The sequence below is a fragment of the Mesorhizobium sp. M0016 genome, assembly GCF_040324035.1.
In the GTDB taxonomy this organism is placed as follows: domain Bacteria; phylum Pseudomonadota; class Alphaproteobacteria; order Rhizobiales; family Rhizobiaceae; genus Mesorhizobium.
This window is the reverse complement of the sequence record NZ_JAMYVM010000030.1, coordinates 1-57671: the sequence shown is the minus strand read 5'-3', so window position 1 is coordinate 57671 and position 57671 is coordinate 1. Positions and strand designations below refer to the sequence as shown.

General features: G+C 60.0%; 43 protein-coding genes and 7 pseudogenes (1 of these 50 running past the window's edge). 20 read left to right on the top strand and 30 right to left on the bottom strand.

The window, feature by feature from the left end; all coding sequences use genetic code 11:
* The 14 genes and pseudogenes from NKJ88_RS29235 to NKJ88_RS29170 all read right to left on the bottom strand — a co-directional run.
* A pseudogene (locus NKJ88_RS29235) lies at positions 1–275 on the bottom strand (type II toxin-antitoxin system HipA family toxin) (it extends 975 nt beyond the left edge of the window).
* Complete coding sequence (locus tag NKJ88_RS29230; RefSeq protein ID WP_352446517.1) at positions 250–576, bottom strand: helix-turn-helix domain-containing protein; 327 nt, start codon at positions 574–576, stop codon at positions 250–252. Before NKJ88_RS29230 ends, NKJ88_RS29235 begins: the two are co-directional and overlap by 26 nt.
* Positions 577–930: 354 nt before the next feature.
* Positions 931–1518 carry a hypothetical protein gene (locus NKJ88_RS29225; RefSeq protein ID WP_352446515.1) on the bottom strand — a complete coding sequence of 196 codons (588 nt, stop codon included), beginning with the start codon at positions 1516–1518 and terminating at the stop codon, positions 931–933.
* A gap of 86 nt (positions 1519–1604) precedes the next feature.
* Positions 1605–1787: a hypothetical protein gene (locus tag NKJ88_RS29220; RefSeq protein WP_352446513.1), complete on the bottom strand. Its 183-nt coding sequence runs from the start codon at positions 1785–1787 to the stop codon at positions 1605–1607.
* A 188-nt stretch (positions 1788–1975) separates the two neighbouring features.
* Positions 1976–2205: pseudogene (locus NKJ88_RS29215) on the bottom strand (IS1595 family transposase); the annotation flags it as partial.
* Between the two features lie 254 nt (positions 2206–2459).
* Positions 2460–3563, bottom strand: a complete 1104-nt coding sequence (fni, locus tag NKJ88_RS29210) for a type 2 isopentenyl-diphosphate Delta-isomerase (RefSeq protein ID WP_502904778.1) — start codon at positions 3561–3563, stop codon at positions 2460–2462.
* A gap of 28 nt (positions 3564–3591) precedes the next feature.
* Positions 3592–4494, bottom strand: coding sequence for a terpene synthase family protein (locus NKJ88_RS29205; RefSeq protein WP_352446512.1), 903 nt, complete (start codon positions 4492–4494; stop codon positions 3592–3594).
* Positions 4491–6041, bottom strand: coding sequence for a hypothetical protein (locus NKJ88_RS29200; RefSeq protein WP_352446511.1), 1551 nt, complete (start codon positions 6039–6041; stop codon positions 4491–4493). The genes NKJ88_RS29205 and NKJ88_RS29200 overlap by 4 nt, the downstream gene beginning before the upstream one ends.
* 146 nt (positions 6042–6187) lie before the next feature.
* Positions 6188–7177, bottom strand: coding sequence for a polyprenyl synthetase family protein (locus NKJ88_RS29195; protein WP_352446510.1), 990 nt, complete (start codon positions 7175–7177; stop codon positions 6188–6190).
* Between the two features lie 142 nt (positions 7178–7319).
* Complete coding sequence (locus tag NKJ88_RS29190; protein WP_352446509.1) at positions 7320–8663, bottom strand: cytochrome P450; 1344 nt, start codon at positions 8661–8663, stop codon at positions 7320–7322.
* A complete protein-coding gene (locus tag NKJ88_RS29185) occupies positions 8663–9505 on the bottom strand; it encodes an SDR family oxidoreductase (RefSeq protein WP_352446536.1) in 843 nt (280 codons plus the stop codon). Before NKJ88_RS29185 ends, NKJ88_RS29190 begins: the two co-directional genes overlap by 1 nt.
* Positions 9506–9511: 6 nt before the next feature.
* Positions 9512–9799, bottom strand: a pseudogene (locus tag NKJ88_RS33040) (ferredoxin); the annotation flags it as partial.
* A gap of 1 nt (position 9800) precedes the next feature.
* The gene (locus NKJ88_RS29175; protein WP_352446508.1) at positions 9801–11090 is read right to left on the bottom strand and encodes a cytochrome P450; all 1290 of its coding nucleotides are present in this window, start codon (positions 11088–11090) and stop codon (positions 9801–9803) included.
* Positions 11091–11181: 91 nt separating this feature from the next.
* The gene (locus tag NKJ88_RS29170) at positions 11182–12384 is read right to left on the bottom strand and encodes a cytochrome P450 (protein ID WP_352446507.1); all 1203 of its coding nucleotides are present in this window, start codon (positions 12382–12384) and stop codon (positions 11182–11184) included.
* A gap of 1658 nt (positions 12385–14042) precedes the next feature.
* Between NKJ88_RS29170 and NKJ88_RS29165 the strand changes: the two genes are divergently transcribed.
* The 3 genes from NKJ88_RS29165 (at position 14043) to NKJ88_RS29155 (ending at position 17357) form a co-directional block, all read left to right on the top strand.
* Positions 14043–14576, top strand: a complete 534-nt coding sequence (locus NKJ88_RS29165) for a peroxiredoxin (protein WP_352446506.1) — start codon at positions 14043–14045, stop codon at positions 14574–14576.
* 69 nt (positions 14577–14645) lie between these two features.
* Positions 14646–16082, top strand: a complete 1437-nt coding sequence (rpoN, locus tag NKJ88_RS29160; protein ID WP_023806321.1) for an RNA polymerase factor sigma-54 — start codon at positions 14646–14648, stop codon at positions 16080–16082.
* 57 nt (positions 16083–16139) lie between these two features.
* Positions 16140–17357, top strand: a complete 1218-nt coding sequence (locus NKJ88_RS29155) for an MFS transporter (RefSeq protein WP_286456083.1) — start codon at positions 16140–16142, stop codon at positions 17355–17357.
* Positions 17358–17988: 631 nt separating this feature from the next.
* Here the strand turns inward: NKJ88_RS29155 and NKJ88_RS29150 are convergent.
* From NKJ88_RS29150 to NKJ88_RS29140, 3 genes are all read right to left on the bottom strand, one after another.
* Positions 17989–21459: an ATP-binding protein gene (locus tag NKJ88_RS29150; RefSeq protein WP_352446503.1), complete on the bottom strand. Its 3471-nt coding sequence runs from the start codon at positions 21457–21459 to the stop codon at positions 17989–17991.
* Positions 21456–22715 (bottom strand): metallophosphoesterase family protein, encoded by a 1260-nt coding sequence (locus NKJ88_RS29145; RefSeq protein ID WP_023687333.1) that lies wholly within the window; start codon positions 22713–22715, stop codon positions 21456–21458. The genes NKJ88_RS29150 and NKJ88_RS29145 overlap by 4 nt, the downstream gene beginning before the upstream one ends.
* A gap of 71 nt (positions 22716–22786) precedes the next feature.
* Positions 22787–28375, bottom strand: coding sequence for a DUF3320 domain-containing protein (locus NKJ88_RS29140; protein ID WP_352446502.1), 5589 nt, complete (start codon positions 28373–28375; stop codon positions 22787–22789).
* A 537-nt stretch (positions 28376–28912) separates the two neighbouring features.
* Between NKJ88_RS29140 and NKJ88_RS29135 the strand changes: the two genes are divergently transcribed.
* Entirely contained in the window at positions 28913–29740 is an 828-nt protein-coding gene (locus NKJ88_RS29135; RefSeq protein ID WP_352446500.1) for a thermonuclease family protein, read from the top strand.
* A 33-nt stretch (positions 29741–29773) separates the two neighbouring features.
* Here the strand turns inward: NKJ88_RS29135 and NKJ88_RS29130 are convergent, their stop codons facing one another.
* The 6 genes and pseudogenes from NKJ88_RS29130 to NKJ88_RS29105 all read right to left on the bottom strand — a co-directional run.
* A complete protein-coding gene (locus NKJ88_RS29130; RefSeq protein WP_352446498.1) occupies positions 29774–30928 on the bottom strand; it encodes a DUF4236 domain-containing protein in 1155 nt (384 codons plus the stop codon).
* Between the two features lie 59 nt (positions 30929–30987).
* Entirely contained in the window at positions 30988–32028 is a 1041-nt protein-coding gene (locus NKJ88_RS29125) for an OmpA family protein (protein ID WP_352446496.1), read from the bottom strand.
* A complete protein-coding gene (locus NKJ88_RS29120) occupies positions 32025–33338 on the bottom strand; it encodes a methyl-accepting chemotaxis protein (RefSeq protein WP_023806328.1) in 1314 nt (437 codons plus the stop codon). The genes NKJ88_RS29125 and NKJ88_RS29120 overlap by 4 nt, the downstream gene beginning before the upstream one ends.
* Complete coding sequence (locus NKJ88_RS29115; protein WP_031206212.1) at positions 33338–34156, bottom strand: hypothetical protein; 819 nt, start codon at positions 34154–34156, stop codon at positions 33338–33340. Before NKJ88_RS29115 ends, NKJ88_RS29120 begins: the two co-directional genes overlap by 1 nt.
* Entirely contained in the window at positions 34149–35582 is a 1434-nt protein-coding gene (locus NKJ88_RS29110; RefSeq protein WP_352446534.1) for a hypothetical protein, read from the bottom strand. Before NKJ88_RS29110 ends, NKJ88_RS29115 begins: the two co-directional genes overlap by 8 nt.
* 293 nt (positions 35583–35875) lie before the next feature.
* A pseudogene (locus tag NKJ88_RS29105) lies at positions 35876–36335 on the bottom strand (IS1595 family transposase); the annotation flags it as partial.
* 90 nt (positions 36336–36425) lie between these two features.
* On the opposite strand from NKJ88_RS29105, the gene NKJ88_RS29100 reads away from it, so the two are divergent.
* Together NKJ88_RS29100 and NKJ88_RS29095 are read left to right on the top strand one after the other, a co-directional pair.
* Positions 36426–36629, top strand: a complete 204-nt coding sequence (locus NKJ88_RS29100; protein WP_352446494.1) for a DUF6471 domain-containing protein — start codon at positions 36426–36428, stop codon at positions 36627–36629.
* A 749-nt stretch (positions 36630–37378) separates the two neighbouring features.
* Positions 37379–37621, top strand: coding sequence for a hypothetical protein (locus tag NKJ88_RS29095; RefSeq protein ID WP_023806332.1), 243 nt, complete (start codon positions 37379–37381; stop codon positions 37619–37621).
* A gap of 269 nt (positions 37622–37890) precedes the next feature.
* Here NKJ88_RS29095 and NKJ88_RS29090 read toward each other — a convergent pair whose 3' ends face one another.
* From NKJ88_RS29090 to hemP, 6 genes are all read right to left on the bottom strand, one after another.
* On the bottom strand, positions 37891–38388 hold the full coding sequence (locus NKJ88_RS29090) for a hypothetical protein (protein WP_031196803.1): 498 nt from the start codon (positions 38386–38388) through the stop codon (positions 37891–37893).
* Positions 38389–39389: 1001 nt separating this feature from the next.
* Complete coding sequence (locus NKJ88_RS29085; RefSeq protein ID WP_023806333.1) at positions 39390–40001, bottom strand: nitrogen fixation protein NifQ; 612 nt, start codon at positions 39999–40001, stop codon at positions 39390–39392.
* Between the two features lie 324 nt (positions 40002–40325).
* Positions 40326–40526 carry a ferredoxin gene (locus NKJ88_RS29080; protein WP_081727483.1) on the bottom strand — a complete coding sequence of 67 codons (201 nt, stop codon included), beginning with the start codon at positions 40524–40526 and terminating at the stop codon, positions 40326–40328.
* A 39-nt stretch (positions 40527–40565) separates the two neighbouring features.
* Entirely contained in the window at positions 40566–41783 is a 1218-nt protein-coding gene (locus NKJ88_RS29075; protein WP_031206218.1) for a cytochrome P450, read from the bottom strand.
* 833 nt (positions 41784–42616) lie between these two features.
* Positions 42617–43708 carry a hemin-degrading factor gene (locus tag NKJ88_RS29065; protein ID WP_023816880.1) on the bottom strand — a complete coding sequence of 364 codons (1092 nt, stop codon included), beginning with the start codon at positions 43706–43708 and terminating at the stop codon, positions 42617–42619.
* A 30-nt stretch (positions 43709–43738) separates the two neighbouring features.
* Complete coding sequence (gene hemP / locus NKJ88_RS29060; protein WP_023685012.1) at positions 43739–43843, bottom strand: hemin uptake protein HemP; 105 nt, start codon at positions 43841–43843, stop codon at positions 43739–43741.
* Positions 43844–44387: 544 nt separating this feature from the next.
* On the opposite strand from hemP, the gene NKJ88_RS29055 reads away from it, so the two are divergent.
* From NKJ88_RS29055 to NKJ88_RS29010, 10 genes and pseudogenes are all read left to right on the top strand, one after another.
* On the top strand, positions 44388–44708 hold the full coding sequence (locus NKJ88_RS29055; RefSeq protein ID WP_023698282.1) for a HesB/IscA family protein: 321 nt from the start codon (positions 44388–44390) through the stop codon (positions 44706–44708).
* Positions 44709–44763: 55 nt separating this feature from the next.
* A complete protein-coding gene (locus NKJ88_RS29050) occupies positions 44764–45114 on the top strand; it encodes a hypothetical protein (RefSeq protein WP_155921674.1) in 351 nt (116 codons plus the stop codon).
* A gap of 35 nt (positions 45115–45149) precedes the next feature.
* Positions 45150–46316 (top strand): cysteine desulfurase NifS, encoded by a 1167-nt coding sequence (nifS, locus tag NKJ88_RS29045; RefSeq protein ID WP_352446490.1) that lies wholly within the window; start codon positions 45150–45152, stop codon positions 46314–46316.
* A 25-nt stretch (positions 46317–46341) separates the two neighbouring features.
* Positions 46342–47550, top strand: a complete 1209-nt coding sequence (nifV, locus tag NKJ88_RS29040) for a homocitrate synthase (RefSeq protein WP_352446489.1) — start codon at positions 46342–46344, stop codon at positions 47548–47550.
* On the top strand, positions 47547–47927 hold the full coding sequence (nifW, locus tag NKJ88_RS29035; RefSeq protein WP_352446488.1) for a nitrogenase stabilizing/protective protein NifW: 381 nt from the start codon (positions 47547–47549) through the stop codon (positions 47925–47927). Before nifV ends, nifW begins: the two co-directional genes overlap by 4 nt.
* A gap of 185 nt (positions 47928–48112) precedes the next feature.
* Positions 48113–48964, top strand: coding sequence for an electron transfer flavoprotein subunit beta/FixA family protein (locus NKJ88_RS29030; protein ID WP_352446487.1), 852 nt, complete (start codon positions 48113–48115; stop codon positions 48962–48964).
* A 17-nt stretch (positions 48965–48981) separates the two neighbouring features.
* A complete protein-coding gene (locus NKJ88_RS29025) occupies positions 48982–50091 on the top strand; it encodes an electron transfer flavoprotein subunit alpha/FixB family protein (RefSeq protein WP_352446486.1) in 1110 nt (369 codons plus the stop codon).
* 9 nt (positions 50092–50100) lie between these two features.
* On the top strand, positions 50101–51408 hold the full coding sequence (locus NKJ88_RS29020; RefSeq protein WP_352446532.1) for an FAD-dependent oxidoreductase: 1308 nt from the start codon (positions 50101–50103) through the stop codon (positions 51406–51408).
* 11 nt (positions 51409–51419) lie between these two features.
* Positions 51420–51719: a ferredoxin family protein gene (locus NKJ88_RS29015; protein WP_352446485.1), complete on the top strand. Its 300-nt coding sequence runs from the start codon at positions 51420–51422 to the stop codon at positions 51717–51719.
* A gap of 763 nt (positions 51720–52482) precedes the next feature.
* Positions 52483–52836, top strand: a pseudogene (locus NKJ88_RS29010) (helix-turn-helix domain-containing protein); the annotation flags it as partial.
* Here NKJ88_RS29010 and NKJ88_RS29005 read toward each other — a convergent pair.
* Positions 52813–53179 (bottom strand): annotated as a pseudogene (locus NKJ88_RS29005) (transposase); the annotation flags it as partial. The pseudogenes NKJ88_RS29010 and NKJ88_RS29005 overlap by 24 nt on opposite strands.
* A 557-nt stretch (positions 53180–53736) precedes the next feature.
* Here NKJ88_RS29005 and NKJ88_RS29000 point away from each other — a divergent pair.
* From NKJ88_RS29000 to NKJ88_RS28985, 4 genes and pseudogenes are all read left to right on the top strand, one after another.
* Positions 53737–53934: a hypothetical protein gene (locus NKJ88_RS29000; RefSeq protein WP_352446484.1), complete on the top strand. Its 198-nt coding sequence runs from the start codon at positions 53737–53739 to the stop codon at positions 53932–53934.
* A 614-nt stretch (positions 53935–54548) separates the two neighbouring features.
* A complete protein-coding gene (locus NKJ88_RS28995; protein WP_352446482.1) occupies positions 54549–55205 on the top strand; it encodes an antitoxin Xre/MbcA/ParS-like domain-containing protein in 657 nt (218 codons plus the stop codon).
* 386 nt (positions 55206–55591) lie between these two features.
* Positions 55592–56782, top strand: a complete 1191-nt coding sequence (locus NKJ88_RS28990) for a porin (protein ID WP_352446480.1) — start codon at positions 55592–55594, stop codon at positions 56780–56782.
* A gap of 291 nt (positions 56783–57073) precedes the next feature.
* Positions 57074–57390 (top strand): annotated as a pseudogene (locus NKJ88_RS28985) (XRE family transcriptional regulator); the annotation flags it as partial.
* Positions 57391–57671 lie beyond the last annotated feature (281 nt).

Here is a 57671-nt window from a genome sequence, read left to right as displayed (position 1 = left end):
TGGTGCCTTCCATCGCCTGCGCAATTTCTCCTCCGGCAGGAGGTTCGCGAACAAAGCGGGCAAGGCGCTTGGCACAGGCTTCGGATCTTTCCGCAACACTCCCGTCGCTGCCCAAAACGAGAGGCTGACAACCGGAAAGCCGCCCGTCGCGCAGTAGGCCTCATCGAAGTTGAATGCATATCGCCCGGCGTCCTGACGATTGTGCCGATCTTCACTGCCTTCAAGAGCACGTCCAGCGACGGGATCGTCTTAGGTGCGCGAAAGACTGGAGGCATGATCGTCATCGTCAGGTTGAGAAACAAAGGCCGGTCGATCGTCATCATGATGCGGACGCAATAGAGCCTGAACAGCCGGCACCATGGCTTGCGGAACCAGCATCATTTCCAGACCGAGCGCTCGAGCAATATTCATGAGCGTTGTCGCACGCGCGGCTGCGGCTCCCTTTTCGATGTCGCGATATCGGGGACGGGATATACCCGCCAAATCAGCGACCTGCTCCTGCGTCATCGCAGCCGCCAGCCTGGCCTGCCTGAAAAGCCCACCAATTTCGAGAAGAATTTCCGATTGAGAATCCATTATGATACGTAAACGATCTTTTCGAATGCGCGATGATACGCAAAGGTATCTCCGACAAGCAAGTCACAACTCTATGATCTGTTCGCGTATCATATAGCCACGGGCGACCCGTCGCGGATCAGGCCATTGCGGCGCAAACCCAACCGCTTCGGCGGAGAGCTTTGCAGGGTTATCATGAAGCCCGCGGCGGAAGGCAGCAAGTCAAACAAAGAGAGGGCCCAGCGGGTCGTTCAGGCCGAAGGGCTGGGACGGACGCGTTCCTTGTCGAGCCGATTAGACAGGGCGTCAATTCCACGAAGGTTCGCGGAAGCGGAAAGCCAAGGCAGCGGAGAGCGTTAAAAGAGGGAAGGATTGCTAATTGGCGGAGCCGCCCTTGCTTGGCCGAAGATACATGGCCTTCAAAATCAGGTAAAGGGCCTTGCGGTCAACGCTCCCATTCAAAAGGTACCCGAGAAGATCGTGGCGCATGTCGGGCGTCATCGGCTGTCGGTACGGGATCGCGCGATCCATCCGGTTCTTCTCAAACCAGTTGATGATCAGAAGGCAGAAGTCCAAAGCCAAAATTGCTTCACGGCCATCTATGAGATCGCGGCGCGCAGCGGCCTTTTCCTCGTCGGTTCCCTTGAAAGCGTAAGGGACGTCTTCCTGATATTCGTGATCGAAGAAATTGCCGAGAAACGGTTCCGCGTTCAGATTATAAAGAAGCAAGGCGAGAATTTTTACGTGCGATAGCCTAGTCGTATGTTCGGGCGTCTCTTCATTCAGCCACTTTTCGTTGTCGCTGACCCACTGGGCGTGAATTTGCTTTATAACGTTGGGAATGAATTGCGCGTCGAGCTCATGGACCTTGAAATTCGCGTAGCAAAATTGACGGAACGCGTAATTGAACGACTCGTAGTCGGAGAGCCATTCATCCAATTTTGTCTCATCAAACGGAATCATTTCAAATCGAACTCCCAGCCGCCCCAAACAGCAAGAGGGCGAAGGTTGGTAAACCTTCGCCCTCTAAAAGCAAATAGAAATCAGGGTTACGAAGCGGTTTTCACCGTTTCATTCACCAATTCAGCGGTAGACACATAACCGAGAGTCTTGTCAGGATTCGGCTTGATAACCGCGCGACCGTTTTCGTGCAGTTTCTTGAATCTTGAAATGTCACGCGGAAGAGCGCATCTTTCAGCGATCCTCGGCTTTACACCTTTCTCCATCATCATGCGTCGTTCTCCCGTTCCCTGGCCCAGCGGGGTAAATGCTAGTTGGGCGCGCCATACAAGCAACGCACATATTTGTCAATTTTCTGCAAACATGCAACGTGCAATCTGGTGCGTCATAAATGCGTACGTAGCAATTTGGTTGCTAATTTGGCGAAATGCGGGAATTTGCGAATTATTTTGTCCACGTTTCGCTGCCAATAACGTTTCCACGTACGCCACTCCATGCTGCATCGCTCGGCCAAGCAGCCTAAATGCGTTATCGCCGTTGGAATTGCGAGGGTGATCTTCCAGCCATGCTGCATGATGGCGTACTGCTGGCGGCGACTATGCGGCGAAGGCGGCTGAAATAGCTCTCCACCATGTTGGTATGCTTGCCGTGGCCGTCGCTGTAGCTTTCCGAGGGGTTGATGCGGTCCAAGCGTAGCCGGCCTCCAGCACCCCCGGCCCCTTCAGGGGCTCAACTCGGTTGGCGTGACCGATCACCCCGATCAAAGCGCGACATGGCGTCGAATGCGGCTTCACTCTCAGATGCCCCAGTCGGCTACGGCGGGGCGCCTCCCTGATCACAAAGCAGCACCCGAACAAGCCCGCGACCAGCGCGAATCCCCGCTTCCGAGACTTTCTGACTCAGTGAGACTAGGCGCCCGTCGCCACGTGCGATCGAGGCTGACATCAACCGGCGGGCAGATGCGCCGAGGCCAACAAGCGCGCTTGACGCAAAGCCGCCAGATCAGCCGAGCCGGTGCAGAAGCAGGCGACGGCCAACTGGCGGATGACGATCTCGAAATGCGCGACAACCGCCTCGGTGGATACCGTAGCCGCGCGCAGCACGCCAGCCGCCTGCCCGGCGATGTCCGCGCCCAGGCGGATAGCCTTGGCCACGTCGACGCCGTCGCTGATCCCGCCCGACGCAATCAGCTTCACCGCTGGCAGCGCCCGACGGACCGCCTGCACGCTGGCCGGAGTCGGAATCCCCCAATCGGCGAACGCCATCGCCACTGCGCGGTCGGCGGCATCGCGGGCGCGCTCGCCCTCCACCGCGGCCCAACTGGTGCCGCCGGCGCCGGCGACATCGATCACCGCCACGCCCGCCTCTACGAGCGCACAGGCCACCGAGGCGGACAGGCCCGACCCGACTTCCTTGGCCACGATCGGCACGCCCACGCTGCGTGCGGCGCGAGCGATCTGCGCCAGGACGCCGCGCCAGTCGCGGTCGCCTTCCGGCTGTACCGCTTCCTGCAGCGGATTGAGATGGACGATGAGTCCATCGGCCTCCAGTGCACCCACCGCCCGGCGCGCGAGGTCCAGGCCGTCGGCCTCACGCAGTTGCGCGGCGCCGATATTGGCCAGCAAGGGAACGTCTGGGGCGAGGCGGCGCAGCGCGCGCGTCAGCCCCTGGGAGTTGCGGGATTGCAGGCTCACGCGCTGCGAACCGACGCACATGGCGATCCCCAAGGCTTGCGCTGCCTCGCTCAGATGCCGGTTAATGGCCTCGGCGCGTGGCATGCCGCCGGTCATGGAGCTGATCAGCAGAGGCGCGCGCATGGTCTTGCCCAGCAGCGAGGCGCTGAGGTCGATCTGCGTCAGGTCCAACTCGGGCAATGCGCAGTGTTCGAAACGAATGCACTCCCAGCCGGCGGCCTTGGCCCACGCCGCTCGCCGATCCAGCACGATGTCCAGGTGGTCGTCCTTGCGCCGGCTCAGCTTGGTGTCGCTGATGCTCGACCCATCCGCCGCATCGGGCGACGGCGTTGCGTCGGATCGGACCGACGGCAGCGCGCGCACGCCGCCGTTTCCCGCGCGTTCAGGCCGGCGCACGCTCGCCTCCCCCCGCAGCGTCGCTGCGGTAGCGGCTGGTTGAGGTCTGGTAGTACTGCGCGCGGATGGCCGCCATGGCTTCGATCAACGGTCCCCACGGCGGTGGAAAGGGTTCTTGCGCCATCATCCGGTGCAGCATGCGGGTATGGCCGGCCAGCTCGTCGTTGAGGAACTCCACCACAGGCATAGCCGGATAGCGCTGCAGCAGCAGGATCGCCGCGTTAGCTCCCTCGCCGGCCGACTTATCCTTTTCGCGTCCATGCAGATCGTTCTGCAAGCGCCCTATCGCGGAGATGAGCCGCAGGACCTGGCGAAACGCCGGATGCGCGCGCAAGGTCGCCATGTCCAGCCCCCACAGCAAGGACAGGCAACAGAACACGTTCGTGTAGGCGATCGAATCCACGCCGTTCTGCAAGTACTCGGCGTAGGACCAGCGCTCTGCCCCTGCCGCCTGCGCGTGTCCGGCACGCAGCGCCGCGCAGTAGCACCGGGTATGGTAGAGAAGCTGAGCATAGTCGCGACGATCGTAGGCGAGCGCGGCGAGCGAAGCGCGCAGCACAGCACAGCCCTCGAATCCGGGGAGCGCGCACGGCACGCCTTGCCCGAGCGCCTGCTCCACCGCGGCGAGCTGCTCCGGCGCGATCAGGTCAAGGTCGTTGCAATCGTCGAGCCAGAACAGCAGCGCCAGTTCGCGATAGAACGCCACGATCAGCGTCTCGTCCAGCGGATCGCGGCCGGTGCGGGCGCTGGTGTCGCGCAGGCTCGGGTGGATGCGCTGCAGGATGTACTGGCCGCCCCTGACTGCTTCCAGGCCATGCTCGTCGGTGAACCCAGTCAGGGAACGCCCCCATTCCAGCACCTGCTGCAGCGCGCGATCGGTCGGGATCATGGCCCGGCTCCTGCTCCCTCGGCCGAGACGCGCCGCCCCGAACGAAGCGCCAGCCACAACCCGGCGAGTTCGGCCACGCGCACCACCCGCGTGGGGCAATACAGTTCCTTGCCGATCCACAGCGGCGTCTGGGGCAATACATGCGCCGCGTGGCGAGCGAGCATCCACTTCAGCGCACCCGCCACCGCCTGCGCGATGCGCCGACGCCCTGCCGGCTCTTCGCTCCCGTCCATCACGTGCAACGCGAACAGCGCATAGGCGGTTTCCTCGAATGAGGACGCGCGACCGGCGCCCCAGCCGCCGTCGTCGCGCTGCGCCTGCAGCAGCGCTGCCAGCGCGCGCTCGTCGCGCCACTGGGGCTTGCCTTGCGCCAGCGCAGCGACCGCATGCGCGGTTGGATACAGCCAGGAAACGTGCCATTTTTCGTTGTCCCATAGACCGTGCGGGTTGCGATTGGCCTCGACGTAGGCGCTGGTGCGGGCGGCGGGCTTTCCCAACATTCGCAACGCATGCAGGGCATGGATGTTGGTCGACACCGAGGCATTGCGCTCGCCGGGGAAGGTGACGAACAGCTCGCCGGTTTCGAAATGGCGCAACGCGTCGACCGCCGGGTCGCGGCCTGCAAGGCGAAGGACGCACAATGCAACGGCGGTGTCGTCCGCATCGGCCGCGAAGTGCAAGGCCGGGCCCAGACCGCGCACGCCGAGGCGGGCGTCGAGCTGCGCGATGATCACTTGCACCGCCTCGGCGAGCGCGGGATGCGCGAACAGACCGGCCAGATGCAGCGTGTACAGCGACCAGCATGGCTCGAACACATTGATTGGCCAGACGTTGGGAACGACACCTTCGATGCCGGTGCGCGTCGCCCGCGATGCCGCCTGCAGATACCCGTCGGTGCGCCCGACCTGCGGCGTTCTTCCCTGTGTCACGGCTTGCGCACGCCACGCCGCGGTGGCGGCCGGACTAATGCCGATGCTGCCGTCGTCGTCCGGGCATGCGGTGGCCGGCGACGTCCCCCAGGCTTCCCAGGAGTGCAGCAACGGATGGCCGCTCGGCAACGTCGCAACTGGCCCCAGCTTGGCCAGGCGTGCTTGCCGCAACGGCAACAGCGCCGGGTGGCGCGGAAACGCCACGCCACCCAGCAAGGATGCGGCCTCGTCGCACAACTGCGGCAGGATCAGCTCCGCGCCGATGGGCGCGTCTTCCGGCACCGCATGCGCGTAGGGATCGGGCTGGCGCTCGATGAACCGGGTTGCAGCATGGACTGCGTCGGCAGCGCCAGGAAGAGGATCGGCACGCTGCAATGCCAGCAACGCCGCCCACGTGGGCGCATGGCGAAACAGCGGGAAGTCCGCACTTCCCCATCCGCCATCGGCCTGTTGCTGCGCGATGAGCCACGCGTATGCGTCCTGCCGACCGGTGACGTTGCCGTGGAACTGCAGAGCTCGCGCCGTGTCGTAGACGGACGGACCGACACTGCCGCCGTCCCTCATATCGCTCAGCAGGTGGCGCATTTCGGAAAGGATCTGTTCGGACAGCGCGTTCACGCGGTATGTTCCTTCTGCAGAGGGCTAACGAGAACAGAAACGGGCAGACGCCGCGCACGTCGCCGCCGACACGGACACAGTGCAGCATGCTGCGCCCGCCGGCCGATCGCAGCAGCACAGGGGCGAGTCCTTACGGATGGGCCCGCTCATGCGTATGGCGCGGACAGATAGACGTTGGCCCGCTGCAGCATCTGCGCCAACCCTTCCGCACGCGGCCCCAGAGGGGCGATGGCCTCCCCGGCGTCGTGCAACAAGTACAGGGCGAACTGGCGCGCAGCCTGCAGCCCCATGATCGACGCGCAGGTCGGCTTTTGCGCCGCCGCGTCCTTACCGGGGGTCTTGCCAAGAGTCGCGGTATCCGCCGTCGCGTCGAGAATGTCGTCGGCCACCTGCAACGCCAGGCCGAAACAGGCGGTGTAGCGATCGAGCGCAGCATACAGCGCAGCGTGCGCGGCATCCTCCGCGATGGAGTATAGCGCGCCCATGCGAACCGACGCGCGCACTAGCGCTCCGGTTTTCATCCCGTGCATCGCCAGGATCCTGTCCAGCCCGGCGTGCTTTCCGACCAGCGACAGATCGATGGCCTGCCCGCCTGCGGCACCCTCGGCGGACACCGCCTGCGCCAGTTCGCGCACGAGCGCGATACGGTTGTCGCCCGGCGCATCCAGGCTCGCCAGCGTCAGGAAGGCGTGGGCCTGCAGCGCATCGCCGACCAGGATCGCAGTGGCTTCGCCGAACTTTACGTGCACGGTCGGAAGGCCGCGGCGAAGCACGTCGTCATCCATCGCGGGCAGGTCGTCGTGGACCAGGGTACAGGCGTGCATCATCTCGATGGCGGCACCGACGTCGTCGAGCATGTGCGCCGGCGTGCCCGCCAGTGCGCCGGCAGCCAGACAGAGCAAGGCGCGGGTGCGCTTCCCGCCATGCAAGGTGGCGTAGCGCATGGCCGCCATCAGCTCTGTCTTGCCGTCGTCTTCGGCGCAGAGCAGACGCCCCAGAGCCTGTTCGACCCGCTTTGCGCCGTCCTGCATCCAGATCTCCGGGAGCAGCCCGCCAGAGGCGCCGCGCGCCTGCGCGCCCAATCCGCCGAATGCGGAAACGCCAATTCGGTCGCGTGGAGTTGAACCGGTCTGCATGTTGTTGATGTCCTTGTAGCTGAGACGGCTGCGCCGAGCGCAAGCCGTCACGGTGTTGCCGGCGTCACACGAGTGCGTGCGCTGAGTGCCGCAATGCCGCGCCCCGCCGGCGCCGCTGCCTTGCCACACAGGCGTGCCCAGCTCATGAGAAGCCTATGCGGATTGCCATGGACGGATGTGCGGTCGGGTAGTAGCGCCGGCTCTTTTCGACGTCGCTCAGCAACTGCGGCCGCACCCCGGCCTTGTGCATGGTCAGCGCCAAGGCGATGCAGAACTGCACCATTTCCAGCCATACCAGGTGGTAGCCGATGCAGACGTGTGGGCCAGTACCGAACTGCAGCATGTCCACGGGCCGGATCGGCTCCGTGCGTTGCAGCCACCGCGCCAGGCGGAACTGATCAGGCGCCTCGTGCAGCAGCGCCGAGGTCGAGAAATGCTGCAGCGGGATGCATAGATGGGTGCCTGCGGGAATGCGCCGTTGGCCGAGTTGCAATTCCTGCAGCGCGCGACGCGGCAGGAGCGTGGTCGCCGGATGCAGGCGCAGTGTCTCGCGGAACAGCGCCTCGGCGACCGGACACTGCGCCAGGTCCGCGTGCCGGGTCGGCACCGCGCCCACGCGTTGCGCCTCCTCGACCAGGGCGTCCCACAGCACAGGCTGCCGCGCCAGCTCGATCACGATCCAGGCCATCGTCGAGGCAGTGGTGTCGTGACCGGCAAGCAGCAGCAAGCGAATATTCGCGACCAGGACGTCATCGGAGAGCGGACCGTCGCTGCTGTCAAAAGCGCTCACCATGTCGTTAATGAACCCGGTGCGCGCGGCATGCGCGCGCGCATCGCGGACGAACCGGCGCAACTGCGCGTCGATCCAGTCGCGGGCAGCGCGGCCGCGCCGCAAAGGCAATCCGGGCAGGTCGACCGGTGGCGCGACGATCAACTGCAGCAATTGCCGGTACTTGCGATGCCATCCCGGCAGGTCCTGCGCGGGGATTCCCATGAGGCTGAAGATGAGCTTCAGCATCAGGTCGCCGGTCTCGCGCAGGATAGTTACCTCGCCGCGGGCGCGCCACGCCTGCACCCGCGCCTGGATGACCGGCGCGAACAGGTCGCCGATCCCGGCCTGGGTCAGCCCCTTGGGCAAGAACGCTGCCTTGATGGCATCGCGCGCCTGCCGGTGCGCGCCGCCGTCCAGGGCAACCAACGTTCCGCCAAGCAATTCGGGCGCGATCTCTTCGATCAGCGCCGAGGACACGTCCTTGTGCTTGAGCAGAGAGAATGCGTCCGGATCCACACAGGTCATCAGATGTCCGGCAGGGCCGAAATCCAGCCAGAAGTGGCTGCCCAGCGTCCGTTCTGCGCGTTGCAGCAGGCGCGGCAGGTCGCAGACAATGGCGGGAAGATGCCCGACCAAGGGGAAAGCGCCGGGCATGACCGGGATGTCGGATCGCAGCCGGTGCCGACGGTTGAGTGGGTTGAGCAGTATGTCCATCAGCAGCGCGCCGCCGCCGCCGGTTCGGTGTCGCCGACAGGGCGCGCGGCGCAGCTGTTGCCGCCGTCGGCGTATGTCGGCACATGCGCCAGCATGCCGCCATCGATGCACACGACCTGGCCGGTGATGAACGCAGCATCGGCGGAGAGCAGGAACGCCACGAGTGCGGCCACGTCCTCGGGGCGGCCGACGCGCGGCAGGAGCTGGTGCCGGCGCAGATGCCGTTGCATGCACTCGTCCAGCTTGGCGAGGAGACGCTCGGTCATGATAAGACCCGGCGCAACCGCGTTGCAGCGAATCTGCGCATGACCGTACTGGGTGGCGAGCGAAGCCGAGAGCATGTTCATCGCCGCCTTCGACGCGCCGTAGGACGTCTGCGCCGTGTCACCGCTGAGCCCTTGGCACGACGACATGTTGACGATCGCGCCACCGCCGCGGTCGATCATCCGTGGGATGGCCTGCCGGCAGCAGAGCAGCGTGCCGCGCAGATTGGTCGCCATGGTCTGGTCCCAGACTGCCAGGTCCAGGTCGAGGATCGCGCAGTCGCGCGGGGTCAGATGCATGGCGCTCGCATTGTTCACCAGCAGGTCGACCCCCCCGAAGTGCCGCTCCGCCGTCTCGAACAGCGCTGCCACCGCCTGCTCATCGGCGATATCCATGGCTATGGGCAGCGCGTGGCCTGCATCGGCCGCGATCTGCGCGGTGCAGGCGATGGCCGCCGAGCCATCAATGTCGGCCACCACCACTCTGCCGCCCCCGCGCGCGATGGCGAGAGCGCATGCCTTGCCGATGCCGGCGCCGGCGCCGGTCACCACGGCCACCTTGCCTTCAAACCGTCCCATAGTGCCTCCTGAATTGCCTTGTTCTTTCGCGGCATGCCGCTCGGCCTGCGCCGGAGAAGGCGCAGGGTCGGCGCTGGCGCGCTCGTCATGGCCAGCATCGCTTTCGATGACCCGAATGGCGGCGACCGGGCACTGGTTGGCCGCAAGCCGCACGGCGGCGTGCAGCGCCTGCGGGACCGTCGCCACGCACACTTCGGCCACCCCGTCCGGTTCGCGCTGGCGAAAGGCGCCCGGCAGCGTCAGCACGCACTGCCCGGTAGTTCCGCACAGATCCTGATCGACCACGACGCGCATCTCAGCCCTCCTGCCGATGCAGCCGCACCGGCAGCGCGCGGAACGTCCTAAGGAACGCGGAGGGCTCCCGGGTCGGCTGCTCGGCCAATGCCAGCGTGGGGAAGCGCGCCTGGATCCGCGGCAGGCTCTCGGCCAACTGCACCCGGGCCAGTTGCGCACCAAGGCAGAAGTGGGTGCCGTGGCCGAAGGCCAGCATGATCTTCCCGTCGATCGATATGCCAGGACTGGTGCCGTAGAACCGCACGGGATCGAAGCGGTCCGGATCGGCGAAGGCGTCCGGGTCACGATTGCCGGCCGCGATCAGAACGCGCACGTCCGCGTTCTTCGGGATCACCACGCCGCCCAGTTCGATGTCGCGCTGGGCGATACGCGGAATGGAGCTGAACATGGCGGGCGCGTCGTAGCGCAGGGCTTCTTCGACGAATGCCTTTACCCCCATGGCATCTCCTTTCAGCCAGTGCCGCTGTTCGGGATACGCCAGCATCGCCAGGACAGCATGGCCGATGGCCGCGGCAGTGGTGGCGAAGCCGCCCAGCAACATGCCCCAGAGCATGCTGATCAATTCCGTATCCGACAGCATCTCGGCATCGCCGTCGTGTGCGCCGACCAGCATTGACACGATGTCGTGGCTGGAATCGGAGCGCTTGCGCTGTATGAGGTCGCCGAAGTAGGCCTGAACCCTGGCGCTGGCCGAGTCCGCCGCGGCGAGCTGGGGATCGCTGGCGTGCGGGCTCAGGCCTTCCAGAATGGCGCTGATGCCGGTGACGAGCCCGAGAATGTCGTCCGGGGGCATGCCGAACAGTTCGCCGAAAACCAGCATGGGCAAGGCCAGCGCGAATTCCTGATGCAGGTCCACTGCCTCCCCGCGCTCCAGTGCGGGCGCCATGCCGTCCAGGCGCGCTGCGACAATGCGAGCGATGGTCGGCCTCAGCTTGTCGATCTGGCCGATGGTGAAATCGCGCGAGATCAGCCGGCGCAGACGCGTATGCGTTGGAGGTTCCTTCATCGCCAAAGTGGACGCCAGCAGACTTAGCGACAGGCTGGTCGCCGCACGCGGGAAATAGCGCGCCAGTTCGCCTGGTGCCGGCCCCCGAAAAGCATCGCCCGTGGCCTTGAGCGCCCAGTAGATGTCGGCGTGACGGCTCAACAGAAAGAGGCCCGACGCCGCGCGATGTACCGGATCGTGCTCGCGCAACCACCGCATGAATGGGTACGGGTCCTGAATGCACCCTGGCGACGCCAGTTCGGCGAAGGCGTCCCGGCATGATGCCATGGTTTCTTGCACGTCCATCTTGGTCACCTGTTGGCTGGCTGATCTGGTCGGCGCGCGGCAGTCGCGCCGGCAACTCGAGAACATCGGGATTCCTGGTGGCGTCCGCGCATCACCAGAGCACCGGGAACTCCTCGAACCCGCCAGTGATGATCTCCTTGCGCAACTTCAGTTCTTCGGGCGCCACGGCCAGGCGCAGCGCGGGAAAGCGCTGGAAGATCGAACCGAACACCGCCTTGAGTTCCAGCCTGGCCAGCGCCAAGCCGACGCAGTTGTGGGGCCCGTAGGAGAACGCCAGGTGCGGGTTTTCGTCACGTCCGATGTCGAAGATTTCCGGGTCGTCGAAATGGCGCGGATCGAATGACGTCGCCGGCAGGCCGACCAGCACCTTGCTCTCCGCGGGAACATGCACGCCCGCGATGGTCACGTCGGTCCTCGGATAGCGCATGATGCCGTCCCAGCCGGCGCCCGGCGGGTACATGCGCAGGATTTCCTCTACCGCCTTGTCCACCAGGGATGGATCGCCGACCAGGCGTTCGCGCTGTTGCGGATGGCGGAACATGGCCAGCAGGCCGTATTCGATCTGCGCCACGGTGCTCTCGTGCCCCGCCACCAGCATGCCCGCCGCCAGGCCGATCGCCTCTTCCTCGGTCGCCTTGCCCTGGTCGACCGCCGCGAGCAGATCCGTCAGCACGTTGTCGCCCGGATCCTGGCGCTTGTCCCGCATCTTGCCGCGAATGTAGGCGCGGAGTTCTTCCCAGGCCAAGCGCGACGCGCTTCGCGGGCCGCTTTCATGCTGGTGCGTCATCACCTCGTCGGACAGCCCGGCGAAAAAGGCGTGATCCTCGTAGAGCACGCCCATCAGCGCGCCAATGACCATGGCGGGAAGCGGAAAGGAGAGGTGGCGCCGCAGATCGGCGGGCTGGGGCTGGGCCGCCAGCGTCTCGAACAACTGCGCGGCGATCGCCTCGACCTGCTGCGCGAGCAGCTTCACCCTGCCGTTGCTGAAGGCCGACGCCACGATCGTGCGTAACCGCGTATGCTCGCCCCCCTCGTGCGAGACCAGCCATCCTGGCGAACCGAGAATCACCGAATCCGGGGTGAATGCCGCCGGCGGCATTCCCGCGGGCCGGAACGCCGCGTCGGACAACACCGCCCGGGCCTCGTCATAGCCTGTCACCCACCAGCCTTCGTGCCCGGACGGGAAGCGCACGCGGTGGATCGGACCGTTGGCCCGTAGCGCCAACATCTCAGGCGAGGGCTCAATGTGATCGACGCGCCACATCGGCAGCGTCGGCAAAGGTTGTTCGGACATGCTGGCACTTCACTCTATAGCGATGGAAGGGCGGAAGGTGACCGGCGGGCGCTGCGGTAGAGAAGACCTAAGACGGCATGTAGACGACGTCGTCGGAAGGCAGACCGATTATCAGGATCGGCTAACGCTTAACTGCCTAGGCAAACGCGCGGCGAGATGCAGAACGTTATCCTGTACCTTCGAGGTCAGGATAAAGTCGGTGTGGTGGGCCTTTGACTCGCCGCCGGCCAAGATTTCCTGCGCAAGGGTCGACAAGAGCGGCGAGCTGTTGGGTAAGGGCGGTTCGCCGAGGACCCCATGCCCATAGACGCTATCCGACGCGGATTTGACATTTTGCTTTTCTTTCTTCGTTCCATTCGTGCCATCCACGAAATGAAAGTCGGTCGGCGGCTCCCGGCCCGCAACGAAGCGGCTTCAAAACTCGTGCCAATTTGGCCAACCGAAGAAAAAAATCTGTGATGCTTTTAGGGGCTTAGCCTGAGGCCAGAGAAGAGCTAGGCGAAATAGGCCGGTGTCGCGGGCCAACAAAGGCGACGGAAAAGTGTCGGACAGAACGTCTCGGCGACCTTTAGGTCGGGCTTGCGACATTCTGGTCCAGTTTCGAACATAAGAGGCGGCGAACAGACACGATTGGGGAATTCGATCCTCACGGGGCCAAGGCGCTTGCCCAAGAGCGCCCGCTCATGGTCGCTGCGACAGGCGCATGTTCGCGATAGCCGTGCCGGCGCACCAATGAACGCTAGCGCCACACGTTACGCAATGACTGGAGTGCCCTCCAGGCTCAGGTAATGCATCGGCTCGGCTTCCGGTTCGTCTTTGCCCAGCCGGGGCTGAAGCGCCGAATATCCGCACCATACAGCATCGTTGTTGCCTGTGTGACGAGGCGGTTATAGCGCGCCCGATCTTCTAAGACACGGCCTCCGAGAAGGAGGGGCGGTCCAACAGCCCCTCTATTCCAAATGGCACGCCGCTTGCTGCTCCTGGTTAGAGCACCATCAAATCACGATGAAAGCGACTTGCACCATGCCCGACACGCGAAGCTCCAGACCGTGGCCTGAGGAGACGGTGCCCCTTGCAGCTGAACATCGGGGCATCGTCTCCTCCGGAAGTCCGTTCTGGATGGCCGCTTTGCGCATGGCTGGTCCGATGCCGGCACGCCAACACGGGCAGCGCACGCAAATGCGGTTTGCCGGTTCTGTTCAGCATCTGAGTGCCGAAAAGCCTTGTCAAAGGGTCGTCACCCAAGCCAAAGCCGGCGGGTCACTGCCACATATCGACAACATGCTGAACCAGTCCAGTGACGCGGAATCCAGTGAAGCGGGTCTGTTGCGTGAAGTGACATTTCAGGCCCCCACATGCTTTGCGATATTGGCTCCTTCCGGCCGCTATCCCTTTTCCAAACGCACTATCGCTAGTGACCGATCCCGCTTCCGGCGCCATAGCCGTGGAAAGCAACCGGCTCGACGGTGTCCAGCTCGCTCAGATCGATTGCGTTCGGGTGGCCAAGACCAACCGCCAAGACGTTCCCATACGTCGGGAGGGAAAAAAGGAGGTTGCGAGCCGCGAGGCCCTCATTCCGTGCCGGGGATACGAGCCTTTGCCCGGTATTGCGCCAGCCTCTGCCAGAATTCAGCGCAGTCTTCTTCAGGAGCAACTTGATGACAGTTCGAAAGAAAGTTCCCTTCGTCACCTTTCTCACGCGTGTTCACGATAAGTCAGTCCAGGGGCCAAATCCATATCGCTGGCAAGAAAAAACATCTGGCGACTACTTTGCCGGCAAGCGGGTCATCCTGTTCTCGCTGCCTGGCGCCTTCACCCCGACCTGCTCGACCTACCAATTGCCCAAGTTCGAAGAGCTCTATGATCAGTTTGCGAAGCAGGGAATTGACGCGATTTACTGCCTCTCGGTCAACGATGCCTTCGTCATGAATGCGTGGGGAAAGTCCTTGGGCCTGAAGCAGGTCCAGCTCATCCCCGATGGCTCAGGCGAGTTCACACGCAAGATGGGCATGCTGGTTGCCAAGGACAATCTCGGATTCGGGATGCGCTCATGGCGCTACGCCGCCCTGATCAACAATGGCGTGGTGGAGCACTGGTTCGAGGAGGAAGGTTTCTCCGACAACTGCGAGGCCGACCCGTATGGCGTTTCATCCCCGCAAAACGTTCTCGAAACGCTGAAAGCCGCCGCATGACCTAGAAAACGTCTCACTGGCGCCATTGCAGGCCCCAAGAGGCTCCTCGACAGGATTATCGCACTCACCATGCAATCTTCAGCAAGCCTGTTTCAGCGCCAGAAGCAATCCATCGTCGCATCGCCTCAACTCATTGAGTCGATTCGCTTGCTGCAACTGGCGCATACCGAACTGCATCAGTTCGTGGAGGGGGAAATCGAGAAGAACCCGCTCTTGGAATCTGCGTCAAACGATGGCGGGCCTTTTGACGATGCTTCGATTTCGGGAGCGGATCAGCCTGTCGGCTTTGGAGCAAACGCCGTTGAAGGTCCGACCGGGGCAGGGTCGCCTGAACGGCTCGGGCAATGGAAATCACTTCGCAACACGACCAACAACCCGCCGGGCAATGGCCCTTCCCTCGACGAGTTTGCCACCCTCGCCGAAACATTGCACGACCATGTCGCTCGTCAGATCGCCCTCACTGCGTTCACACCACAGGAGCGGCTGATCGCTGGCCAGCTTGCCGCCGATCTGGAAGACACTGGCTATCTTCGGGCAAGCCTTTTGGAGCTGGCCGAGAGCCTAAATGTCCATGAGGCTGTTGTGGAACGGGTTCTCGGAACCTTGCAGCAATTTGATCCACCGGGAGTTTTTGCGCGAAGTCTCAGAGAATGCCTCGAGATTCAGTTGCGCCAGCGAAACCGGCTCGACCCAGCAATGGCAGCTTTGGTTGCCCATCTTGAAATGCTTGCGCGACGCGATTTTGAGGCGCTGAAGCAGCATTGCGGCGTCGATGAAGAAGACCTTCTCGACATGATGCATGAGGTTCGTGCGCTCGATCCAAAGCCTGGGAACAGATTCGAATCCGGTGCGTCTGAATCAATCATACCCGACGTCTGGGTCACGCCCTCGCCGCAAGGCGGGTGGCAGATCGAACTTGATCCCGCCACGCTGCCGAAGCTGCTGATCAACCAAACCTACTATGCCGAAGTCACGCGTCAGACTGCCCAAAATTCGAAAGATCAAGCATTTCTCGACGAATGCTTGCAAAACGCGAACTGGCTAATCCGCAGCCTCGATCAGCGCGCCAAGACGATTGTTAAGGTTGCGGCTGAAATCGTGCGTCAGCAGGATGCCTTTTTGGAACATGGCGTCGCCCACCTGCGGCCTCTCAATCTTAGAACCGTCGCTGACGCGATCGGCGTGCACGAGTCGACGGTAAGCCGGGTGACCTCGAACAAGTACATGCTTACCCCGCGCGGAGTTTTTGAACTGAAGTATTTTTTCACCGTCGCGATCGCGTCCTGCCAAGGCGGCGATGCGCACTCCGCCGAAGCTGTCCGGCATCGGATCAAAGCGATCATTGCCGCAGAATCTCCCGGCGACGTGCTTTCCGACGAGGACATCGCTGTCCGGCTGAAGGAAACCGGCATTGATGTTGCGCGCCGCACCGTCACAAAGTATCGCGAAGCAATGAACATCCCCTCCTCAGTGCAACGCCGCCGGGAAATGCGCTTGTGTTTTTAGATTTGGGTCAAGGCAGCCTACATCACGTTGCATTGCATCAAAGTGGAGACTTCGTTCATGACCCGATCCGCAGCAGGCGTCATGAACGCTGTTCTGCACGACCCAGAAAAGCCTGTCCCACCGTCTGGTCCCGCATGGGGTGCCATCATTTCGCTTTCCTTGGGCACCTTCGGGCTGGTCACGGCAGAGTTTCTGCCTGTCAGCCTGCTCACGCCCCTCGCGCATGATCTCGCTATCAGCGAGGGAGCGGCTGGACAGGCGATGACGGCGACAGCTATCGTCGGGGCGATCTCGGCGCCGACGGTGGCCATCATCACAAAGCGCCTGGACCGCAGGACCGTCATGTGGACCATGACGCTGCTGCTGATCCTGTCGGACGTTCTGGCGGCCGGCGCGTGGTCGCTGGCGGTTCTCCTGACTGCACGCGTCGTGCTCGGCATAGCGCTCGGAGGCTTCTGGTCGATGTCGGCAGCACTGGCGATGCGGCTCGTTCCAAGCCACCTCCTGCCTCGCGCTATGTCGATCATCCTCACCGGCGTTTCCGTAGCTACCGTCTGCGCAGCTCCAATCGGCGCTTATGTCAGCGATATCTGGGGATGGCGAAGCGCCTTCATGCTCGCCGCAGCCGGCGGTGTCGCTACACTGCTCGTGCAGCTCATAACCATTCCGAGACTGCCTCCGATTGGAGTGACTAGCGTCCGCAGCCTGCTGGATGTGGCAAAGATTCCGATGGTCAAGGTTGCGCTTTTTGTCATCCTGCTGGTCGCTTCCGGCCACTTCGCCGGAATCACCTATATCCGCGCCTTCCTCGAAAAGATTCCCGCGCTTGACGTCGAGACGATCTCGCTTGTGTTGCTTGCTTTTGGCATCGGCGGATTCTTCGGCAATTTGGCCGGCGGGGTTCTGGCCGAGTACAGTCTCAAGGCAGTCGCGGCCCTTGCACCGCTGCTCATAGGGATAGCGGCTGTTTCGCTACTGACGGCGGGAGCATCGGCCTTCGCCTCGGGGATTGCGGTTGGCGCGTGGGGCTTTGCCTTCGGCGCGGTGCCGGTAGGATTACAGACGTGGATGGTGCGGCGGGCCGTTCCCGAGCAGGCCGAAAGCGCCGGTGTGCTGATGGTCGTAGCATTCCAAGTGGCAATCGCAGCCGGCGCGATTTTCGGCGGGCTATTGGTGGAGAATGCGGGGATCGCCAGCGCCATTGCCTACAGCGCTGTTGCCACGTTCGTCGCTGCCCTCATAGTTTTCCTGCTCGGCCCGAAGCGCGGAACCTAGATCGCCTGACAGGAGAGATCTCAGCAGCGCAGCGGGACGAGAGGTCCAATCGCATGCACGGCGCGGCGCGATCCTCCGCTTGCGGGCGATGCCCCGACGGGAGCGACTGGCTCGCCTTCGATAATGCCTTTACTCTCTTGACGAATGCTCTGGCGGATCGATCTGTCGTATCGTTCGCATACCATCAGCTTGCCTGGCCACTCACCCTTTGACACGGTGCCTATCCGTCCGGGGCAGCACGAATGCATTTCGGCGAGCGTCCTAGCCCTGAACGACCTGATCTTATCCTTGTAGTGCTGGGCGGGTTACGCCCCTTGAACTGAACCCGTATTGTGGGCGCACCTGCCGATCCAATTCGCCCTTAATCGTCTCGAAGCGCTGTAAACGTACCCGTCATTGGCTGCAACAAAGTTGCATTCTTCGGCGCAATAACCCTGCTTACTCGAAATGCCCCGCCACCGAGAGGCGGGTCATCCGCGCTCCGCCCGGAGTAGTCGTTCATCCACGCAACATTGCAGAACAAAATAGGCATTTCTCAGCCTCTATGGGACGTCATGATGGATTCGATCGAAGGTTCCTATGTCAGCCGAGTTGGTTAGTTGAACCGTTTTGACGCGAATTCTAATCGAGCCTAATCCAGCTGGTGAATGGTAGATTGTGGCACAACAGCCTTGGCGATTTCACATAGGTGCTTGTGGTGCGTGAGATAGATGACCTGACCTGTGTTCGCCATCTCCCCAAACAATCTAAAAACTTCCTCCGAGCGAATATGGTCAAAGGTTTCCATGATGTCGTCGGCGATGAAGGGAACCGAGGGCCGGAATTGGGCGAACTCGTAATAACCGGCGAGCCTCAGTGCTAGGTAGAGCTGAAAGCGCGCGCCCTTCGAAAGCGCTTCAGCGAGCTTGGATTGCCCGTCGCGCTGCACCGCGATGAGAACCTCCTCGCCTTTGACGGGCTGGGTTGTAAGGCCTGAATACTGCCCACGGGTCATTAGCTTGAATGCGTCTGATGCACGCGCCATCATCCCCGAACGGTGGTTCTCACGGTAGATCCGCAAAGCATTTCCAGCCGACATGATACCAAGTTTCAGCTCAATGTAGCGAACGGCCTTCTCCTCGATTTCCAACAGGGTTGTGCGCCGTTCGGCATCCAGGCGGGCAACCGCGCTGTCACCGCCGATGGCGTCCAACTTGTCTGCCGCGCGGGTCTGTCGGATCAGCTGTTGCTGGATGATTTCAACGAACTGGCGAAGCCGCTGCTCGCCCTCAGCCTTCTCGACCGCGAGGCTGTCGAAATCGATCGCTTCCAGGATCGAGCGTGCCTGGTCGAATCCATCGACTGCGAGTTCCGCCACTACCCGTTCCTCAAGTTCGGCGACGGTAGTGCGCAAGCCGTCGCGCTCACGCAGCAGCTCGTCGCGTTCGACTACCTCGGACAGAGTGGCGACGCCAAAGACGCCCAGCACTTCATTCTTGCGGCGTTCGTGTGCCGAAATCTCGGTGTCGAGGATTTCGCGCGCCTCCTTGAGGCGCTTCAGCTCGTTGCCGAGGCTTGCCTTCGTTTCACGTGTCCGCTCGGCACGCTCCAGGCGCTCGGCAAGGCGGGTGGCCAACTGCTCCGGCTCGCCATCCTTCGTCGGCTCGTCGGCTTCGACCGCAACGGCGATGACCTCGACCAGAAAATTGGCCCTGTCGGCCTCCATCTTGTCGATACGCAGCTGCAGATCCTCCCGCTCCTGCAGGCTTCTTGACAGTTCGGCCAATTGATCGAGCACAGCGCCAACGCCTGACGCGGACAGACCGCTTTCGAGCCACGTTCCCTTGAGCGCTTCGGTAATGCCGGCCAGCCATTCCTCCTCGCGACGCTCCGCCACCCCTACCGCAACCCGTCGGGCAGCTAGATCCTCTTCTTTGGAACTCACCATCCTGAGCGCCTCGGCATACTCGGCGTCCACCTTGCGCTGCCGGTCCAGAAACAGCTCCGCGATGGCCATGATTGCTTCGAGGGTGTCGCCGGGCTCTGATACTATGCCGACACTTTCCAGCGCCGCTCTCATTTCCAAGTGTATCTGCTGGCCGGCGTCAGCGGCTCGCTCGGCTTTCAAGCGAGCAAGTTCGATCTGCTCCCAGGCAGCGAGCGCATCGCTGCGCGCCTCGATCTGATCCTCGATCCTTTCGATCAGGCGCTCAGACGAAGGTTCCAGGGCTTCTCCGAGGAGGTCGCTGGCGGCCACACGGATTTCCAACAATTGGGTATCCGCATCCTTGACGAGCTGTTGGCTTTGGATGCCGTTTCGTGACAGGTTGGCCGTGGCCTCGGCCAGGGCACGCGTCATTGCCCGGATCTCGGCCAGATCCGCCGCGCCGGCCAGCCGGCCTGCGCTGGCAACGTCATCGCGCGTCAGTGCCACGGCGAAATCGTCAGCGGTGTCACCAGTCAACACTGCGCGGTGCGTTGCCCACGCATCATCGCGGAGACGGCGGATGGCGGCAGCCGCTTCATCGTCGACAACGTCGACCGAGGCTCGAAGGGCATCCAATCGTGCGGCGAGCATTGCATGGTGGCCCTCGTATTCGGCGAGGCGTTCGGCAAGTACCGCGGTGTTCCTTGCCAGTACTGACGCTACTGTCTTCCAGGCGGCAATCTGCCCGGCGCTCGGAACCGCAACGTTGACGAGAGCGAGGGCATCTCCGTTCCATGGACGCAAGCGAGCCAGCGATGCCTTCCATCGGATTGTTCCCGCATCTCCCGCCTCGCGAGCCGTCTTGATCTCTGCCTTGTGTCCGCTTGCTCGCGCTTTCGACAAAGCCGAGCCCAGCCTTGCCCTGGCGGGTTCGGGCACCGCCCTTTCCTCGCCGACCCGCTGCCTTGCCACCTGCAACGCATCGAGTGCTGCCGCCGCCTCGTCGCGGGCGGCGCGCGCGCCCGTAGCAATACCGGACCTCTGCTCGACCATAGCGCGAACGACGCCAACTGTGACGGTAGGCAGAAGCAGTGCGGCAGGATCCGGCTCGGAAGACCGGCCCAAGGCGGCAAGGCAGCTTGCCACGGTGTTGTTGAGGATTTGCAGCCCCATCCTGCGAGTGGGCAAGTCAAAGCCAGCCGCGGTATGGCGCACCTTGCCCTCCGCCAGGCTGCGAATGCGTTCGGAAATCGACAGGATCCGTTCGTCCTCGTCGACCGCAGTGACTTTTGCCGACAGCCGCTCGACCTCATCGATGTTTGCGGACAGTCGCGTTCTGAGGCTGGCATCGTCATCGATTAGTTCGGTGACACTTCCCGTCCATGTCCGGGCTGGGGAGGTGATGTCCGGCAGCTGATCCAGCCGGGCAATCTTGCGGCGCATATCCGCCAGCATCGGCGCAGCACGTACGTAACGAGCAATGGTATCCAGCCTGGCCACCAGCACGGCCCGATCGCTGATGGTTCGGCCGTACTGCTGCGATGCATCGAGACGTTCGGCCTCCAGTCCCTCATAGGTCGATGCAAGTGTGTCGATCGCATCCCTGCGCGACTTCACGTCAACAAGGCGCTTCTTCAGCAGCGCCAGTTCGGTGCCATGCGCCTGCTTCCGATACAGCGCGTCTGCTTCGGCCTCGAGGGCGTTCAACGTATCGCTTGCGTTCCCAAGACCGGCGCTGGCCGTGAAGAGGAGCTTGCCGAGGTCGCCCCGCGATTCCAGGATCGATTTTCCGCCGGCTTCCAGCGTCTCGTCATCGAGTGAAAACATAGTCGTGTAAGCGTCACGCGACAGTCCGGCGAGATGCGCCGTGATCGCCACCTCGCTCATCGATTGGCCCGTCGCGTTCAATAGCGAATTAGTACGCTGTTTCGTACGCGTGAACGTGTGCTCGGAGCCGGCCAGTTCCAGAACCCCACCGATGCGCATGGCGCTGTACTCATGAAGGAAGTTGTAGCGGCTCCGTTCCTCGATGCCGAACAGCAAATCTAGATAGGCGGAAAGCGCTGTCGATTTGCCGGCCTCATTCAGGCCAAACACGATATGCAGATCAGGTCCGGATTCCGGTTTGGGTCCGAAGTCGATCCTACCATCGGTGAACTTTCCATAGCGAATGAGGTCAAGGCGCTGCAGCCTCATGACGCTCCACCGGACTTAAGGCGGGAAGTCACCAAGTCTGCGCCCTTGGAAAGCACCTGATCGAGGAACCGTTCCAGCCCGGCTTCGTCCTTCCCAGCAAAATCCCGTCCGTCGGCCGGAAGGTCGGCGACCATCCTTTGGACGAACGCCCTCGCCTCGGCGCGGAAGGCATCCGAGGTGGCATCGGCGCGCATGGATTGCTCGAGTTCGAAAATCGGATCAGCAATATCCTCGGCCGTCTCCGCCCGAGGTGGCGCGAGGTCAAGCTCGAGCTTCTCCACCCACGTATGGCCTAGCTGTTCCGCAGCCTGTTCGGCTTCGGCAAGAAGGAGATCTCTGTCGCGGATCAGCGCCCATAACAATGGTGATGTTCCTGTTAGGCCAACGCGGGCCACAGCATGACGCGACCGGACGGCGGCCCGCATCTCTTCGAGTGCGTTTCGAACACGCGCGACGGCCTCGGACCACTCCACTGCTCCCGTAAGGTCGACGCTGACCCTTTCGAACTGCGCAACGCAGGTCAGCCTTTCCTCGATCTCCACCGAACGGTCGTCTCGCACCGTCACAAGGGTGACTGATTTCTCGCCGGCCTCGTTGATATCCCTCCCCTGCGGTATTCCCGGCATCACCACCGTGCTTGCGCCGGAATGGACTTGGCGAAGATGAATGTGGCCAAGCCCCCAATAGTCGAAACCGTGGGCGTGCAGGTCAGCGATGCTGCAGGGCGCGTAAACGTCGTGACCGGGCGATCCGGCCAGACTGGTATGCATGATGCCAATATTGACGGCTCCTTCGCGAGCAGCCGGATATTTGGGCAGCAGGCTGTCCGGCGCCTTAGGGTTCGCAAAGCTCAAACCATGGAAAACGACGTCCACACCGCCGGCTGTCTGCAATACCGACTGAGCACGACCGCCAAAAATGGTCACGGTGTCAGGAAACACCAGCTGTTTGGAAATCCGCGACAGGGCGTCATGATTGCCGCGGATCTTGAAAACCCTGATGCCGGCCTGGTGCAGGCGTGTCATCTGCGCTGCCAGGAACCGCGCCGTCTTCATCGAGGTTTGATCACCATCGTATAGGTCGCCGGCTATTACCAACGCATCCACGCGTTCCTCTAGGCAGAGATCCACTATCGAAACGAATGCCTGGCGGCTGGCGTCGCCCACGAGCCCGGCAAGATCGGGATTACGCATCGCGAGCGAACGCAGCGGCGAGTCGAGATGAATATCGGCCGTGTGTACGAATCGAAATGCCATTCGGCCTCCGCCAGCAAAAGAGGTGTTCCGAGCTTCAACAGAGATTGCAACGAGGGCTCTACAATGCCCGGTCACACTTCAGCTAATGCCTCGCTCGCGGACTCGCCGGCCACCAACAAACCGTCTTGGGGCCGCAGCAAGCCCTTGGCAATCAAATCGGCGACCCCAGCTGAAATCAACTGCCGCAATTGTGCACTTGTGGCTTTGAAGCCCAGCATTCTCGCAACGGTTATTGCGATTTCTTCCTCCGTCGCACCGAGGTTGGATTTCACGACTTCCATGGCGCCTTGGGCGACTTCGTCCTGCGCAATCATTTCGGGCTTGCGCAATCCAGCGGACACGACGCCGCTGCGATCCCTGAGACGAACAGGAGCACCTGGCTTGAAGCAGAAGCTGCCTCGACGGGCTACTGCACCACCTCTCTGCGCTAGGCCTACCCCTCGCTCGATTGCATCCTGAATCCTGCCACCGGCCCGCTGCAGACCCCACGCGCCCCGAATACGCGAAACTATTTCGTCGACATGGATTGGTGTTTCTATAGCCACCACCTGCTCGACCAGTCCGGCCATGATTCCGCTGGGGGTCTCGTGGAGTTCGAACGATCCCGGTCGGTTTAGTTCGGCCTCTTCGTAGGCTCGATTGGGTATCTCGGATCCCTTTGTGCTTTCGAGACCGATTTCCGTCACGTTGCCTCTGTCGACCGTAACAACCTGCACGGCTACAGCACGATTTCTCTGGACCCCCAATTCGGCCCGCTCATCGAGCTCTTTTCTCGCAGCCTCAATCGCTAATATGGTTCGCTCCAGCTGCTCGCGTGGCCTCTGAAACCAGTCAGCGTTCCAGATGCGATGGATTATCCAACCATGGTCTTCCAGAACAGACTGCCGTAGCCGGTCTCGATCTCGGGCCGAGCGCGATGAATGATATTCTGCGCCATCACATTCGATGCCAAGAATATAGCGGCCTGGCCTCTCCGGATCAGCAACCGCGAGATCGATGAAGAAGCCTGCAATGCCAACCTGAGCATGAACCTGGTAACCCTTTCCGATCAGCGCGTTGGCTACCTGCTCTTCAAAGATTGAATCCATTTCGCGAACCGTGGCCTGGGCAAGCGAAATTCGCCCTGTTCTCGCGTAGTGCAAGAAGAGCTTGAAGGCGAAGATGCCTTTCCCTTTGCCACGCTCCAGGTCGATGTCCTCGTCTGTGATGGACGCGAATACTTCGCAGCTGCGCTTGGCGCGGCTTATGAGGACGTTGAGCCGACGCTCGCCGCCTTCCGCACCAAGAGGGCCGAAACGCATGGCCATGTACCCCTGCGCATTCTTGGCATACCCCACTGAGATCATGATCACGTCGCGCTCATCGCCTTGAACATTTTCAAGGCTCTTGACGAAGAATGGCTCGCTGGGGTGCGCGTGAAAGAACTCCTCCGTATCGGGATTTAGTCGCCGCAGCCCTTCGAGTTCATCCTGGATCGCGCGGCGTTGGCTAACCGAAAATGTTGCAACGCCTAGAGTCTCTCGCGGGTTCACCTTCGCATGACGGATGATCGCTTCGGCTACTGCTCTCGCCTCTACCGGATTGGTTCCTGTGCCACCGGAATCGAAGACCCCCTCTGGCACATGCTGAAACCGCAACCCCATGCCTGCCTCTTGGGTATAGGGGCTTGGCACGATGAAAAGCCGGTTCTCGTAGAACTGGCTGTTCGATACGGCGATCAGAGATTGGTGACGGCTACGGTAGTGCCAGCGGAGCATACGCTGCGGCAAGCCGCGGGCCGTGAACAGGCCGAGGATGCTTTCTATGTCGGCGACCTGCGCGCCCTCACCCTCGTCATCTTCAGACTGCGAGCCTGTCACCTTCGCGAAGAATGTCGTGGGTGGCAGTTGGCGTTCGTCGCCAACAACGACCACCTGATTGGCCCTGGCGATCGAGCCAAGCGCGTCCACAGGCTGTATCTGAGACGCCTCGTCCATCACAAGAAGATCGAAGGACATCCTGCCGGGCGACAGGAATTGGGCCACCGAAAGCGGGCTCATCATGAACACTGGCTTGAGTGCCTGGATGGCAGGCCCTGCCTTCTGCATCAACTGCCGGATAGGCATGTGGCCCCGTCTGCGCGCCATCTCAGAACGAAGCAGTCCGACTGGTCCAGCTCCGCCGTCTCTTGAAGGAATTTTTCGGTGATGAGCCGTCACAACTTCGATGGCACCGGCCTTGATCCTCTGTCGGTCCAGATCGGCGAAGTCACGTACAGCCCTGGAATGCAGTTCCCCGTCGAACCTTGCCAGCTCCGGCTCATCGGTCGCCATCGCTAGAAACATCCGTTCGTAGTAGGCCATATCGAAGACTGATCGCGCCGATCCTGTTGTAATCTGGCCGTCGGCCAGGCCGTCTATCAACTGTCCCAGTCCAGCCTTTCGGGCTGTTTCGGATCGCTCTCCATAGGCAACCCATTTCGAGAGCTGTTCCTGATGATCTAGCCACCCCTCCAGTCGAGAAACAACCTCGACTATCGCGACGTCTGGAAAATCGTCTACTCCAAACAAGGAGGGAGCATCGGCTTTCAAATCCCCTGCAAGCGCCTTCAATTCCCGCGCTGCCGCTTGGGCCGCTTCACGCGCTGAACGCGCCAAGTTTGCGATCTCTTTTCTTTCAGGCAACCGCGCAGCCAAATGCCGGATTGAGCCATTTTCTCTCAGCCAAAGTTCGGCTTGCGCGAGCGCGGCCCAATCGGATCCTCGACCGAGCCACGACGAGCCGAATGCGAACTTGCCAAGGCTTTCCCCGTCCTCGATCTCTTGATCAAGCGCTTGTAGTCTGCCTAGTCGGCGCAGTATCTCCACCCGCTCACTGATCAGATCTGGAACGTGAGTCAGCACCTGTCGTGACGCGTCATCGGCTTGAGCTACAGTGCTTGCCTTCGCTTCCATCAGTTGCAGCGAGGCCCGCTCGGGGGAAGCCACGTCACCTTGCATGGATGACGCAAGGTGGCCTAAATCGTTCCAAAACCCCTCGATAATCGGCTGACCGATGTCGATCACCTTACGAACTCGCACCGCACGCGCGCCCGCTTCAGAGCGCTCCGCCATCCGCCCGGCTATAGTTCGCGGTTCCGAGCCAAGTCCCCTCAGCGTGCGCATCCACTCCACTAACGCCTGGAGTGGTGCCGAAGACGATCTCTCACCGCGCCAATCGGCTCCGAAGGCGGAACCGCCAAAGGCGTCGCCTTCGCGCACTTTTGCTGCGGCCGCTTGGCCCTTCATTAGAATGTCGAGGAGACCCACTATCTCCGCCGCAGGCGCGCTAGGGGCCACCAAAATAGTCCGCACAAGTGCAGTGGCACGACGGTAGTCACCATTCAATGCTTTCAATATTCCCGTGTGCTCGGCGAGCGCTTGCCGCGCCGCGGCCACGTTGGTACTCCACGCGGCATCAACAACTTTGCCCTGAAGCTCGGCTCTAGCAGTCTCTAGCGTTGCTACGCTGTCGGCAAGGTCACCAGCCTGTTCCAGCCCGGAGTCCCAAACTGTGGCTGCGAATGCCTCAGGGCTCGCATCGGGGGCTGCCGCAACTCTCTCGCCGGTCATCACTAACCTGAGGAGTCCTCCAAGCGTGTCCGGTAAAACGGTAGACCCCAGTTCTTGATTTAGCCGCTCAGCTTCTTCTCTTAAGCGTGGGAGCAACACGGTTAGCTGGCGCGCACGAACGAAACCATCTTTCGGAAAGTCTGAAGGAAGCTTAGCAAGCTCTGTCTCGAGACCTTCAATTGGCGTATCGATAGCCGTCGCCACCAACTGCTCCGACAGTTCCTCGGATTTGCGGTTGAAATCTGTTCCTGTCCAGAGAAGCGATGCAATGTCCTTTGGACGCTCATCCCAAACCGGCGAGACTAGCGCCTCGGCAGGAAGTCCAGGTGCGGACGCGAGAAGCTCAGCGCGATCTTCTACCTCGCCGCTGTCGCTGAGGATTTGCGGAGGCTTCGCCTCGATCCGCTCAGCAATATCGGCCAGTTTGGCGTGCAGAGCCTTTGCTTGATCCAGCGACGACGCAATGCGTGGGACGAGCCTCTCAATGGTCGTTGGTAGAACGACATCCAGGCCAACTCCCCGCCATGGGTGGTGGATCGGCAAGCCGATCTCGTTGATCCGCTGAGACACGTCATCGAGAAGTTTGCGACGTTGCGAGACACCGTCATTCGTCCAAGCGGTGGCATCCTCAAGTTCAATGTCAACTGGCTTTTGCCCGTTCTGCCTTAGTCGGGTTAGCTGGCCAAGAACCTGGTATGGAGTGAGTTCGGACGTTCCAAATGGAACATGCATCCTTGTAGCATGTGCATTGAGTTTGTCCCTAGCCTCCAGCAGGCGTTCAGTAAGGGAAGAAGCAAGCTGTCCGCGAGGCGATCCGAGTTGCCAGGTGCGCCGCAACTCCTCCAGCATCATGCGCTTGTTTGCCTTGTTGCTATGGAGCTCAAGGCAGGCGTCCCCCACCCCCGCAGTGTCAAGCCGTCGCTTCACGACCTCAAGTGCGGCCATTTTTTCCGCAACGAACAGCACGGTCTTTCCATCGGCAACGGCCGACCCGATAATGTTTGCAATCGTCTGCGATTTTCCTGTCCCGGGAGGACCTTGGATAACGAGGTCGCGACCCTTTCTTGCATCATGGATCGCCAGCGTCTGAGAACTGTCACTGTCGACGATATGCAACATTTCGGCAGGCGCGATATGCGGATCAATCGCAATGTCGTCCGACATCAGCGGTTCGCGTGTTTCGAAACCATCTGAAAGAAGCGAGCGGATCTTCGGTTGTTCGATAATCTTTGCGCCATCCGGCCAGAGATCCGGATCCAGGTCACGGTACATCAAGAACTTTGCGAACGAGAAGAAGCCGAGCACCATATCATCGGCAAGCACCTGCCAACCCTCTTTGGTCGACACTGCTTCGGCAACGGCATCGAGATAGGCCGAGACGTCGAAGTCGTCTCCTACTTCAAAACGCGGCAGGGCGAGCTTGTGAATGCGGTCGAGATAGAGTTCCAAGGAGAGGTTTGCGGTAAGATCTTCCGTACGAGCTCGCAGCCGAAACTTTTCTCCAGCGGCCCCTCGCTCCAGCCGTACCGGGACCAAAATGAGAGGAGCCTGACGGATGTTTTCTTTGTTGCTCGGGTCAATCCACTTCAGCATGCCAAGGGCCAGAAAGAGGATATTGACGCCCTGCTCTTCCTCAAGTGTGCGGGCATCGTGGTAGAGATCAAGGAGCCGGCGCTGCAGCCCCGTTGGGGTCATCCTCGTCTGAAGCTTGGTGTCAGAATGTCGCGCAGATACCCCTCTATCGTCGAATCCTTCGTCCTCAGGCTGAGCAAGAGCAACGGGGGAATAGTCGATTTCCTCGTCTGGAGGGCTGCTTTCAACCTGGCCTGCCTTCGGCCGATCCGGCTTGCCGGCCAGGAAGGTAAAAGCCTTTCCTTCGCTCACCAGCAATCGATAGATCTCAGACGACCTCTCGTCGACAATATCGATCGTCTTCGCGCTCTTTGAAAACCGTGGCACATTCAAAAGTCGGTTGCGAGCAGAAAGGTCGAGCAATTCCATCCTGGCTCGCTCGAGCTTTTCCTTTAAAGGCAGATCGCTTTGGAAGACCGATTTTTCAACTTCCGACACTCACACCCCCCTGATAGGCTGGACACATAGAGCCTAGACAAGGGCTGTCCGCAACATAAAATGCTGGTTTTTCAACCTCGAATGGCAACCACCAACACTTCAATCGTTTAGTATTGTGAGCACTGCGGCTTGGTGGAAAAATTGCGGATGTTTGTTTAATGTTCCGGACACTTCGCATCCCCACCTTGATCTCGAGGTTCCCTTTCGGACAAAATGCCATCATACGTGTGGACGAGGTGTTGGCAGCTCTGGCATCCGCCTCGCCGGCCACGACCAACTGGCGCACAAGCCGACTTCTTTTTGAATCGGCCTCCTAATTTCATTCCGAGAAAACTTGTAGGCTCCAGCGCGGAAAGATGGTCGTGTTTACGGAAAAGGTAACTACAAGAGTCGTGACTTCGGGCTGATCTGCGAAGGCACCATGGTGTTCAAAGCGCCGAACTACAAGGCAAACCAGCGCCAGCGAAAAAAGCGCCTATGAATGGTGCAGAGGCACGTTACAAATCATGCAGCTTGCGTTTCGCAAAGGATCGGAAATTGAATAACAATCGCTATTCTTATCGTCGCCGCGCGCGACCAAGGCGCGGCGCGGAACCAATCGTCCGCAGACGTTTCTCTCCAGATGTGCGCTTGCCTCTGATCGTGGTGATCGTGGTGGCCTTGGCTGCTTACGCGACCCACTATTTTACAGGCTCGGGTGACCAGTTACGTGGTCTCGATATAGCAAACTCGGCCGGGTCGAGACGGGCGCCGATTGTAGGCATAGCATCGGTGATTGATGGAGACACAATAGAGGTCCACGGGCAGCGCGTCCGCTTCAACGGCATCGATGCACCCGAAAGCCGCCAATACTGCAATGACGCTAGCGCACATCAATACCCCTGCGGGCGCCGGGCGGCCGAAGCATTGGCGAATTTCCTTGCGGCTTCGCAGCCTGTCCAATGCACATTTGTTTCATGGGATCGGTACCGTCGCTTCGTCGGCGATTGTCGGCGCGCGGACGGTGTCAGCATCGCGTCCTGGATGGTCGAACATGGCCAAGCCTTGGACTGGCCCCGCTATAGCCACGGCGCCTATGCGCAACAGCAAACTAATGCTGAAACCGCAAAGGTTGGAATCTGGATTGGGACGTTTGACAACCCTTGGGATTGGCGCGAACAACATGCCGAATCTGCGAGCCCAACCAAAAGCCCCTTTGGGCTTGTCAGCCGTCGCCAAGTAGCACAGAGCTACTCATGCCAACCTCGCCGGTTGTGCACGCAGATTTCTTCTTGCGAAGAAGCACGTTGGTATCTCGCCAACTGCACATGGGGGAGCAAGTTGGATCGAGATAGCGACGGGATTCCGTGCGAAGGCGTTTGCTGACCTGGGCTCACGCTTTGAGCCCATCCCCAACCATCACTCCCTAGTGTGCGCATTTAGCGTTGTGAATTGGCGGTCGGAGCTTCGATGCAATTGCGCGAGTGCCGATAGAGCCTGGCAAAAGGGCTGGCTGACGTTTGTCTTGGAAAATTCCACCAGCTCGTTAAGTCCGGACGGGCTAGAAAACCGCAACGCTTCGTAGCGGCATACAGGGATCTGCCGATTGTCTTTGAAGCGCTTGTCAGGCCCGCCGTTTTTGTTTGGGTGAGCCCAGGTGTAGCTCACGATCTCCGCATCAGATGGAACTTTGCCGGTCTCGATAAAATTACTCGGGGCGAATTGGGTCTGCAGATCGGCATATCCGACTGCGCCGTATCGGTTTCCGTCCTTCACCAGCACTAGGTCAGGCATGAAGAAGAGCACCTGCCGACCCACATGGATTGAAGGAGGAGTAACGTTGCTGCGTACAACCTTCGGCAAGGAGCTTGTAAGTGTCGTGGGCTTTTTGTCGACCAGCATGCTGGCCCCGGCATTTCGCTTCCAAGCAGTCAGATCCTCTATCTTGCCGTCGGCAGCGACATGCCATCTCCCTGCGCAGCCGGTGAGAGTTTCGAACGCGCCGACAAGTCGCCCGTAGGCGGCCTCCGCGTCTTTTTCCAGATCGTAATAGAGCACGCTCACCCGGCGGTAACTGTCAAACCATTTGCCAATGAGCATACCCGGCACAAAGGCACCGATGCCCAGCACCGGTGCGGCACCTCCGAGCTTGGTCCCCGCAAGGAAACCTGCGATCCCGAACAAAACCGCGAGTGCTACGGACAGCCGCGTCTGCGATTGCCTGGCATTGATTTCATCGAGCACATTGGCGAATGTCTCGTCACGCATTTCCACCACATCGCGGGACTCGATTTCTCTCATCACGACGCCATCAGAGACGTATTCCGGGCGCGAGGATTGTGGACGGGGTTGCGGCGCAGATGGGGTCTGAGAGAGCTGGACTACCTTCTTCGCGCTGGCCTTGCCTAAAGTGCCACGATAGTAGAGCCCACCCACGCCGGCGTGGATGTAGTGACCTCTTGGCCCAGTGCCGATGCGGAGGCCCTTCACGCCAACGGAAGCGCCAACCCCACCGGACGAAAAGTTAAAGCGGAATGGTCCCGCACTGATCGATTTTCGAACGTAAAACCCCATAGCCCAATCCCCCCAACTCAACTGCCGTACCGGCTAAGGCGCCAGTCTCTCGTCCCCATTCATGGCTTGGCGCCACCAACCGGCGCCAATTTTGATCGCTGCCTCACCCTAATCTCGATGCGCCTTCGAGCCCGTACATCGCCAATCTGCGCTCCGTCGGTGAGATGATCGCCGGGCAGGATGAGCTGACCACCAGACATCGGCAAAATCGTAAACCCCTTTAATGCGGGCATGTCACTGAGCACACTTGTAACTGAAATCGCGCGGGCCAGCCCAAGACCGGCATTGTCGGCGGGATGGAGTGAGCCGATTTCCACTTTCCCTGACAGGACCGGTTGGAGCCCCTTGTCCATGTTGGAGGATTCGCCCGCCATTGCCTGTTCGTCCGTGTGTCCAATTACCTCAATCACGTCGACACCGTACGAGGTCGCAGTCCCGGCGATGGTCTTCGCAAGATCGCGCAACTTTGTTTTGAAGGCATTCGAAAGCTCTGCGCTTCCGGTATCGAAATTATAGCCACCCAGTTCGCTGAGACTGATGATCGGCGGCCAATCGTGAGGTTTTGCTGCTTGCGTCGGCTCTGCAGCCTCCTTGAGCACATCAGCCAGATCCTGCAGCCCTTTGTCGGTGCCGGCGTAACCAAATTCTCTCAAGACCTTCGCCGCATCTATCATGGCCTTGGTCTGATCAACGCTTATGTCGTTGTCCGCAAGGACTTTCGCGACAGGGGCATTTCGCACGACCTCCTCCAGAGAAATACCTGCTTCCTTGACCGACTTAACAGCATCCTTGGCCAGGACCAGCTCGCGCCATTGTTCGTCGGGAACGGTTCCTCCCCTCGTGGGCTGAAACACCGCTTTTATCTGAGCCAGAAGCCGCTTGTTCTCGGCTTCGAGCCTCTGCACGTTTTCCTTGTTTGATTGAGTGGCTCGCAGTGCCTCATCGGTCTCTTTCTGCTTTTTCGTGATGATAGCACCGGCTGCTAGCAACAGGCAGAACACCAAAAGCAGCATCGTCTCGGCCATGGTCAGGCCCAGTATCAAACCGCGGCCGAAACCCTTGCGCTCGAAGGCGACCGAAGTCCCGCCAGCGTCACTCACCTGCCCCACCAACTGGTTCGCTTAGGCGGTTCCGTTCGTTCGGCGGGAGGCTCGCTTCCCAGAGTTTGGAAAGCGTCTGGTTGGGGCTCACGCTCGACCCGAATTGGTGCGCTCTCGACGGTGTCATTTGCGGCCAGATCTGCCAGTGGCTGTTCAATCGCGATAGGAGCGTTGAGAGGGGGAACAGGCCTCGGCGCGTGAAGGGTTCTTCCTGCCAAGGTTGCGACAAGGTCTCCGGTGTCCTTGCTTTGCTTTTGCACCACTGCGGCAAGCGCCTGGGTCAAGCGTTGTTGCGCTTGGACGCTCTCCGCTGTTTGCTCTGCGGCTGCCACAGCCTTTTCCACACCTGCGGCCACTTTAGCCACAGCATCAACGATGCCCGCCATGCGGGCTTGCTGTTCCTGCGAAGCCGTCTCTGTTTTGACAGCATACTGAGCGACCGCGCTGCCAAGAAGTTTCACCATCGGCGCCAGATCGTTCTTAAGGACCTCATCAGGGACGACAACCTTCTCCAACTTGGTGGCTACGCTTTCGGCCTGTTCACCCAGTCTGCCAACTGAAGAGGACATTGAGCTGTTGGCTTTGTCGAGCAGATCGGCTGCCGCCTCGACGCGCTGTGCGATCGACGAGAACTGACTTTCGATCTGCCCAAAATTGTGGCTCAAAGCATTGCTGAGCTTTCCCGAGGCCTCTTGAACTGGTCTGATCGATTCCATCGCGATTTTATCCAGGGCCGATCTTATGTGCTCTCCGTTCCGCTCCGCTTGAACGGCGATTTCGGCAAAACCCTCCTCCAACATCTGATTGCTTACGCGGCGAAAGTCAGCGAATTCCCTGGTTACACTTTCCATCTCGGCTCTTACACGCCGCGTCATATCCGCGAGTTCGTGCCTGACCGTCCGTTCGATGTCGGCAGGATCGCGGCGCATCTGATTGTAAAAGATCCGCAAAGCAATGCCCGTGATCGTCGACGTCACCGCGATACCAAAGTTCCTCACGATTGTGTCGGTGGATCCTTCGGAACCAAACTGAAACAGCGATACGCCGAGACTCGTCAACGTAAACAGGAAACCCATGTAGTAGAGATTGTCGCCTGTTTGCTCATCGTGGAGCCGTAGCTTGCCGGTGAAGACGGACGCGGCAAGATAGATGAGCATCAGGCACACCGGTGCGCTCGCCGCCATTATAGGGTCTACGCCCGACAGCTTGGCTATTGCGATGAACACGCAGCCACCCAGGGTTAGCGTCGCAAAGACGAAAAGGGGCAGGCTCGGATGTCCTAAGAACGACTCCCCTCGCTTCTTGGCCATTAGTTTAACCCCTCCAACCCTACCAGCTTCTCAAAATCACCATGATGGCTTTGAACCCACCGGGTCCAGAACTCTGCATGTTCGAAAGAGCCAAATGGCTTCTTCGCCCTATCGACGTATAGTATCGTAAACCCGACGCCATCGAGCGATGTCCCGTAAGTCCTGTCAGCCGCGCTATCAAGGTACTTCTGATAATCGAGACCCGAACGATATTGTGAGTACAGCGCCGTATGTTCGATCATATCTGACGCGACTATTATTCGCTTAGCGGTCTTCTCTTTCGCCAAACTGCTATCGAATAGCGACAGTTTGATTTTCTGAATTCCGGCCATGATCGGAGATTGGCTCGCGGATTCTCCATTGGGAATCTGGTCGGGAAGGTTCGTCAAAGGGTCCTCGAACGCATCTTCCCATTTCTTCTGCCGCCGAGACGGATTGTTCGTCCAGCTGTCGACCGTCGAGCCGTCGCCCGGATTGCATCCATCAAACATCACAGTCAGGTCGCCGGGCCTCGCGCCCAGCGTCAATATCTTGAGATAGCCGCCAGGCTCGACGCGCCCAATGGTCTTGCGGAATTCATTCTTCAGATCCGCCATGGTTATCGGCGAAATCGGGTCGGTGGCGTCGATCAAGACCGCTGTCAGGCTCACAGGTCCGTTCAGTGGGCAATTCGTGCTGATGTCGATTTGGTCCTTCCCGGATCTCGACCACATCCAAACAAAACCGGCCAGCATCACAGCCGACAGCATGGCCAATCCGGCTGCTGCGACAATTGTGCCGCCACTGCCTTTCTTTCTTCTGCGACCCCGCCTAGCCATTCACGCTATCCGGATGAAGCTTGTCGAGATCTCGGTACTGTTCGATCCCGCGCTCGCATTCCAGCCCGATGAGCCGCACTTGAGCGTTGAGTTCTTCCTGCGCGTCACGAATTGAGGCGCCCAGGTCCTTCTCGCTCCATTCATCGTCGGACGATATCAGGGGTTTTATGCGCTCAAGTTTGTAGGGTGTGGCAAAATGTTTTGGCGCTGGCTCTGTGCGGGCCTGGAAATTGGCCTCCCTGTACTTTGAGAGAAGCTGGTTGCAGGCTCGCTCCAGCTGGTCTTGATGCTGCACAAAGAGCGTCAGCAGCCTCGACCGATGGTCGATGATCGCTCGATGCTCCCTGCGTCTGCTCCCCAGCCGCTTGACGATGTCCTCCACCTTCTCGTTGTGCTCATCGCGCACCTCTTGCAGAGCCTCGATGAGCTCGCTCTTGCGCTCGATGTAGTCTTCCCGGCGAGCCACCAATCTGTTTTCGACACCCGCATAGCCCGGGTATGGGTCGAGAACGAACCAGCCGTCGATAAACGCAAAGATCGAAAACATGAGACCAATGCCGAACAGAAGCCAGGATTTCACGTCCATAAGGCCAGCCGGATTGGCGAGCATGCTGCGCACGACCTCGACGCCGGCTCCGTCCACAAAGGACCCGCTAACCTCGCGGTAATGCGCAAGCGCTAGGTTTATGGTCAATGCCAAGCCGATATAGGCCACTATCGACAGCGCGCCGATCAACTTCACAAAAAGCGATCTGTGAGTCACCAGGCGTGCACAGAATATTGCGAACAGCAGAGCGGCGCCGATGTTCAAAAACGAGAAAGCGGCGGCTTCGAGGAGCCCGCCAAAGAATCCCTGTTCATTTCCCTTTGCGAGGAAATTTCCGTTCATCGCCGTTTCAATGAGGAACAGGAAGATTAGCAGGGACACTCGGAAAACATGGGCCGCTCCGTGTTGAACCCTCACAGCCCGGACAAGCCCGTGCTTCTGTTTGAACCAGTCGTGTTCTTTCTCCGCATCGTTGAGCGATTTGCGCAATCCGTGAAGTTCGTCCAGGCCCACCGCGATCGAGGCCTTGAAATCGGAAACACTGGCGGCGTTCGCCTGACGGATCAGACCAAACTGCTCTTCAAAGTCGAGGCCAGCCAATCGGCCGGAGAGTAGCTGTAGGCTGTCTTCGAGTGTGTGATGTGCGGCCTTCTTTTCGTCCTCGACCCTCTCGATAACTGTGTGCTCTATATCGTCGAAATTCTTGGCCGTTTTCGGGGGCTGGTTAGCCTCGCCTCGCTGCGTTCCACGACCTTCAAGATCCATTTCGCGATCAATTTTTGCGACATCCAAGCTATTGAACAATTGGGTGCTGGCGCGGAAATCGTGATTTGCCTCTAGTAGAGACTCCCGCAGTTTATTTAGCTTTTCGAATTTTATTCCCACAGCACCGCACCCATTTTTGTACCCCTGCCCGCACAACTGGCTTCTATGCACAGTAGAAGCAAAGGGCAACTGCGTCTTCGCAACTTTGCGGTCCACTGCTCACGAGACGATCGTCTGATGTAAAAATGACAACGATAGCTGCCGTGGCAAGCGGACTTGGGCCAATGAATAGGCCAGGCAGCATACTCTTCTCCGCCGGGCTTTGTGGCGAAGGAACTGAAGATCACGCCAATGAGCTGCTAAAAATCGACTCCAGAGGCGTTCGCGCAGTAGCAGAAGCGCGCGCCCGCGGCGCGCACCACGCCACCAAAGTAAGCGCCGTCAATCTCGACCTCGCCTTCAAGGGTTTCGTTCTTGGTTTCAGCCGACAGGCTTCGCGCAGCTTGTGAGCCAGCACAAAGGCGGTCTTGTACTGCACGTCCAGATCGCGAGAGAACTGGACCGCCGACATGCCCTTCGCGCCGTTAACAAACAGGCAGATCGCGGCGAGCAGATCGACAAACGACAGCTTGCGCCAAGGCGAAGATCGTGCCGCTCGTAACCGAGAACTGCGCCCCCGCAAGCGGCGCACTTGAACTTGCGACGGGTCGGAATGTCGTAATGATCCAGGCACCCGCATTTCCGGCAAACAGGCTCGCCTTGAGTCGAAGCCTTGAACGCGTCGTAAGCCTTTTCCTCGCCACCCTTGTAAATCTCTTTCAGAGAAAGGGAGCGGCTTTCGGCGGAAAGGAGGAAGTGTTGGGCCATTGTCATCATATCCGGTTATATGCGGGGCTTGTATCGCCAAATACAGGGGCCTGTACCACCGACTGTGATGATATTTTTTGAGGCGAGGCTATGGCAGGCAAGGACGACCCGCAGACCGTCGAATACGAGACGAAAGCCAAGAACCTTTTGAAGTCAGAGTTGAAGCGGAAGGGCGTTACCTATGCCCAACTCGCCGAAAAATTGGCGACTATGGACATTCACCAAACCGAGCGTAATTTGAACAACAAAATAAGCCGGGGGGGCTTTAGCGCTGCGTTCTTACTGCAATGCTGAGACGCTATCGGGGCATCCTCATTGCGGCTTTCGGAGTAGTTTTACTCGGGGCGGCTTTACCGCCAGACGAGCGCAAGAGCACTCCAGCCCCAACATTCCGAACAGCATCAAGAGACCATAGGCAACCCTGTTGCGGCGAGTCCTCCGCCAGTCCAACAGGCAAATGAACCCCCAAGTTACACTAACCCATGCCAAGCAGGTCACGATGATCGCAGTTCCGATGTGTGTGCCCAGTGGAAGGCTGCCGACGCTGCCCAACAGTCGGCGAACTGGACCACCATTGGCGCTATCGTGGGTGCTTTCACGCTCGCCGCTGCTATGGCCGCTGCTTACTACGCCAAAGAGGCTGCTAGGCACACCCAGCGCAGCGCCGACATTGCCGAAAAGGCGTTTGCTCGATATCGAGCGCCCGTATTTGTTCGTCACCGCCACCAAACCGTTGGTGGGGGTGACGCACGATTGGGCTGACAAGCCCGACAACAAAAGACCAATTCCGGAAGCGGCATACTCGATCAAGAATTTCGGACGCACTCCTGCCATCATAAACGAGATTCGGGCGAGCCTCCGGCTTTGCAACTTGCCGCCAACTCCGCATTACCATCCCGGAGAAATCAATGACGTTGAACGGGTGCTCGGGGCAGACGATGCTCTTAGCCCTGCAGCTTTTGATCGCGGCGGCCCTATCACAAACAATGTGCTGAATGAGCTTTTCCTGTCCGATACTCACATAGGGGCGGGTTCCCTTCCATATGTATCTGTATGGCGAGATCACTTATACGAGCGTCAACGGGATCACCGACCAATTCGGATTTATCTACCGCTACTCGCCTCCCGGCAATACGTTCCATTTGCAGGACATTCCCGGCTACACCTACCGCCGCCGTGACGTGAAGAAACATAAGCAAAACGATGACTTATCGGCCTTAGACTTGCTCCGAACGCGTAAAAGCGGCCTCGGGCGGTTGCAAGATCGCTACAATGTTTATTTTTGATATCCGCTCGGTAAGGCGCTTTTCGCTTAAGCAACTAGGCGTTCTCACATTTTTTGTTCAAGAACAAGGCGTTACACAACTTGCCTACGAGGCGAAAGCGCCTTAACTGCCAACGTTTACATACGCGAAAGTGCCTAAACATCCTGGCTGCTGCGGATGGAAAAACGCTGACTGTAAAAGCCCGCCAACCTTTCGGCGGGCGGGCTTCCACTGCCGGAACTGGAGAGTGTCATGTCGACAGCCCCGACAGGTCGGAAAGGGGTCGCTGGTTAGCGGCGCGAGATCAGCAGGCAGAACCGGCGCAGGTCACGATCATAGGTGTCTTCGTTGCTAAGCACTTCGACGCAGCGCTTCTTCATCCGAGTGACCTGGGCGTTCGACATATCGCCGACAACGCTAGCCAGATTCGGGTTGCTCGAAGCGGTCGGGTTGCTGGGGTTGGCGGCTGGATTGGTTCCAACGCCGACATTTACGTCGGTACCAACCCCGGTGACGACACCGACATTGGCGCTGCCGGTTCCGATGGAAGCAGTCGCTCCGCCAGTGTCGCCGACGGAGGCTGCGGCATTTGCCCCAGAACCGCCTAGGGACACGCTAGCCGTAGCGCCGCTGTTGCCGCCCACATTAGCGCTGGCGCCTCCGCTGCCGACGGATACCCCGCCGACGCCTCCGACACTAATTCCAGCTGCTGTCGCTGGCATGCAAAGAATTGCGAGAACAGATCCGGCAGTCAGACTGCCCATAAGAATTTCAAAAATTCTTGCCATAGTACGCCTCCTTGTTGCCCTTCAAAGGATGGGACATTTTTGGGCATTTACGGACCCGATAGTGACGCACTAAAGTTTAAAAACAAGCTAACGGCCCGCGAAAGATGCGTCTTGGGTCATTACTTGGTAATTAGCAAGAGTCAGATATAATAAAATTTTACTTTGGCTCCTACGTGATTTTTCCATTTGTCAGATAATATCATTCCCTAAGCACCCCAGGTGCGGGTGCAACAAGGTTCAGGGATCGACCGTCCGGCGATCAGTAAGCGGCTACTACCGCCGATCGGACATACAACGCTATATTAGCACCTTTTGACGAACCCGACCGGCGGGCAGAGCCAGAATCCCGTCTGCGCAAAACCTGCAAAATCGCTTCCGATGCTCGCCATTGACTAGCACGGAGGAAGTCCTGAGCGCCAAACACGGTGACCATCAACCTACGGCCGCTGGTAACTGTCGACGTCGAGCATTTCGCCTGGTTGAAAGCTATGTGGCGCCGAAGCGGAAGAAACACTGCAGACCCCGTTTCCTAAAATCGTATCAGGGCATTAGCAGTGACGCCGAGCGGCCGCCGACCTATCGATTAACTCGGTCCGGAGCCAGAGCGTTATAAAGGAGCAAACACGCCAGAAGTGAGATGACGCTGCCTAGCAGTTGGTCTGCCGTCAGGCCGGAAAAATAAACGAGATCGAACGCCAGTACAGCCATCGCTCTAGCCACTCATGAATTGGAAAACCTAACGAGCTGGTCACCAAGTCCGGCCTGCTCAAGATCGCGCAACGTGTCCTTCAACTCCTTGCGCTTGTAGCGATTGATGATGCCGGCTTAGGTTGTGGCGGCATCTAACAAACATTCGACTCGCGCCTGCCATGACGACGACCCGCCGAAGCGAGCATCGCGAGCGCACAGTATTCAAATCCCCCAAGGCCTCCGTCGAGATTTGACAACAGACATATGGCGTGGCGCGAGCTCTGACGCTGTACGACTGACGCAAGCGGCTCTCAATCCTGGGCGTTGTCCTTGGTCCGTGTGAGCCGGCTTTCGCCTTCCTCCGGGCCGAAGCAGCTTTCGAAATCATTACAGTCCCGGCAACTGGGGGAGCTGCACAGCGAAAAACCTTCGGCCTCGCAGAGCTTTCGGTAAAAGTATTTTTTCCATTTCATGTTTTGGGTGTTGCCGGCCGCCAGCGTCGGAAAATGCGAGGCGAGCAGGCGGCCGAGGTCGCTTCGACTAAAGAGGCCAAGGTCTTGCCAGAGGTGGTCATTGCGCATGGCACGCCGGGCGATGATCTTGGCGAAGCGGGCGCCTGCCTTGTCGTCGGGCCGGGCATGCGCCAGCAGCAGTCCGCGCAGAAGTTCTTCTTCCAGATCCGGCTCGGGCTCGCTCCCCTCTTCCAAGGCAAACGCGTTGATCGGAAAAGCAGGGAAACAGCGGACCAGGACATCGCGCAACTCGGCGCGCGAAAGTCCGGTTGCCTCCGTCGCCGTCGCCTCGCCGGCCTCGATCTCCTCGAGCGCACGTGAAAGCACACAGGCAAGCACATGCTGGTCGAACCTCCTCTCCAGCTGCGGCCATTGGCCGGTGCTGAGCCGGGCATAATGTTGGGCAAATATGGTGCGTTCTCCTGCTATGGTCCTATCAAATCATGCACAGACCCGGCCTGCCGCAACATGGGTCGGGCAGTTCTTCGGTGTGGCACTCCGGTCGCCTCGCGTCGAGTAGTCCGGCAATTCTCGTCTGGTCCATCGGCTCTGACGCAAATTGTGTGATTGGAAGAGTTGTTCGCGAACCCCTGCCCTGCCGTTTGCGCCTCACGGGGAACACTGGCGCCGGAAATGCCCCTGCAGAGTTGGACGTGAACCGTGCGGGACAGAGGTCGCGTGCTGAGTGCGGCCACATGGTTCAAGCCGCCAGACTCACGGTTGAATGAGGCCGATTCAAAACGCGCAGCGGGTGAGTTCCAGCGCACGTTCAGGACAGGATCGCGCGCCTCGTGATGCAGGCAGTTCCTCCCCTTCCGCAACTTCAATGTCACCAGGCAGGATGTAACCGTCATTATCGAGTTTGAAGATGTCCGGCGCTTGCGCCGCGCATCGCGCGTGGCCCTGGCATTTGGCCCTTTGGACGATGATGCGCATGGCGCTGCCTCCATTGTCTGTGCCCGGCTCGGGGCGGGCCTAAGACCAGTCCAGGATCAAATTTTCGATCCCGAACACATGGCCGCCAGAAGTTATCGGCGCCGTACCCTGCTTGATCCTGAAAGCCGGGATGCGCGCCAGCCACTCCTCCAGGCCAATGACAATCTCCCGCCGGGCAAGGTGTGAGCCAAGGCAACGGTGGGGACCATAGCCAAACGCCGCGTGGCGGTTGTCCTCCCGCTCCAAATCAATCGTGTTGGGGCATTCGAATTCCGCCGGGTCACGATTTGCAATCATCGTGGCGCAGGAAACATAGTCCCCCTTCCGGATCGGCGCGCCTTCGAAGTCGATATCTTTCGTGGCCACGCGGATTAACTGAATGGGCGGATAGGCCCGCAGCAATTCTTCGGTTGCGAGCGGGATGCGGTCCGGTTCGCTCCGCAGCAATTGCTGATCTTTGAGGTTGCGTGCGAGGTACGCCAAGTCAAAGCCTATAGCTGCTGCGACCGTGTCGAGCCCAGCGACGAAGACAAGCACGCCGATGCCGCGGACTTGGGTGTTCGTCAGCCGGCGGCCCTCGACCTGTGCCTGCACGATAAAGGTCATGAAATCGTCAACCGCCTCGTCGCGGCGCATGGCTGCAAGTTCGTCGATGAATGCCACGATCGTCCGGGCAGCCACAGGTCGTTCCTTATCGTCGCCGTGGAGCAGATCTTTCCCCCAGCCAACGAATGTATCGAGTCGGTCATCAGGCAACCCCACAAAGCGAAGAAAGGTGCTCACCGCGAAAGGAAAGGCAAAATCCTTCATCACCTCGCAGCTTGTTCCCGACGCGGCGATCCTTTCGATCAGCTCGACCGCCCGTTCGCGGACAGCCGGTTCCAAAGCCAACACCCGCTTTGGCGAAAGCAGCGGATTGAGCAGTGAGCGAAAGACGCCATGGGCCGGTGGATCGAGCTCAAGCGGGATCGTCGGCCAGTTTTCACCCAGTATGGAGGAGAAGATGCTGCGATGGCTGGAAAAAGTCTCTGCGTCCTGCAGCACCTTCCGCTGGTCCGCGGCACGGGTGATGACCCAGGTACCCCGGCCATCTTGCGTGTTGTAGCGGGAGTAAAAGATCGGAGGCCCGTCATGTACGCAAGCGACAGCTGCGTGTGGATCCCCGTTGGGTGTTGGTGGCATCCCTGGCGATGTAAACAGGCTGAAGTCCCTCACCATTTCGGGCGGGACATGATCTGGAACGGGGTTGGTCGCCATTTTGTTTTCTCTACATTGGCGTTCATGGCTCGATTGAGATTGCACCGCTGTTCATAAAGTCGATTTCCAGCATGGGCACGTCTCTTGTCGGGTGCCTTCTAAATTCTGTCGCCTGATACAGCCCACCTGCACCAGCGCGGATGAGATGGGTTGCGAAGTCGATCAGAGGGGCATCTCCGCCGCGCTCCGGTCATGAAGCAAAGCCGCCGCTTATCCCCGTTAGGGTTGAGAGACTGGTCAATCCACCTCTGCCCTGCTGATCAAATTGTCGAAGCAACTCGCGTGCCGGATAGGGGTAGCCATGGCGCTGCACCAAGCAATGCCAGCCTGCGCTGGGCCCGCCGCTGATGATCACCTGTCCATCATTCTTATGACAACGTCCGACAACCGACATCCGTGGTCGGTTTTGTCGAGCCCGCGACATCGGGCTGTTCGGCTTGGCTGTTGCGGCACAGCCTGCCGGTCGACGAGCGAGTAGATCGCCCGCACGGCCCGGATTGAGCAACGACGCGATCCAGCGCAAGGATCGGGTGCGGTCCGAGAAGACCCGACGGCGCTTGCGCGAGTATCAAAAAGGTCAAGCCGCGCTTCGGTTCGGCGCTGATGGCGTATGCGTTTTATCGGAGGCGCTGCAAGGCTTTTCGGTCAGACGGCGATGCACTCGTGCGCACCGGTCCGGTCGGCCACCAGCTTGACTGTATAGATGCGGTCCATTCCGGCGTGCATCACCTGACCATGCGCATGCGCTACGACGGCAGTCCTTTCCGCTCATGGACCTAAATTTGCTCGCGAGCCGCCGTCGGAACGTGGTGCTGAGTCCTATCGCGGTCGGTTCAATCCGAGGACCTGTCGGCAGTCAACACACCCCTGGAGGTCGGACCGGGAACGCGTGGCAGACTCTCGGCCAGAAACCGCCAGTCGCTGCCCTCGCGTTCGCCTTCCTTGCGCGTGCCGAAGAACTGGATGATCATCTTGCCGTCCGCGCCATAAGCTTCAATGGACGTGACGTGACCATCCCTCGTCGGCTTGCGCACGGCCCAGACCTCGCGGATGAGATGGGTCCTAAGATGCAGATGGAAGGTCTCTTCGAGCACATTGATCCGCGGCCCGATCTGCTTGACCGACCTGATCGGGCCGGAATGGATCTGAATGCAACCACGATTGCCGACAAAGCACATGATCGGCATCTCGTCTTCGGCCGCCTGTTGGAACAGGGCGCCAACGGCATCATTGTCGAGTGCCCAGGCGTCATCCTCGTCGGCCATACGCATCGCCTGGCAGCGGCTGAGCTTCAGTGTCTTCAACATATGGTAGAACTGATGCACGTCGCTTAGCCGGCCCCAGTGCTCGCGTAGGTCGTCGACCGTGTTGGCGTGGTCTGGACTCACTGCGTTATCGGGCGCCCCGCTCGCCTCGAGCGATATGATCGGCTCCTGGTCGGAGGATACAAGCTCTGCCGTCAGATCCTGATAGGCCTGCAGGTTCGAGGCGGGCGTGAGATGAGCTTTGTGCATCGCCTCGCCGGTGGCATCAAAGAATTGAAGGCTGCGGCGGATCTCGGCTCCCTCGCGCTTCTCGACGGCGAAGCCATACGCCCACGCTTTCGGGAAGATGCGCAGGTCGATCTCGTCGCCGAGCAGTATGGCATGCATGTTGCCGGTGACCACTTTGCCGTAGACGCCAATCTTTTGGTGCACGGCACTTTCGTTGCTGGTGACCGCCATCACCTCGCCGACCGCTTCGAGGCCGGTCAGCAGATCATCGACGCGCGGCTCGATGCGCACCGCGCCGTGACCACAATGCGCCGCGACCAACTCGGCTTCCGAAATGCCCAATCGAGCGGCGAGATCATGCTCCCGGATCTTCGGATTGTCTTTGCACGCCCGCCGGATTTCGTCGGGCGACGGTTTCTCGCGTTGGTCCATGCTTACCCCTATTTCTACGACGTGTGAGGATCATCTGCCCTGCCCGGGAATCTTCAGCCGATAAGGCGCGCCGAAATGCTCGATCCTGATCTGTTGCTGGCCCATGAACAAGGTGTCGCTGGACAGCGTGCGCACGGCGTCGCACCCGTCCGAAAACCAGCGAGCAGCCACATGCCGATGGCATGCCATCGAGCCGGTCGGCGGCTACTGGGCGGTGGTGAGCGAGTGTGGATGTTGTCGCAATCGGCCAAGCGGGCATTCGGATGCCATGGGCGGCGCTGCTTTGCCAAACAACGCGTATCTGACCACGGTCCTGACATGTTGGTCCCCTGCTTCGCCCCATCCATCGCGATGGCATCTATCGCATGATTGTGGATCGGCATGCTCTTGCCGTCTCGCCAAACGGAGCTTCAAAAACCGTGCCAATTGCGCCGAGCAAGCTCAGAAGAAGTTCTGTATTTGGTGATGTGAGTTCAACCAAGAACTCAGGCCCAACATCCCTCGTGGCTGACCCGACAAACCCGACAGCTCGTGTCGATTGGCCGACACCTTCTCAGCAATGCACTCACAAGAAGCACCAGTGTGAGAGATGCCGCGCTGTGTTGAAACGTTTTTTGGCTTTGGCACGGTGCATGCGACGTGATGGGCAAGCAGGTCCCGGACTGAGGAGAATGGAGCCATGATTACGCTCACCGACAACGCTGTTGCCGCCTTCAAGACTGCTCTTTCCCGCGCCAGCGAGCCGGCGGACGGCTTTCGCATTATGGTCGAGGCCGGCGGCTGCGCCGGCTTCAAATACTTAATGGGCCTGGAGAGCGTGTCGCGCGAGGGCGACGCGATCACTGACACAGATGGGGTCAAGCTGTTCGTGGACGCGGGCTCCCAACCCCATGTAGCCGGCATGACCGTCGACTTCCTCACCGGGCTCCAATCTTCCGGTTTTGTCTTCGATAACCCCAATGCGCGCGAAAAGTGCGGCTGCGGCAAGTCCTTCAGTTAAACGCCCGAAGCGCCTGTGCGGCCGACAGAGTGATTTTGCGGCAGAGGAGACTTATATGGCCGGCACAACAGATGTCCCCGTCCTAAAAAACAAGACAAGGTCAAAGCCGATCTCGGGACCGCCATTCGCTCCCAGTAGGATTCAAAGAACGTCGCCTCCCGAAGCAGCTCGGTTCCTGGTGGCACCCGAGCTGCTTGCGGACAAATCGCGCCGCTGCGCCAAATTCGGCTCATCGGTAGCGTTATCGCGTTCGGGCGTCCTTACCTGCGGGCTGACCTACGGCCACTGCGAACATGTCCATATCGACGGAGATCCGGTTTACGTCAAACACTCCGGGCGCCTGCGCGCGCTGCCAGTTCAAATGATCATCAACGGCATGCGCCAGAGGCTCAACGAGTCGGTCTAGCGCTCGCGTTATTCTGTTAACTGAGGATCGCACCCATGAAGCCTGTCTACCTCGACAACAACGCAACCACACGGGTCGATCCTGAGGTGGTGCAAGCGATGTTGCCGTTCTTTAGGGATCAATTCGGCAACCCTTCGTCGGCACACGCTCTTGGCGCCTCAGTCAGTGCGGCGGTGAGAAAGGCGCGGAGGCAGTTGCAAGCTCTGATCGGCGCGGAGTTCGAGGATGAGATCACTTTCACCTCGGGTGGGACAGAAAGCGACAATGCAGCGCTTCTTTCAGCGCTCGAGGCGGCGCCCAACCGAACCGAGATCGTGACGTCCGCGGTCGAGCATCCCGCCGTGCTGACGCTCTGCGCGCATCTTGAGAAGACCCGCCGCCTCAAGGTGCACAGGATCCCGGTGGATTGCCGTGGCCGGCTCGATCTCGACACCTATATGGCCGCCCTCACACCACAGGTTGCAATCGTGTCAATAATGTGGGCGAACAACGAGACTGGTGTGATCTTCCCCGTGGCAAGGCTTTCCGAGATGGCCAAGGAAGTGGGCGCCCTATTCCATACCGATGCTGTGCAGGCGGTCGGCAAGCTTCCGATGGACCTGAAGTCGACCGCAATCGACATGCTGTCGCTCTCCGGCCACAAGCTGCACGGGCCGAAAGGGATCGGTGCGCTTTTCGTAAAACGTGGCGTCGATTTCCATTCGCTGATCAAGGGGGGTCACCAAGAGCACAACCGGCGTGCTGGCACCGAGAATACGCCCGGCATAGCCGGGCTCGGCACGGCGGCCGAACTCGCCTTGAAATTCATGGACGACGAGACCACACGGGTAAAGTCGCTCCGCGATCGCCTGGAGGGCGGGATCCTCCAGCGCATCCCAAGCACCTGTGTCACTGGTGATCCCTTGCAACGGTTGCCCAACACCGCAAACATCTCCTTCGAACATGTCGAAAGTGATGGAATTCCACTTCTCCTCAGCCGCATTGGCATCGCGTGTTCCTCTGGCTCGGCCTGCACATCCGGCTCTCTGGAACCAAGCCATGTCCTAAGCGCGATGAAAACGCCACACGCGGCAGTCCGCTTCTCCTTGGCGCGGGACAACAGCGAAGAGGATATCGATCGAGTGCTCGAGGTCATGCCGGGAATCGTGGGGAAGCTGCGCAGCTTTTCCGGTTCTGGGCCGGGTAATCCGGTCTATTCGTGAGCGGCAGAAGAACAGGCTACCGGTCATGACCCGTCATGTCTCTCTCAACGATACGACCTTGCGCGATGGCGAGCAGGCGCCGGGCGTCGCCTTTACCACGACGGAAAAGCTGGAGATCGCTGAGTCTCTTGCGGCGGCCGGCGTGACAGAGATCGAGATCGGCACGCCGGTCATGGGCGTCGACGAGATCGAAACAATTCGCGCCGTGGTAGCGCGGCGTCTTCCGGTTCGGCTGATGGCCTGGTGCCGGATGACGTCGTTGGATCTCGATGCAGCAATCGAGAGCGGCGTTCACGCCGTCAATTTGTCGCTGCCTGCGTCGGACATCCAACTTGCCGCCAAGCTCGGCCTTGACAAGGCGGGAGCGCTCCAGGTCATTGATCATATGGTCAGGCGCGCCGCCGCCGCCGGCTTCTTCGTCGCGGTGGGCTGCGAGGATGCCTCACGGGCCAATCGGGATCATCTCGCCCGCGTCATCGAGACGGCCGCACGCGCCGGCGCAAGCCGCGTGAGGCTGGCCGACACAGTCGGTGTTCTCGACCCGTTTTCGACCTTCGAACTTGTCGCCCAGCTCGTGGTGCAGTCTCCAATCGACCTTGAATTTCATGCGCACAACGATCTCGGACTTGCTGCCGCCAACACGCTGGCCGGGATCCGCGCAGGCGCGCGCCATGCCTCCGTCACCGTCTTGGGGCTCGGCGAGCGTGCGGGCAATGCCGCGCTGGAGGAGGTGGCCGCCGCAATGGCGGTCTTCGACGGCGCAGACACCGGCATTGAGCTGACCGCATTGCCCGGCCTCGCCGCCCAGGTGGCTTGGGCCGCCCGCCGGCCGACCGCGGCCACTAAGCCAGTCGTCGGCGCCGATGTTTTCACCCACGAATCCGGCATTCACGTCGCAGGGCTGCTGAAGGACTCGCGTACTTATCAGGGGCTCGATCCGACTCTCGTGGGCCGCTGCCGGCGGATCGTCATCGGCAAGCATTCCGGCGCCACTGCGATTGCCCATGTGCTGAGCGAAAGCGGTCGCGATCTCGACCCGGATCTGGTAGCCGCGATGGTGGCCCGCGTCCGACGCGAGGCGGCCGAGACCAAATCGACCGTCACTGCAACTCGACTGGTCGAGCTCTACGATGGAATGTGCAGCGAGGCATCCCTCATCGAGCTGTGCGGGTCCAAGTCAGCCGTGCGCGAGCACACAGAGGCCACAGTTTTGCGACCAGGAAGTATGCAATGAATTGTTCCGCTGACAGCCGCCCCATGGATGTCACCGACATCCTCGCACGACTGAAGCGCTTGTCGGCTGCAGAGGAATTCTTCTCAGTCCTAGGCGTCGCCTATGACCCGAAGGTACTGAATGTCTCGCGGCTCCATATCATGAAGCGTGTGGGCCAATACCTCGTCGAAGAAGATTTCTCCGGTCTGCCCGACCAGGTGATTGCCGCGAGGGCGCGCGCGACGCTCGAACGCGCTTACGAGGACTTTGCGATTTCCTCGCCGCTCACGCATCGGATCTTCAAGGTGCTCAAGGACCACGATCCGAACAAACCTGCCGCGCCGGGTCACACCTTTGTTCCGTTCGACTCGGTACTGAAGCGGTTCGGACGGGAATGATCGGCGACAAGGGTGCGACGCGACAATGTCGAGCAGCCGCCAAATCCGGTCATCACCACAGCGCCGTCAGAAGCAACCAGCCGAAGTTGTAGGAAAGGGGGAGCGCAAGAGACTTGGCACGAATAATGCGGATCAAGGAGATAACCGCAATGCCGCACCCCGTCAGGAGCCTAGAGAAACCGCCAATGCACATCGTAATCTGCATCAAGCAGGTGCCGGACTCGGCACAGATAAGGGTCCATCCGGTCACGAACACGATCATGCGCCAGGGTGTTCCGACCATCATCAACCCTTACGACCTGTTCGCCCTCGAAGAAGCGCTCAGACTGCGCGACGCACATGGCGGCAAAGTCACTGTGCTCACTATGGGTCCGCCCATGGCAGAGGACGCGCTGCGCAAGGCGCTCGGTTACGGCGCCGACCGAGCGGTGCTCTTGACCGACCGCTATTTTGCCGGCTCCGACACGCTGGCAACCTCGTTCGCCCTTTCCCAGGCAATCGCGAAGATTGGCGAGACGTTCGGCACGCCAGACCTCGTCTTCACCGGCAAGCAGACGATCGATGGTGACACCGCCCAGGTCGGGCCCGGCATTGCCAAGCGCCTCGGACTCCTGCAACTGACCTATGTCGCGAAGATCCCTTCTGTCGACCTTGCTGCACGCGAGATCAAGGTCGAGCGCCGCTCCGAAGGCGGCACGCAGATGCTGAAGAGCAGGCTCCCTTGCCTCATCACCATGCTGGAAGGCACAAATGAGATCCGCCGGGGCTCGATCCAGGACGCCTTGTGCGCCGCGCGCAGCCAGGTCTTGAAATGGAGCGCGGCCGACGCCGGAATTGAGGATCTCACCAAATGCGGCCTGCGCGGTTCACCGACGGTCGTCAAACGTGTTTTCGCCCCTCCTGCTCGAGCTGAAAGGGCGGCACAAATCGACACCACCGAGAAGGCCTTGCGCGATGTCGCTGACGAACTCATCACCGCAATCTTCACCCGCCAGCCGGCGCTGGAACATGAGCTCGCCTTTAACGGCGGCGCGTGATGGCAAGGAGCAAAACGATGTCGACCGCGAACGGAGAAACCCCTCGCCCTACCGCCGGCCGCGCCGGCATAAAGAAGGAGTTGCCCGCCCATTTCAAGGACTATCGGCACGTTTGGGTTTTCATCGAGCTCGAACGTGGCGAGGTCCATCCGGTATCATTCGAACTGCTCGGCGAAGGCCGCAACTTAGCAGACAAGCTTCAGGTCCAGCTTGCAGGCGTCGTGCTTGGACCGCCGGGAGAGGCCGTCGGGAACGCCGTTGCCGAAGCATTCGCGTATGGCGCTGACCTTGTCTACATCGCCGAGGCGCCCCTGCTCGCCGACTATCGGAATGAACCTTTCACCAAGGCGCTGACGGATCTGGTCGATACCCACAAACCCGAAATCCTTCTTCTCGGTGCCACCACACTCGGCAGGGATCTTGCCGGCTCCGTGGCGACGACCTTGCAGACGGGGCTCACGGCCGACTGCACCGAACTCGATGTGGATACCGACAGTTCGCTCGCCGCCACGCGTCCGACTTTCGGCGGTTCCTTGTTGTGCACGATCTATACGCTCAATTTCCGCCCGCAGATGGCGACGGTGCGGCCGAGGGTCATGCCCATGCCGCAGCGGACGGATAAACCGGTCGGGCGTGTCATCCGGCACAAGCTTTCGCTTGCCGAGGACGAGATCGCTACCAAAGTCCTCGGCTTCCTGCCGGACAATCAGTCGGTGAAGGCAAACCTTGCCTATGCCGACGTCGTGGTTGCGGGAGGCCTTGGTCTTGGCGCGGCGGAGAACCTGCAGCTTGTGAAGAACCTCGCACGAGCAATCGGCGCCGAGCACGGCTGTTCGCGTCCGTTGGTCCAGAAGAGCTGGATGCCAGCTGATCGGCAGATCGGCCAAACTGGCAAGACGATCCGGCCGAAGCTTTACATAGCGGCCGGGATTTCCGGCGCCGTCCAGCATCGGGTTGGCGTCGAGGGGGCGGATCTCATCGTGGCCATCAACACCGACCCGAACGCGCCGATTTTCGATTTCGCTCACATCGGGATCGTCACCGACGCAATCCGCTTTCTGCCCGCACTGACGGAAGCCTTCACCCGGCGGTTGTCGCCCCACAGTCGCGATAAGCTTGCGAGCTAAGGGATGGACATGATCGAGCAAAAATTCGACGTCATTGTTATTGGAGCCGGCATGTCCGGAAACGCAGCTGCTTACACTATGGCCAGCAACGGCCTTAAGGTGCTGCAGTTGGAGCGGGGTGAATATCCGGGCTCAAAGAACGTCCAGGGTGCCATCATGTACGCGAACATGCTGGAGAAGATCATCCCGGATTTCCGGGACGACGCGCCTCTCGAGCGGCATTTGGTTGAACAGCGGCTTTGGGTGATGGACGACACATCCCATACGGGGATTCACTATCGGTCGGACGACTTCAATGAGGCGAAGCCCAACCGATACACGATCATACGTGCCCAGTTCGATAAATGGTTTTCGCGTAAGGTGCGGGAAGCTGGCGCGACGGTTCTGTGCGAGACGACAGTGACGGAACTCATCCGTGACGCCAGCGACAGGGTGGTCGGCGTCCGCACAGACCGGGCCGGCGGAGCCATCTACGCGGACGTGGTCGTTCTCGCAGAAGGTGTCTGCGGACTGCTTGGCACGCGAGCCGGCCTGCGCGAGATGCCGGAGCCGCAAACCGTGGCGCTCGCCGTCAAGGAAATGCATTTCTTGCCCGAAGAGGTCATTGAGCAGCGGTTCGGCGTCAAGGGCGATGAAGGCTGCGTGATCGAGGCAGTGGGCACGATCTCCCGCAGCATGGCCGGGCTCGGCTTCCTCTACACCAACAAGGAGTCGATCTCACTGGGCATTGGCTGCCTCGTCTCCGATTTCGCCGCGATGGCCGAGAGCCCTTACGTGCTGCTTGACGCCTTAAAAAGCCATCCTTCGATCCGGCCGCTGATCGCCGGCTCGGAAGTGAAAGAATATTCAGCGCACCTCATTCCCGAAGGCGGCTACAAGGCTATTCCGCAGCTCTTTGGCGACGGTTGGGTCGTGGTCGGCGATGCTGCGCAACTGAACAACGCCATTCACCGCGAGGGTTCGAACCTCGCCATGACCTCCGGCCGCATCGCGGCTGAGGCAATCGTCGAGGTCAAGAGCCGCAACGGTCCTATGACCAAACGGAATCTCGCCCGTTACAAAGCCATGCTAGATAAGTCCTTCGTGGTCAAGGACCTAAGGAAATACAAGGACATGCCGGCCTTGCTCCACACCAATTCCTGCAATTACTTCACGACCTATCCGCGGTTGATTTCCCAAGCCGCGCAGAACTTCATGCGTGTCGACGGCATGGCGAAGATCGAGAAGGAAAAGGCGACCACGGCCGCCTTCATCATGGCGCGCTCGCGCTGGGGGCTGGTCAGCGACGCGGTCCGCCTTGCATTGGCGTGGCGCTGAGGGGAGACGAAATGACGATCGCAGTAACGAAGTCACGTGTCGAGGACAAGCTTTACCAGAACCGCTACTTGGTGGATTCCGGCCGTCCGCATATCAAAGTACGACCGCACGAGAGGCCAAGCGCGAACTTGCTCGCGCTGATCCACGTTTGCCCGGCCAAATGCTACGAGTTGAACGACAAAGGTCAAGTGGAGATCACCCCCGACGGCTGCATGGAGTGCGGCACCTGCCGGATTTTGTGCGAGATCAGTGGCGAGATCGAGTGGAACTATCCACGCGGCGGCTTCGGAGTGCTCTTCAAATTCGGATGACCGATGTACGCACCGTGTCTTGGTACAGCTGAGGTCGCGACCGACGCCAAGTCTATCTTTGCTGGAATCGCCTCGCAACAACCAAGAGAACCCTCGTGATACTGTGTTTTCAGAATTCAGATACAAAAGGAGGAGCACTCTGGACGACAACCACCCTGAGGTGTCCATGACCACGAACCGCAAGATCGGGTGGACGAGCGTAGGACCTCGGGAGACCGCCCTGAACCGCCCATCAAAAGCATGCCCCAATCAGATATCGCGCTGAGGGACTCTACGAGATATCGAAGGTACTGACCCCCCCACGAGCTGGAGATTACGCTCGCCAATCTCGTGAACGTCCTGCCTTCTTTTCTGCAGATGCCTCACGGAGCAATTGTCATCCTGGACCCTGAAGGAGAGCCAGAGATTGCCGCAACTGCCGGCAACACCCACGCACCTCAATCAGGCACTCGCCGCCTCATACCACAGGTCGTAACGGATCAAATCGTCGCTACGGAGACTCCGCTCTTCATACCCGACGTGCGCAAGTCCCAAACTATTTTCAGGCTGACTTCAAACGTCTGCGAGCAGCGGGACGATCCCAATTGCCTTTATCGGTATCACGCTGAAGGCTGATCATAAGATCCTTGGACATTGTCGATCGACCGCGCCGGAGACAGCGCCATCGATTTTCGCGATGACGAGGACTGAGCGGCCCGAGACATAGGTGACGATTTGTACCGGACACATGTGTAACACTTTTGGCTTTTGGCCGGAGGTGTTGATGGAAAGAGTGTCGGTGATGGAGGAACGTCTTCGTTTTGTGGCTCGTCTTCTCGACGGGGAAGGCATGAGCGGCGTGTGCCGCGAGTTCGGCATCTCGCGCAAAACCGGCTACAAGATCTTCAACCGCTACAAGGAGGACGGGCTGGATGCGCTCACCGACCGCTCGCGGCGGCCGGTGCGCTACGCCAACCAGCTTCCCGACCAGATCGAGCGGCTGATCGTGGAGAGCAAGCGGGAGAAGCCGCACTGTGCCAGGAAGATACGCGAGCTGCTGGTGCGCAGGCTGGCCGGCGACGTCCGCATCCGGGCCAGGAGCACCGTTCATGCCGTGCTCGATCGCGACGGCGCGGTGTTTCAGGACGCAGTTGAAGGTTGAGTCGATGTCATAGGCTCCGTCCGCCGTGAACTGGTTGATCTCTGCGTCGGTCCGATCAAGCAACGGCCCCACCTGCGAGGGATCGTTGTATCCTGATCGGTCAGGCATTGGGCGATGATCTCGCCGCTGTCAGCGTCGAGCGCTAAATGGAGCTTGTGCCAAGTCCGGCGCGTTCTGGCGCCGTGCTTGTCTTCCAGCCATTGAGACGGTGCCCGAAGACGCAGCTCAGCATCAGGATGGTCTCGATGGCGAGATCGGAATAGCGCGGTCGGCCGCCGCGGGTCGTTCGTCGCGGAGCATGCCAGACGGCCAGCGCCTCTTAGGCCAGGTTGGCGATAGCGCGAAAACTTGACGATCGCACTCCAGCTCCTGCGCGAGCAGCGCCCTTACGAACAGCGCTGCCACAACGGCCAGGATGCGCGTAAACGATAGCCCGGCTGTCCTGATGATTTTCTAGCGAGTCTGGCAGGGCCGGGCTGCGCTCGTCAGGAGGAGAATGGGAAGCCGGGAGCCGAACGCCACTATGTGCCCGAAGCCGAAGAGACTAGCGGCATCAGGGTCACGAATTGGAGAAATGGTTCGAGAACCGAAGGACACCGGTCCAGCGGACGGTGGAGATTTAGCCGACCGGCTACAGTGCCGGTCAAAACGCAACCGAACCCATGGAAAAATCCGCCATGTGGACGCGATTACCCCTTGAGTTCTTTCGTTGGATAAAATGATCGTTGCCTGCTCCCATCGGACAGGCAAAACGAACCATTCTCAGACGCCAACTGTCCGATCAAGTGCAACTTCTCAGCCAAGGGCCTGCGGCTCTACGCCTGGGCCGCCATCCGCCTGCCTTGGACCACGGACTAGGGGTTCGAGCGCTAGCTCTTGATCCGCCTTAGCCGCAAGGAGCTGGAGAAGCTGCCTACTATCTTTGCACCTGAGGGCACGGCGTTGGCCGAACTGACCGGTGCCGCCGGCCTGCCCTGGGCGGTCGAGGAATGCTTCGAGCGCGCCAAAGACGATCTCGGCCTCGACCACTACGTCGTGAAATTCGCTGACGGCTTTCAGGCTAATGTCAGCTAGCTCCGCCAAAAGGGTTGTTGATGGGACAAATAACTGGCGAGCTTATGAAACCAGTCACGTTACCAAACCGTCCGCCGTGGCGAAACACCCAAGTGTGCGTTTCACCCCGCGCGCAGCTCGGGCGTCGCAATCGGTGCCGGTCTCGATAGAATGGCACACCTCTTGCCCCTCGTGGCATGCGGGATGGCTGGCGGAAACCTCGGCCATCGCCTCGCTACTGCGCGACGATTTTTGGCTACCGTCCTTCTGCGGGAGCGGCCTTCCAGATCCCGGGTAATCGGCTGCTTCTGATCATTCCTGCAATTCGCCAATCCAACTCGATGCAAATGCATGCCGGATCAATGCCGAGAGATCGGCCATCTCCTCTTCGCTGGCGTGCTGGACAGACTGTTGTGGCGGGTCGATCGTCTAGCAGAATGTGGAAAGTTCAGGAGTAAATTATGGTGGTGAAAGATCCCTGGTCGCTGAGTCTGCGAAGCACGCAGTGTATTTCCGCCCCAGGATCAATAGTACCCCAGGATCAATAGTACCCCAGGATCAATAGTACCCTGGAACTCAAAGATTTCAACGCTCTTCAGCAACGCGAAGATGCGAACGCGGTAGGGAAGCCAAACATGAACGGATCAAGTGATCTTGGACACAAAATTCAGGCCGAGAGCTTGGTTATTAAGGATCTCCAGCGCGTTCTGGCTCACTACAACGAAGCGGTAAGAGAACGGAGTTCAATCTCGTCGTGCATTGAAGCTGAAGGAACTAGTGTTACTCGTTTACTTCCTACTGCTGACGAATTAACCGCCTTGGCTTTTGAATTTGTCGGCAGGTTCGCGGCCGAAGCGTCGCGAGGCCTAGATGTTAATGCCCCGAAGGCGGCTTCGTCCACGGTCCCAGCCGTCGCGGCTGGCTCCGTGGCGCAAAATCACCAAGCAGATGGCATGCGCATTGAAGACTGGGCGGGTCAGATTGCAGGATCAACACATCTGGAAAAACACTTTGGAATACCGCGGTCCACATTGCATCGATGGCAGCGGCACAACGACGTGATTGCGTTGCGAAAAGGCGCCCGGAAGCACGTGTTCCCCCTGGCTCAGTTCATCGATGGCAGGCCTGCGCCGGGAATCCGGCAGGTGCTTGCCTCAATTTCCAATCCCAGACTAGCGTGGCTGTGGTTGATCCGCCCGTCGCCTCTTCTCAATAGTCGCGTTCCCATCGAATTGCTCAGAAAAGATTTGACTACGGAAGTCGCATCGGCCGCACGAGCCTTTTCTTTGTAGCGCCGATCTGGCAGACCGGCGTGCCGGCACTCCCCACATGGGCCAGCGATAAGGTCATGTTGAGTTTTTAGTCCGGTCTCATTGCTATTAATGACGTGGTCATTGTACACGCTGTATACTTTGTACACTTTGTATACTTTGTATACTCTGTATACTTCGTGCACTTTGCGCCTTTTGTGGAGTAATATTGCGGTGTTGTGACATAACTGCAACTTATCGTCGGCAGATGGCCTAGATAGGTCGACTTTGTTCTTGAATTAGGCAGTATAATGGATAGCAGTCGTACTGCGAAAGAGAGCGCGAGCGCATCTTTTTCGATCGTGGAGACAGGAAGGGTTCCTCCTTGGACATCCTCCCTTTTTTAATCTTTTGAATGGAGATCAAGAATGAACATTAACAGCCTTCTTCTCGGCTCAGCTGCGGTCCTCGTGGCAGTTTCCGGCGCACGCGCGGCCGATGCGGTCGTGATCGCTGAACCGGAGCCCATGGAATATTATGTGCCCGTCTGCGACGTGTACGGCGCGGGCTTCTTCTACATCCCCGGCACCGAAACCTGCCTGCGCGTCGGCGGCTACATCCGCGACGACGCCGGCGTCGGCGTCCTCGGCCACCACGACGTTCTCGACAAGAAAAACTTCTTGGCCGCTCTCAAGAAGAAAGGCCTTTCCGAGGAGTACGCGCGCAACGATACCTATTACAATCGCGCCCGCTTTCAGCTGCGCGTCGACAGCCGTTCTGAAACCGAGCTCGGCACGCTGCGCGCCTATGCCGCCATCAACTTCCAGTACACGACCAAGGAATCTGGCGGCGGCATTACCATTGCATCCGATGTAATCGGCATCGAGCATGCCTATATCGAGCTCGGCGGCTTGCGCGTCGGCAAGACCGACTCGCTGTTCTCGACCTTTACCGGCTATGCCGGCGGCGTGATCCACGACGACCTGATCGGCTACGGCCGGTTCGGCACGCACCAGATCGCCTATACGTTCAGTGGCGGCAACGGCTTTTCGGCCGCGATCGCTCTTGAAGAAGGTGTCGGCGGATCGCTGAGGGACGACTTTGACGGTAACGGTACTACCGACATAACCTCCAACCTCCATACGCTGGACAGCTATGTCCCGCATGTTGTCGGCGGCGTTGCCTGGACGCAGGGCTGGGGCGGCATCTCGGCTGTCGCTGGTTATGACGCCAACTGGGAAGAGTGGGCCGGTAAGGTTCGCCTGGACGTGAACGCGACCGAACAGCTCGCTCTCTTCATCATGGCCGGCTACAAGTCAGGCGCTGACGAGGACTTCTTCGGCTTCGCGGGTGCGGATCGTCCGAACTTCTACGGCAACTGGGGCGGCGTTTGGGCTGTCTGGGGCGGTGGTACCTTCACCGTTTCCGAGCAGACCAAGATCAACGTCCAGCTTTCCTACGACGAGGACGAAAACTTCGCTGCCGTCGCGAACGTCAACTACACGCTCGCTCCGGGCCTCGTGATCACGCCTGAAATCTCGTATGTCGACAAGCTCGACAACGATCACGGTGACAGCGACGAGATCGGCGGCGTACTCCGCTTCCAGCGCACGTTCTAACTGAATGAAAAGTTGCACCTCAGCGGCTGCGGCATGTGATTGCTTGCACTAGACACTCCGCTCAGCCAGCGTTGGCTGAGCGGGAGATACCGAAAGAAGTGGCTTTTTGCGGCTCGTGCGAAATGCTTGATCCCGTGACCTCCCGGGGTCGAAGCGTGTCGCCGAAGCGGAGGGCGCCTTTGACCAAGGCGCCCTTCGTTCTGATCAAACTCAATGCTAGGATTTGCCCGAGTGCCGGTTAGACTGTAGCACCACATGTGGAATACCAAGGCTGGCGTGACGAAGAAATTGCGAAGGATCGCCGAAATTGTCGCTGGCGAGGACATGCTGAGTGCGGAAGCTTTTGCCAAGCTGCTTGCCATGTCGCGGGTGACGGTCAACGCGAAGCGGCAGAACGGTCAGGTGCCTGTCTGGCAACTCGACACGGATGGCCGGCCGTTCGGAGCACTGCGGGCGTCATACGACGTTGAGCAACAGTGCCCGGGCAGTCTATCGCTTTCTGGTCTCGCGCCACGGCGCGCTCGATGGGGAACGGGTCTTCAAACCTTCAGCAAGGCGATGATGCGGTAGAGGCCGCTGCGGAAGGTATGGCCAGAGGCGATTTTCGCCTCATGCCCGGCGTTCCACACCTCCACCCGATTTCGAGCAGGCGAAGCTCGAAATCGAGACGGTCCCGCGGCGGCGCCGGCTGTTCGGCCAGCTGCAGTGTGCCCGTTTGATCGAAAAGAGGATCCGACAATTAGTGCAAGGAGATGCGTTGCCGTCTGGCAAGTTGACCCAATTTGCTCGGCATAGCGCTGCTCCAGGTAGTGTGCTGAGAGTTCTGCAAATTCGCTGAGAGGGGGCGGTCATGGCAGGCTGGTGATTGTTCACGTCACCTGATTCCCGC

Coding starts and splice junctions, on each gene's coding strand:
- NKJ88_RS29230 (WP_352446517.1), bottom strand. CDS start 576: ATGGATTCTCAATCGGAAATTCTTCTCGAAATTGGTGGGCTTTTCAGG.
- NKJ88_RS29225 (WP_352446515.1), bottom strand. CDS start 1,518: ATGATTCCGTTTGATGAGACAAAATTGGATGAATGGCTCTCCGACTAC.
- NKJ88_RS29220 (WP_352446513.1), bottom strand. CDS start 1,787: ATGATGATGGAGAAAGGTGTAAAGCCGAGGATCGCTGAAAGATGCGCT.
- NKJ88_RS29205 (WP_352446512.1), bottom strand. CDS start 4,494: ATGATCCCGACCGATCGCGCGCTGCAGCAGGTGCTGGAATGGGGGCGT.
- NKJ88_RS29195 (WP_352446510.1), bottom strand. CDS start 7,177: ATGCAGACCGGTTCAACTCCACGCGACCGAATTGGCGTTTCCGCATTC.
- NKJ88_RS29190 (WP_352446509.1), bottom strand. CDS start 8,663: ATGGACATACTGCTCAACCCACTCAACCGTCGGCACCGGCTGCGATCC.
- NKJ88_RS29185 (WP_352446536.1), bottom strand. CDS start 9,505: ATGGGACGGTTTGAAGGCAAGGTGGCCGTGGTGACCGGCGCCGGCGCC.
- NKJ88_RS29175 (WP_352446508.1), bottom strand. CDS start 11,090: ATGGACGTGCAAGAAACCATGGCATCATGCCGGGACGCCTTCGCCGAA.
- NKJ88_RS29170 (WP_352446507.1), bottom strand. CDS start 12,384: ATGTCCGAACAACCTTTGCCGACGCTGCCGATGTGGCGCGTCGATCAC.
- NKJ88_RS29165 (WP_352446506.1), top strand. CDS start 14,043: ATGACAGTTCGAAAGAAAGTTCCCTTCGTCACCTTTCTCACGCGTGTT.
- rpoN (WP_023806321.1), top strand. CDS start 14,646: ATGCAATCTTCAGCAAGCCTGTTTCAGCGCCAGAAGCAATCCATCGTC.
- NKJ88_RS29155 (WP_286456083.1), top strand. CDS start 16,140: ATGACCCGATCCGCAGCAGGCGTCATGAACGCTGTTCTGCACGACCCA.
- NKJ88_RS29150 (WP_352446503.1), bottom strand. CDS start 21,459: ATGAGGCTGCAGCGCCTTGACCTCATTCGCTATGGAAAGTTCACCGAT.
- NKJ88_RS29145 (WP_023687333.1), bottom strand. CDS start 22,715: ATGGCATTTCGATTCGTACACACGGCCGATATTCATCTCGACTCGCCG.
- NKJ88_RS29130 (WP_352446498.1), bottom strand. CDS start 30,928: ATGGGGTTTTACGTTCGAAAATCGATCAGTGCGGGACCATTCCGCTTT.
- NKJ88_RS29120 (WP_023806328.1), bottom strand. CDS start 33,338: ATGGCCAAGAAGCGAGGGGAGTCGTTCTTAGGACATCCGAGCCTGCCC.
- NKJ88_RS29115 (WP_031206212.1), bottom strand. CDS start 34,156: ATGGCTAGGCGGGGTCGCAGAAGAAAGAAAGGCAGTGGCGGCACAATT.
- NKJ88_RS29100 (WP_352446494.1), top strand. CDS start 36,426: ATGGCAGGCAAGGACGACCCGCAGACCGTCGAATACGAGACGAAAGCC.
- NKJ88_RS29095 (WP_023806332.1), top strand. CDS start 37,379: ATGTATCTGTATGGCGAGATCACTTATACGAGCGTCAACGGGATCACC.
- NKJ88_RS29090 (WP_031196803.1), bottom strand. CDS start 38,388: ATGGCAAGAATTTTTGAAATTCTTATGGGCAGTCTGACTGCCGGATCT.
- NKJ88_RS29080 (WP_081727483.1), bottom strand. CDS start 40,526: ATGCGCATCATCGTCCAAAGGGCCAAATGCCAGGGCCACGCGCGATGC.
- NKJ88_RS29075 (WP_031206218.1), bottom strand. CDS start 41,783: ATGGCGACCAACCCCGTTCCAGATCATGTCCCGCCCGAAATGGTGAGG.
- NKJ88_RS29065 (WP_023816880.1), bottom strand. CDS start 43,708: ATGGACCAACGCGAGAAACCGTCGCCCGACGAAATCCGGCGGGCGTGC.
- NKJ88_RS29055 (WP_023698282.1), top strand. CDS start 44,388: ATGATTACGCTCACCGACAACGCTGTTGCCGCCTTCAAGACTGCTCTT.
- NKJ88_RS29050 (WP_155921674.1), top strand. CDS start 44,764: ATGGCCGGCACAACAGATGTCCCCGTCCTAAAAAACAAGACAAGGTCA.
- nifS (WP_352446490.1), top strand. CDS start 45,150: ATGAAGCCTGTCTACCTCGACAACAACGCAACCACACGGGTCGATCCT.
- nifV (WP_352446489.1), top strand. CDS start 46,342: ATGACCCGTCATGTCTCTCTCAACGATACGACCTTGCGCGATGGCGAG.
- nifW (WP_352446488.1), top strand. CDS start 47,547: ATGAATTGTTCCGCTGACAGCCGCCCCATGGATGTCACCGACATCCTC.
- NKJ88_RS29030 (WP_352446487.1), top strand. CDS start 48,113: ATGCACATCGTAATCTGCATCAAGCAGGTGCCGGACTCGGCACAGATA.
- NKJ88_RS29025 (WP_352446486.1), top strand. CDS start 48,982: ATGTCGACCGCGAACGGAGAAACCCCTCGCCCTACCGCCGGCCGCGCC.
- NKJ88_RS29020 (WP_352446532.1), top strand. CDS start 50,101: ATGATCGAGCAAAAATTCGACGTCATTGTTATTGGAGCCGGCATGTCC.
- NKJ88_RS29015 (WP_352446485.1), top strand. CDS start 51,420: ATGACGATCGCAGTAACGAAGTCACGTGTCGAGGACAAGCTTTACCAG.
- NKJ88_RS28995 (WP_352446482.1), top strand. CDS start 54,549: ATGAACGGATCAAGTGATCTTGGACACAAAATTCAGGCCGAGAGCTTG.
- NKJ88_RS28990 (WP_352446480.1), top strand. CDS start 55,592: ATGAACATTAACAGCCTTCTTCTCGGCTCAGCTGCGGTCCTCGTGGCA.